Genomic DNA, 56,020 nt, shown 5'->3' with positions numbered 1-56,020 from the left:
AATCACGGCTGCGTGGAGACCTATGTCGGCGCGCCCGGCATCATGCAGAACCTGCGTGAACTCAGTCCGCAGTCCACGCTGTTGCACCCCGAGGACCAGACGGCCACCATCGACGCGCTGGCCCGGGCGGTCGACGCGCAGGACCCGGTGGCACTCAAGGTCGTCCGGGACACCGCCCGTTACCTGGGCGCGGGCATCTCCGACCTGATCAATCTGCTCAACCCCGAAGTGGTCGTGCTCAGCAGCTGGGTCGCCTCCCGGCTGAGCGAGCCGCTGCTCGGCGAGGTCCGCGAGGCCGTCGCCCGGCATGCGCTGCGCCGGCCGCTGGCAGCCACCGAGATCGTCCTCTCCCCGATCCCCACCGATCCGGTGTCCCTCGGCGCGGCCACGTTCGCGCTGGAGGGGGCGCTGCAGTCCGCCGGGCAGAGGTCGGGCAGATCGCCGGCGAGGCGCCGGGCAAGTGCCTCGACGTCAGCGGACAGGCGCCCGGCGACGGCAGCACAGTGATCCTCCACAGCCGCAACGGCCAGGGCGACGAGGTCCGGGCCGGGCAGTAAGCCCCGCTCACCCACCGGCCGAGGGCCGCCGGTCACACCCTGACCCGGCGGCCCTCATCTCCCTTTTCCTCTCCGGGTGTTCGGAATTCCGAACCGAGCACAATGCTTCGTGCCGACTTCGTCCAACCCCTTGCCGAAGCATTTGCCGAAGGTTAGCGTCCCGCACCACGCCCCACGTTCCGAGCCATCCGGCCGCCGGGCATCGAGCCGCAGCATCTCGACAGACAAGGACGTCAGCATGTCGGCAGTGAGCAACAGCAACTGGGACCGCCGTTCGCTACTCCGGGCCGCCGCCGGTCTGGCCGTCGCCGCCCCGCTCGCCGCGTGCGGCAGCAACAACGGCCGTGGCGGTGGCTCCGGTTCGGGCAAGCGGCTCACCCAGATGTTCCACGCCTACGGCGAGCCGGGGACGGAGCAGGCGATCAAGCGGTACGCCGCCGCCTACAAGAACGCGGACGTGACCACGCAGTGGATCACGAGTGCCGACTACGAGAGCAAGCTCTTCGCCACGCTGCTCACCAAGAGCGCCCCCGACCTGTTCGAGTTCCACCCGCAGATCCAGCTGGTCAAGAGCGGCCAGGTCGCGGACCTGAGCGACATCGTCAACCCGGTCAAGGACGACTTCAACGCGGCCGACATCACCTCGCACACGGTGGACGGGAAGATCTACGGCGTCCGGATGATCGACGACCCGCAGTTCTTCTTCTACCGGCCCTCGCTGTTCAAGAAGGCCGGCGTCAAGGTTCCCGAGACCCTCGACGAGCTGATCGAGGCCGCCGCCAAGCTCACCACCGGCAAGATGAAGGGCGTCTACCTCGGCAACGACCTGCACGCGATCGTCAACCCGCTGATCTGGTCCGCGGGCGCCGACACCCTGGACGACAAGAACCAGATCGCCTACCACACGCCCGGAGTCATCGAGGGCCTGAAAAAGTTGCGCAAGCTGTTCACCAGCGGTGATCTGCTTCTCGGCGCCCCTACGGACTTCTGGGACCCCTCCTCGCTCAGCCAGGGCCTGTGCGCCATCCAGTTCTGCGGCATGTGGGCGATGCCGCAGTTCCAGAAGGCGCTCGGCGACGACCTCGGGATCTTCCCCTTCCCGAAGACCGTCGACTCCGGCAAGCCGTCGGTCTACAACGGCGGCTGGTCGATGTTCGTCAACGCCAAGGGCGACAACGTCGACGCGGCCAAGGAGTACGTGAAGTGGCTGTGGATCGACCAGAAGCAGTACCAGGAGGACTGGGCCACCTCGTACGGCTTCCACATCCCGCCGCGCGGCTCGATCGCCGCGTCGGCCACCAAGCTCAAGTCCGGTCTCCCCGCGCAGGGCGTCAAGCTCTTCAGCGACTACGGGCACTTCGACAACATTGGCTGGACCCAGGCCATGATGCAGGCGACGTGGGACGTCATCGCCGACTGCGTCCGCAAGGGCGGTGACCCGGAGGCGGCCCTCGACACGTGCGACAAGACCGTGGGCCGCGAGCTGAAGAAGCTCTTCGGATAGGCCGGCGGACGGACCACGACATGTCGACGACCACCGAGCCCGCCCTCGTGAGCCCCGCCCCCAAGGAGGTCCGGCCGGCCGGCACCTGGCGGTACCTGCGGGGCAGCCGCACCTTCAACTTCTGGCTCTTCACCAGCCCCTTCCTCATCGGGCTGGTCATCTTCCTCTACGTGCCGATCGGCTGGAGCGTCTACCTCAGCTTCTTCGACGCCCGCTTCACGGTCACACCGTCGAAGTTCATCGGCTTCGACAACTACACGTACATGCTGACCGACCCCAAGTTCGTCCGCTCGCTCGGCACCTTCACCGTCTTCGCCGCGTTCATCGTGCCGACCACCTGGGCGGTGTCGCTGGGCCTCGCCCTGCTGGTGAACCGGCTGCGGTCCCTGCGCGGCTTCTTCCGGTCGGTGTTCTTCCTGCCGACCGCGTGCAGCTATGTCGCCGCGTCGCTGATCTGGAAGATGTCCCTCTTCAGCGGCGTGCGCTTCGGCCTGATGAACACGGTCCTCGGCTGGTTCGGGATCGACAACATCGCCTGGCTGGCCAGCCCCGATCCGCCCTGGTACTGGCTGGTCATCGTCACGGCACGGCTGTGGCTGCAGTCCGGTTTCTACATGATTCTCTTCCTGGCCGCGCTGCAGAACATTCCGGCCGAGCTGTACGAGGCCGCCGCCATCGACGGCGCCAGGCCGGGCTGGCAGACCTTCCGGCACATCACGCTGCCCCAGCTGCGCGCCACGTCCACGGCGGTGATCCTGCTGCTGCTCATCGCCGCGTACCAGGCCTTCGACGAGTTCTACAACCTGCTCGACAAGACGACCTGGGGCCGGCCGCCGCTGGTCGAGCTGTACTACACCGCCCTGGGCACGGAACAGGACTACGGCGCCGGCAGCGCGGGCGCCGTCATCCTGACCGCGCTGATCGTCGTGGTAACCCTTTTCCAGGGCAAGATCATGGGCTTCGGAAGGGGGGACGAGTCCACGTGACCACGAAACGCAGGGGCGGGGTGATGGGCAACACCGGCCTCTGCATCGCCACCGGTGTCGCCGCCTTCCTCTTCCTGATCCCGTTCTACGTACTGCTGCGCAACTCCCTCTCCACCGAGGCCCAGATCACCGGGGAGCACTGGGAGTTCTTCCCCACGCACCTCCAGTGGGGCAACGTCAGCGAGCTGTTCGACGACCAGTCGGTCCCGTTCGCCCGGTCGCTGCTGAACTCCATGGTCGTCGCGGTCTCCATGACCGTCGGCATCCTGCTGGTGTGCTCGCTGGCGGGCTACGCCCTCGCGCGCATCCCGTACCGGCACGCCAACAAGATCTTCTACGTGGTCCTGGGCACCCTGATGGTCCCGGCCTCGGTGACCTTCGTACCCAGCTTCGTGCTGGTGTCGTCCCTCGGCTGGGTGGACACCTACCGGGGCCTGATCATTCCGGGCCTGTTCAGTGGTTTCACCTGCTTCCTGTTCCGGCAGTACTTCCTCGGGTTCCCCAAGGAGCTGGAGGAGGCGGCGCGCGTGGACGGGCTCGGCTACTGGGGTGCGTACTGGCGGGTCGTCGTCCCCAACTCGCTGAACTTCTTCGCGGCGATCGCGACGATCACGTTCATCAACGGCTGGAACGCCTTTCTGTGGCCGCTGGTCATCGGGCAGGACCCGGACTCGTGGACCGTCCAGGTCGCGCTGTCGTCGTACATCACCAACCAGACCGTCATCTTCCACCAGATCTTCATGGCGGCCGCCATTTCCATCCTGCCGCTGTTGTTCGTGTTCCTCTTCCTCCAGCGCTGGCTGGTGCAGGGGATCGCGCAGACCGGTATCAAGGGCTGAGCTAGGAGACCGATGTCCGTCCGCAACCGCACCGTCACCGATTACGTCGAGGACGTCTCGCCCGGCTCCGGGGCACTGCCACCCCGCGCCTGGTACGCGTCCTCGGACGCCATGGCACTGTCCCTGAACGGCAGTTGGCGCTTCAGACTGGCGCAGACGGCCGACGCCGAGGACGACTCCTTCGCCGCGGCGGGGTACGACGCCGGTGACTGGGCGCAGCTCACGGTCCCCGGGCACTGGGTCCTGCAGGGGCACGGCGCCCCGATCTACACCAACCATCTCTACCCGTTCCCGGTCGACCCGCCGCGCGTGCCGACCGAGAACCCGACCGGCGACCATCTGCGGGTCTTCGACCTGCCGCAGGACTGGCCGGACCTCGCCGAGGGCGGTGCGGTGCTGCGGTTCGACGGGGTGGAGTCCTGCGCCCGGGTGTGGCTGAACGGCACGGACCTCGGCGAGTTCAAGGGGTCCCGGCTGCCGCACGAATTCGCCGTCGGCCATCTGCTCAAGACGGCCGGCAACGTGCTGGCGGTCCGGGTCCACCAGTGGTCGGCCGGCTCGTACCTGGAGGACCAGGACCAGTGGTGGCTTCCGGGTATCTTCCGTGACGTCACGCTGCTGCACCGGCCGGCCGGCGCCGCCCTCGACTTCTTCGTGCACGCCTCCTACGACCACCGGGCCGGCACCGGCACCCTGCGCGTCGACTCCGATGTGGACGGCCGGGTAACCGTTTCCGAACTCGGTATCGACATCGCGACCGGCGACAGCGTGACCGTACCGGTCGAGCCGTGGTCGGCGGAAACCCCGCGGCTGTACGAGGGCACGCTCGCCACCGGGGGTGAGCGGGTACCGCTGCGCATCGGTTTCCGTACCGTGGAGCTGTCGGACGGCCTGATCAAGGTCAACGGCAGGCGGGTGCTGTTCAAGGGCGTCAACCGGCACGAGTGGCATCCGGAGAAGGGCCGCGCGCTGGACCTGGAAACCATGCGCCAGGACGTGCTGCTGATGAAACGGCACAACATCAACGCCGTCCGCACCTCCCACTACCCGCCGCACCCGGCCTTCCTCGACCTGTGCGACGCGTACGGGCTGTGGGTGATCGACGAGTGCGACCTGGAGACGCACGGTTTCACCGAGCAGGGCTGGCGGGACAACCCCGTCGACGACGACCGCTGGACCCCGGCCCTGCTGGACCGGGCGGCCCGCATGGTCGAACGGGACAAGAACCATCCGTCCGTCGTCGTCTGGTCCCTCGGCAACGAGGCCGGTACCGGCCGGGGCCTGACCGCGATGGCCGAGTGGATCAAGGACCGGGACGGCTCCCGGCTCGTGCACTACGAGGGCGACCTCACCTGCCGTGACACGGACATGTACGCACGCATGTACGCCGACCACGCCGAGGTCGAGCGGATCGGCCGAGGCCTGGACGGCGGCACCCTCAAGCGCCGCCGGCTGCCCTTCATCCTGTGCGAGTACGCGCACGCCATGGGCAACGGTCCTGGTGGACTCGCCGACTACCAGCGGCTGTTCGAGTCGTACGACCGCCTCCAGGGCGGGTTCGTCTGGGAGTGGATCGACCACGGCATCGCGCATCCGAACCTGGGCTACGCCTACGGCGGCGACTTCGGCGAGGAGCTGCACGACGGAAACTTCGTCTGCGACGGCCTGCTCTTCCCGGACCGGGAGCCCTCCCCCGGCCTGGTCGAGTTCAAGAAGGTGATCGAACCGGTCTCCATCGCCGGCGACTTCGGCGACGGCACGGTCCGGGTCACGAACAAGCAGGACTTCGTGGACGTGTCGGCGCTGGCGTTCTCGTGGTCGTACGAGGTCGAAGGGGAACCGGTGGACTCCGGCACGCTGTCGGTGCCGGCACTGGCGCCCGGTGAGTCCGCCGAGGTCAAGCTGCCCGCGCCGCCGGCCGGGGCGCCGGCCAGTGAAGCCCTCTGGACGATCCGGGCGGTGCTCGCGGCGGACACCGCGTGGGCACCGAAGGACCACGTCGTGGCCTGGGGGCAGGTGCCGGTGTCACGGCGGCGGCTGCCGGCGGTCGCGGCGGCCGCCCGGCCGGTGTCCGGCGACGGGGTCCTCACCCTCGGCCCGGGCACCTTCGACGCCCGCACCGGCGCCCTGAGGGCCGTCGGCGGGGTGCCCGTCTCCGGGCTGCGCCTGGACGTGTGGCGGGCCACCACCGACAACGACGACGGCGCCCCCTGGCAGCCCGACCTGCGCTACGGCCTGCTGTGGCGCAAGCTGGGCCTGCACCGGATGCGGCATCGGCTGGACGACGTGGACAGCGGCGAACACGCTCTGACGGTGCGTACCCGGGTGGCGCCGGCCGCTCGGGAAGTGGGACTGTCGGCGGTATACCGCTGGACGTCGGACGGAGACCGTCTGCGGTTGACCGTATACACCACCCCGGAAGGTGATTGGACCGTCCCGCTGCCCCGGCTCGGTATCCGCTTCGGGCTGTCGGCCGCCGACGACGTGCGCTGGTTCGGCGGCGGCCCCGGCGAGGCGTATCCGGACACCAGGACGGCGTCGGCGGTCGGCCGTTGGCAGTCGACGGTCGATCGTATGCAGACGCCCTATGTCCGCCCCCAGGAGAACGGCGCCCGCATCGACGTCCGCTGGGCGGAGCTGGGCGGTCTGCGCATCGAGGGCGACCCGGCGTTCCACCTCACCGCCCGCCGCTGGACCACCGAGCAACTGGACGCGGCCACCCACCGCACCGACCTCACCCGCGGTGACGCCGTCTGGGTCAATCTCGACCACGGCCAGCACGGCATCGGCTCGCAGTCCTGCGGTCCGGCCCCGCTGCCCCAGTACCACCTGCGGGCCGAACCGGCGGAGTTCTCCTTCGTGTTCTCCACCACCGCCGACCCGCAGCCCCCTCGTCCGACACACCTCTGAGACCCACCGCGGCCGGCCGGCTTCTCTCCCAGGTCATGTATTAATGTTGAACAGTTTTCTCAACTACCCTTTAAATATAGGGTAGTTGAGCTGAACATGGGCCGTATGCGACCCATGAGACGACTCCTCGGCGCCTTCGCGGCCGGCGCGCTCGCCCTCACCGGGCTCACCCTGGCCCCCGCCCCGGCCCAGGCCGCCGACTCGGGCACGTTCAGCGTGCTGACGTACAACGTGGCCGGTCTTCCGGAAGGGCTCAGCTCCAGTCATCCCGCCACCGACACTCCGCTGATCTCACCGCGGTTGGCCGGGTACGACATCGTCAACGTCCAGGAGGACTTCAACTACCACGCGGCCCTGTACGCGGGCGACGACCACCCCTACCGGACGGCGACCAGCGGCGGCGCGGGCATCGGCGACGGCCTCAACACCCTGTCCAGGTACCCCTTCGAGGACTTCGAGCGGGTGAAGTGGAACGACTGCACCGGCACCAACTGCCTGACACCGAAGGGCTTCACCCTGGCCCGGGTGCGGCTCGCCGAGGGTGTCTACGTCGACCTCTACAACCTCCACCCGAACGCCGACGACACCGACGACGCCCTCGCCGCCCGCCGCGCCAACATCACACAGCTGTCGCAGTTCATCCGGGCCAACTCGGCCGGCAACGCCGTGCTCGTCATGGGTGACACCAACACCCGCTACACCCGCACAGGCGACAACATCCGCACCCTCGTCGATGACAACGGACTGACCGACGCGTGGGTACGGCTCGTCAAGGGCGGTACCACCCCGGCGCAGGGCGCGGACCCGCTGCTGTGCCCGACGTCGGCGCCGCCGAACGACTGCGAGGTGGTGGACAAGGTGCTCTACCGCGGCAGCAACCTCGTCACGCTCACCGCACACCGTTACAGCGACGAGTGGTCGAAGTTTCTCGACCCCAGCGGCGGAAACCTTTCCGACCACTTTCCGCACACCGTCGACTTCTCCTACGCGCTGAACCCGAAGCTGCGGGCGAGCGACTTCTTCGGCGGCCCGCACGGTACGGCGTTCAACGACGCCGACGGCCTTCCGGCCGCCCCCTCCCCGCGCACCCTCACCCTGCGCGGCGGCGCCCGCCTGGACGCCGTGTCCCTCACCCACGACGACGGCACGGTCCTCGCCCACGGCGGCACAGGTGGTACGGCCGGCTCCCTCACCCTCGCCGCCGGTGAACACCTCACCTCGGTCAAGCTGTCGGAGGGGCAGAAGAACGGCCGTACCCGGATCTTCTCGGCGGCGTTCACGACGGACAAGGGCCGGACGCTGTCCGCGGGTACGGCCACAGCCGACACGGCCGTCTTCACCGCCCCGCCCGGCCTGCAGATCGTCGGATTCACCGGCCGCGGGGGCGACGAGATCGACAAGCTGGGCGTGCTGTACGCGCCGATCAGCTGAGTCCCCGGCCGACTCGGTGCACACCTGAGCGACAGCCTCCAAACCTAGATGCTCTAGGATAACTACTAGGTATCCAAGGAGGAGGTGCCGGATGGCCCGAGCCGGGCTCACCGTCGACCGTGTCGTCACGGCCGCCGCCGAACTCGCCGACGAGGCGGGCTTCGCGAACGTCACCCTGTCCGCGCTGGCCCGCCGCTTCGGTGTGAAGGACGCGAGCCTCTACTCGCACGTCCGGGGCCTGGAAGACCTGCGCACCCGGCTCGCGCTGCACGCCGGTGGCGAGTTGATCGACCGGATCGCACCGGCCGTGGCGGGCCGCGCGGGCAAGGAGGCGCTGGCCGCCTTCGCCGGCGCCTACCGGGCCTACGCCCTGGAACACCCCGGCCGGTACGCGGCCACCCAGATGCGCATCGACCAGTCCCTGATCGCCGACTCCCCCGCGATGCGCCGTACCGCCGAGATCACCTACGGCATGCTGCGCGCCTACGGCCTGAAGGAGCCCGACCTGACCGACGCCGTACGCCTGCTGCGCAGCACCTTCCACGGCTACTGCGCCCTGGAGTCCACCGGGGGCTTCGGCGCCGACCGGGACGTACAGGCCTCCTGGGACAAGGCGATCGACGCCCTGCACCTGGCCCTCACCCACTGGCCCCGGGAGAGCGAGACCGATGACTGAGCACCTGGACCACGACGTCACGGGCAGCGGTCCCGTACTGCTCCTCCTGCCGGGCGGGGCCGGGCATCCGATGGGGTTCGGGCCGCTGACCGAGCGACTGGCCGCACGCTTCACCGTGGTCACGTACGACCCGCTCGGCCTCGCCCATGGGCGGCTGGGCCGCCCGGTGGCCGAGCAGCGGGTGACGGACTGGAGCGAGGGTGCGCACCGGGTGCTGGAGGCAGTGCTTCCGGCCGGCGGATCCGCGTACGTGTTCGGGACGAGCTCCGGCGGTATCGCCGCCCTGGACCTGCTCGCCCGGCACCCGGAACGGCTCGCGCACGTGGTCGCGCACGAACCGCCCGTCGTGCGGGTCCTCGCGGACGCGGCCCGGCAGCGGGCGAGGTTCGCAGAGGTGGCCGACACGTACCGGACCGCCGGGTTGCGAGCGGCCGGAGCCATGCTGGCCGCCGTGCTCGACGGCGAACCTGCACCCACCCCGACGGATGCCGACGCCAAACCACCCGCTCGCGGCGAGGAGTTGACCTCACCCATGGGCGTCTTCCTCACCCGCGTCCTGCGCCCGTTCACCGCGTACGTGCCGGACATGGACGCCCTGCGTTCGGTCTCCCCGCGTCTCACCCTGGTCGCGGGCAGCGACTCCCGTGGCCGGCTGCTGCACCGTACGGCCGCGACGGCGGCCGAGTCGGCCGGTGCCGCGTTCACCGAGTTCCCCGGCGGCCACCTCGGCGTGCTGGAGCACCCGGAGGAGTTCGCGCGGTGCCTGGTGGACGCCCTGTCCGCCTCCGGGGCCGGGGTCCCGGGGTCGTAGTCACCACGGACGGGCGGCTCCGCCGAGTGCCTGCACCTCGCCGTACGACGGAGTGACTCCCTCCGGCGCTCCGCCGGCCGCGACGGCGGCCATCGCCTCCATGGCCGCGCCCAGCGCCCGCCGGTAGAGCAGCGAGCCGAGGCTGACGCGGCGGACGCCGAGGTCGGCGAGCTGGGCGACGGTGGGTCCGGTGGGCGAGTAGAGGATGTTGAGGGGGACGTCGAGGTGGCGGACGAGTGCCGCGATCCGCCGGGGATCGGTCAGTCCCGGCACGAACACCCCGTCGGCACCGGCCTCTTGGCAGGCCTCGAGCCGCCGCAGGGTGTCCCGCTCGTCGCCGTCCCCGGACCAGTACGTGTCGGTCCGGGCGTTGACGAACAGGCCGGGTACGGCGGCCTTCACGGCGGCGATCTTCGCCGCGTGCCGGTCACTCGGCCCCAGCCCGTCCTCCAGGTTGATCCCGGCCGCCCCCACGGCCCACAACTCACTTGCCAGTTCGGCCACTTCGCCGGGTTCCTGGCTGTAGCCGTCCTCGGCGTCGACCGAGAGGTGGTAGGACTGCGAGCCGAGCAGGCGGGCGAGCCGCAGGGTGTGCTCCCGGGTGGCGCCCTCGCCGTCGGGCAGGCCGGCGGCCGCCGCCACGGCCAGACTCGTCGTGCCGATCGCCGGGAGACCGAGCGCGGCCAGCACGGCCGCCGAAGCGCGGTCCCAGGCGTTGGGCAGCAGCAGCGGCTCGCCGGGACGGTGGTGGAGAGCGGCGAACGGGGTGACGGTGGACTCTGCGGTCATACGTCCACGCTAGGCACCGGACGCTTCGGCGCCGACCGAACGGTGGGCCACCCCCTGACCCGGTGCAGGCGTCCGTCGCACCCCCTGCGCCGGCGTTGTCACCGTGGCGCCACCGTCCACGAGGAGCCTGCGCTCCGCCCGTCCGGTGCCGTGAAGCCGAAGACGCTCTCCGCGCCGGACGCCCACCGGACCCACACCTCGTGGTTCAGCTTGTGGTCCACCTTGTGGTTCGGCTTGTGGCTCGCCTCACGGTCCGTTTCGCGGTCCTCCTCGTGGCCCTCCCCCTGATCCGCGCGCACCCGCACGGTCACCAGCTCCGTGAGCGGCCTGGGGTCCGGCTCGCCGGTGAGCCGGGCGAGCGCCACGAACAGGGTGGCTCCGCACGTGCCGGCCTCCCCCGTGAGCTGGCCCGCCGGGTCTTCCGACAGGCCCGACACCGGCAGAAGTTCGGCCCGGAGTCCGTCCGGCGCCGACCACCCCGTGACCCGCACCGGCGTCCCGGGGCCGGCCCCGGCCACGAGATGCGCGCGCACCTCGACCGCTCCCTCGGCGACCACGAGACTGGTGACGGTGATCCCGTCCCGCACGGTGTGCCGGGAGGCGACCCAGCCCTCGCCCGTGCCGAGCGGCTCGATCCGGGTGCGGCTCGGGTCACCGCCGACGATCACGCTGTTGTCGTACGACGCCCGGTCGGGCGTGGTCGCGGTCGAATAGGCGAGCCGGGTGTAGTAGGGGTCGTAACGGACGTCCTCGCTGCCGTGGTTGTGCAGCCGGACCAGTCCGTCCGAACGGGTGGACTGCAGCAACCAGTTGGGGGCGGGGAGGGGGTACGCCTCGTCCGCGCGCTCGGCCGGGCCCGGTTCCTCGGGTGCCGTCCACACCTCGTGCCCCGGTGGCAGCAGCAGGCCGAGAAAGCCTTTGCTGGCCCAGTACGGGGAGGCGGGGCCCGAATAGCTCTGCGCCAGTGACGCGTCGGGGCCGAGCCAGCCCAGCGGGAGCAGACCGCGCTCGTCCACGGCGCCGCCGTCGAGGAAGTACCTCAGCGCGCCGGAGGCCAGGCGCCGTGTCTCACCGGGCGGCAGGGGGGTCTGCCCGGTCAGCGCGCCGAGCCAGAGCGGGGCGGTCGTCGCGAAGCGGTAGGTCAGGGAGCGGCCCTGGTGCAGGGGGGCGCCGTCGCCGCCGAAGAGGCGGGCGTAGCCGGCGAGGTGGCGCGACAACCGTCGACCGTATACAGAAAGCAGTTCCCTGTCGTCCGCCAACCATGCGTGGAGGACGGTATACAGGTGCATGGCCCAGCCGTTGTAGTAGTCGAACTTCCGGCCGTCGCCGTCGGTGTACCAGCCGTCGCCGAGATACCAGCCCTCGATCCGCTCCAGCCCCCGGTCGACCGCCTTGCGTGCCGCCTCCGGCCGGTGGCCGATCTCCTGGAGGAAACCGCCGACGGTGACCGGGAACAACTCCCAGTTGCACGGCCAGGGTTCGGCGGTGAGCGCGTCCGCCAGCCAGTCGGCGGTGCGCTGCCGCACGGAGTCCTCGAGCCGGTCCCACAGCAGTGGCCGGGTCAACCGCAGGGCGAGGGCGACGGACGCGGCCTCGACGAGCGGCTGGCTGCGGTCCTCGATGCGCGGCCAGACCCCGCCGGGACCGCTCGCGAGGCCGTCGGCGTACCGGCCGAGCGCGGTCTCGTCGCGGCGGAAGGCGGCCAGCAGCAGCGTACGGGCGTACCCCTCCAGGCCGTCGGAGAGGTGGCCGGCGTGGCTCACATGGTCGCCGGGGAGGTGGTAGAGGGCGCGGTCGGGGGTGGCGTAGGGCTCGACGGCGGTCAGCAGGGCGTCTGCGGCGGCCTCCCAGTGGGCGCGGGTGTAACCGGTGTAGGGGCTGGACGCACGGTCGTCGGCGGGCAGGTGGATCACGGCGGTGGCCTTCCTTCCTGGCGGGGCCTGGGACGCCCCGGTTCCGGTCGGGGCGCCCCAGGGCTTCATCCCACCCGCACGGCACCCTCGGGCACCAGGTGCAGGGCGAAAAGGGCGTCGCGGACCGGGCCCGCGTAGGCGGTGGCGTCGTGCACGGAGGTGTGCGTGTTGTCGCGCTTCTCGTCGTAGAGGTAGACGGCCTGGGAGCCCTCCGGGCGGCTCAGGCGGCTCAGCGCGCCGTCCGCCCGGACACGGTCCTCGTGCTCACAGGGCTTTGCGCAGGTCAGGTACGGTGCGGCGGGCTGCTCATCTGGTGGACGGCGGGGGTCGTCCGCGTCCCGCTTCGACTAGCGTCGTGGCATGACCAGCAACACCTCCCCCAGCCTCGCCGACGCTCTCGCCGCCGGGACGGTCGTGCTCGACGGCGGCATGTCCAACCAGCTGGAGTCGGCCGGCTACGACCTGAGCGACAAGCTGTGGTCGGCGCGGCTGCTCGCCGAGCGACCGGAAGCGGTTACGGAGGCCCATCTCGCGTATTTCCGCGCGGGCGCCGACGTGGCCATCACCGCGAGTTACCAGGCCACCTTCGAAGGCTTCGCACAGCGCGGCATCGGCCATGACGCCGCGGCGCGCCTGCTCGCGCTGAGCGTGGACCTCGCGCGGGAGGCCGCCCGGCGGGCCGAGGACGAGGGCGTCGCACGGCCGCTGTGGGTCGCGGCCTCGGTCGGGCCGTACGGCGCGATGCTCGCGGACGGGTCCGAGTACCGGGGCCGGTACGGGCTGAGCGTGGACGACCTGGAGCGGTTCCACCGGCCGCGCATGGAGGCCCTGGCCGCCGCCGCGCCGGACGTCCTCGCACTGGAGACGGTACCGGACGCCGACGAGGGTGCGGCGCTCGTGCGGTCGGTTCGCGGACTCGGAGTGCCGGCCTGGCTGTCGTACACAGTCGACGGTCGGCACACACGCGCCGGGCAGCCCCTCCAGGAGGCGTTCGGCCTGGCCGCCGACGTGGACGAGGTGATTGCCGTCGGGGTGAACTGCTGCGCGCCGGAGGACGTGGAGCAGGCGGTGGAGATCGCGGCGCGGGTCACCGGCAAACCGGTCGTGGTCTATCCGAACAGCGGGGAGGCCTGGGACGCCGCGGCACGCGCCTGGACGGGGCGTACGCGGTTCGGCGCCGAGCAGGTCACCACATGGCGGGACGCGGGCGCACGGCTCATCGGGGGCTGCTGCCGGGTGGGACCGGAGGGGATCGCTTCGATCGCGCGGACGCTGGGCACGGCCTGAACCGCCCGTCCGGCGACGGAGGCGCAATCGCTGACACAGGCGCAGGCGCTGACACAGACTCCGGCCACGGTGCACGTCCCCTACGAGGAGCTGGGCCGACTCGCCGTGCGCACCGCGCTCCGCGGTTCCACCGAGGGCACCACATGCGCCGGCGAGCGTCTGCTGCCGGGCACGCATGTGGGGATGCAGGATGCGGCGGGGGGCCGTTCGTCGACCGTGGGCAGTCAGCGTCGTCGGCCCACGACCGACCGGCCCACGACCGACCGTCTCAACCGCCGTACCGCCGCTGCCAGTTCGGCGCCCGGCGCCCGGATGTCGGAGGCGGGGCCGGGGGCCGGTACCGTGGCGGCGGTCTGCCAGAGGGCGACTTCCGCATCCCGTGGACCGTATGCGATATGCGGTTCACCGTCGCCGAAGATCTGTACGGGATGGGAGGCGTCCCAGGGCTGCCAGCCGGGGTTCCCGGTCGCCGCGAAGCGTACCCAGGCCCCGTGCATCGCGTCGGCCAGCTCCTGCGGGGCACCCTCGCCGGCCAGCTTCTTCGACTCGGGTGTCTCACCGCTGTCGAAGACGAAGCCCAGCTCCAGGGCGTGGCAGGCGCCGAGGCCCGGAAGGCGGGACGGCCAGGCGAACTCGTAGAGGTAGGAGGTGCCGGGGCGGGCGTCGGCGAGGCGGTGCAGCGGGACGCGCAGCAGGTGGTCGGTGACCATCTGGCCGACGATCTCTGCGGTGCCGGCGTCCGGGCGCAGGGTGCGGTAGCCGCGGGGCACCTCGTGGCCGGCGTGGCAACGGGCCATGGCTCCGGCGAGGGCGACCGGACCGAGCCGGTCGACGCGCTCGACCAGCCCGCCGGGCACGAGCCAGAGCCGGTACTCGTCGCGGGTCCAGCCCATGAGCAGGTCGACGCCCTCGGCGGTGTCACCGTCGATCAGCGCCTTGAGCGGGTCGCGAGGTACGAGGTCGCCGTCCACGACGACGCCGAACTGGGGTCCACCCAGGACGGGGCTGCTCAGCCGGCCGACCTCGGCCTGGGTGCGCAGCAGCAGGTCGCGGTCGACACCGGCGAAGGCCTCGGCGGTGGCCGGGATCTTCAGCCGGGTGGCGATGCGGCGCACCATCCGCCGCACCTTGTCGCGGTCGGAGGCCTCGGGCGGGCCGCTCTGCAGCACCGCGCGGCGGACCAGGCCCCGAGTGGCGGGCGCGGCGAGCAGGACCCCTGCGCTGATGGCGCCGGCCGACTGACCGCCCAGGGTGACCTGCGCCGGGTCGCCGCCGAAGGCCCCGATCGCGTCGTGCACCCAGCGCAGGGCGGCGAGCTGGTCGCGCAGGCCCGGGTTGGGCGGTGCGTCGGGGAACAGTCCGTAACCCTCGACGCCGAGCCGGTAGTTGACCGAGACGCAGACGACGCCGTCCCGGGCGAAGGTGGCGCCGTCGTACACGGGTACGGCCGAGGATCCCCGGGTCAGGGCCCCGCCGTGCAGCCAGACCAGAACCGGGAGCCGGGCTCCGGGGCTCGGGTCCGGGGTCCATACGTTGAGGTTGAGGCAGTCGTCCCCGGCGATCTCCGGGTCGGACAGGTACTGGGCGAACGCCTCGGAGTACGGCGGTTTCGGGGCGGTGGGCCCGAAGCTGCCGGCGTCGCGCACGCCGTCCCAGGGCTCGTGCGGCTCGGGCGGGCGGAACCGCCGGGGCCCGAAGGGCGGAGCGGCGTACGGGATGCCCCGGAACACCGCGACGCCACGCTCGTACCGGCCGCGTACGGCCCCGTACGGTGTCCGGACCACCGGGTTCGCCTGATCTGCCGTCATCGCCCACCAGCCCTTCGCCTCGCACTCGTCCACTCGCGCACGCGTGGACTGTGCAACAACAGAGCACCACAAGAGCGTCCGGTATTCCGGCGCACGAGGGCGTGGGAGGGGCCGTTCGGGTTACGGCGGGACGATGAGTGCGGGGTCCGGCCACCTGGCGTACGGGAGAGCGCCGGGGCCCGAGCTGGTCGTAGTCACCGCTGATGGAGCCGCAGTCCCGGCCGCCGCCTATGGGGCGAGCAGTCCTCTCCGGGCAGGTCCACCCCGCCCCCTCCCCTGCCGATTGACCGCTCCATCTCGGCGGAAATACGGTAGAAGGCGCTTTCCGAAGGCGTTTCTGCCGTTGTTCCCTCAGGAGGGTCATGCCCAGCCCCCAGGCGCCGCGGGCCGTGTTCGCGATGGACCCGGTGCACCTCCCGTTGCTCTTCCCGCCGCCGCTCATGGCTCGGCTCCGGCGGGCGGCCGACGTCGACCCGGCGCTCGTCGTACGGGACTTCACCGATCCGGGGACGGCCGACGCCCTGGACCGGGCCGAGGTGCTGATCACCGGCTGGGGCTGCCCGTACCTGGACGCCGGCGTCCTGGCAGCGGCCCCGAAACTGCGTGCCGTCCTGCACGCCGCGGGCTCGGTGCGCAACCTGGTCGGCGAGGCCCTGTGGAAACACGGCGTCACCGTGTCCAGCGCGGTCACCGGCAACGCCCTGCCGGTGGCGGAGTACACGCTGGCGATGATTCTGCTGGCCGGAAAGGACGCCTTCGGCCACCGCGAGCGCTACCGCCGCACCCACACCGGGCCGACCCCCGCCGAGACCGCGGCCGACGGCAACCTCGGGCGCCGGGTCGGGGTCGTCGGGGCCTCCCGCGTGGGCCGCCGGCTCATGGAGTTGCTGCGGCCGTTCGACCTCACGGTCCTGCTGCACGACCCCTATGTCAGCATCGCCGAGGCCGCCGCCCTGGGGGCGGAACCGCTGTCGCTGGAGGACCTGCTGCGCCACAGTGACATCGTCAGCCTGCACGCCCCCGACATCCCCGAGACCCACCACATGATCGACCGGGCCCGGCTCGCCCTCATCCCGGACGGGGGCGTGCTGATCAACACGGCGCGCGGGGCGCTGGTCGACCAGGACGCGCTGACGGAGGAACTGGTCTCGGGGCGCCTGCGCGCGGTCCTCGACGTCACCGAGCCCGAGCCGCTGCCCGCGGGCTCCCCGTTGTACGAGCTGCCCAACGTCTTCCTCACCCCGCACATCGCGGGCTCGCTCGGCAACGAGCTCGAGCGGCTGGGTGCGATCGTCGTGGCGGAGCTGGAGCGGCTGGCCGAGGGGGTGCCGCCACTGCACGAGGTGCGGCACGCCGATCTGGCCCGGGTCGCCTGATACGCACAGCGGGACCGTTGTCCACAGGCCCACCGGCCAGGAGTGACGATGGGTTACGTTTTCCGAACCGGCGCGGGCGGGATCCGTGGCGGGGTGACCGCGCCACGACGTCGAAGGAGCCGCAACGGTGAGTCAGCGCAAGGCGCCCGGTGACGCCGGCCGGGCGACCATACGCGACGTGGCGGAGCGCGCCGGTGTGTCCGTGGCGAGCGTCTCGCGGGTGCTCTCGGGCAACTACCCGGTGTCGGACGAGCTGCGCCGGCGGGTGATGCGGGTCGTCCGCGACCTGGACTACGTGACCAACGCCCACGCCCGCTCCCTGGCCGGTGCCGGTACGCCGACGGTGGCGATCCTCATCGACAACATCACCGGCGCCTTCGCCCACGTGGCCCAGGGCGTCGAGAGTGCGGCCACGCTGCGCGGCTGGCTGTCGCTGGTGGGCACGACCGGCGACGATCCCGAGCGGGAGCTGACGCTGGTCAACCTCATGCGCAGGCAGGGCGTTGCCGCGGTGGTGCTGCTCGGCGGTGCGTGCGACCACGACGACTACCAGCTGCGGATGGCCCGGTTCGCCCGCTCCCTGGACGCGGCCGGATCCCATCTGGTGCTCGTGGGCAGGCCGCCCCTGCAGGACGGCGTCCCGGCCACGACGGTCGGCTACGACAACGAGGGCGGCGCCTACGCCATGGCCAGCCACCTGCTGTCGGCCGGCCACCGACGCGTCCTGGTGCTGCCCGGCCCCGCCGAACTGACCACGGCCCAGGGCCGGTTGAGGGGAGCACAGCGGGCCTTCGAGGCGTACGGCGCACCCTTCGATGCGGGCCTGGTCCGCCACGGCCCGTACGCGTACGCGCACGGCTACGCCGCCGTCGAGGCTGCCCTGCACGAGACGCCGGACTTCACCGCCGTGCTCGCCGGGACCGATGCGGTGGCCGCCGGTGCCATGCAGGCCCTGCGCGCCGCGGGGCTGCGGGTGCCGGAGGACGTCTCGATCGCCGGTTACGACGACATCCCGCTCGCCTCCCAGCTGACGCCCCAACTGACCACGGTGCACGTGCCGTACGAGGAGATGGGCCGGGTGGCGTTGCGCGCGGTGGCCGACCGGCGTGAGGGCGGCATGGGCCGCCGTGGGAGCGCCGACGGCGAGCACCTGGTGCTGGGCACCCACGTCGTCGTACGCAACTCCGTGCGGCCGCCTGCGATATCCCGCTAGACCCGCCCCCAGCCCGGCTCCGGTTCCGGCTCCCCTGACGGCCCTCCGAGGCCCTGGCGGGCTTGGGCCGATCCGTCCCCGACCCGGCTGGTACCGCGTGCGAGCACCGCCGCTCCGCCCCGGGAGCAGCCGGCCGCATGACATGAGGGGCGGCGACGGCCGGGCTCCTCCCCTCACGGGGTGCCCGGCCGTCGTCGCATGCGGTTGCCGTGTCCGGCTGTCGTAGGTGGTTCTCGTGTGCGGTTGTGGTCGTGTGCGGTCAGTCGTCGCCGTGGTGGCCGGCGGCACCCATGAAGGCTTCGACCACGTCCACGGCGCTGCCGTCGTGATCGCTGCCGGCGGTGCCACTGCCGGTCTGGACGTTGGCCGCGCGATCGACTTCGAGCCAGGAGTCGGCCTGGGAGTTGTCGATCACGGTGATCAGGCTTCCGGACGCGGCGGCGGGTACGGCTCCTGTCCCGAGCAGTGCCGCTGCCGCCGCCGCGGCGGCGAGGGCGGCCCGGGGTACGGCACCGGTCACGCGCCCACCTCCTCGGGGGTGCGCCGCTCGCGGGCGATGTTGCGTTCCAGCAGACTGGTGGAGGCCTTCACGCCCACCCCGCCGGCCGGGTCCACCTCCGGCAGCCGGCCGTCGGCCGCCTTCAGTTCGGCGAGCGCGGAGTCCATCGCCTCGTGCGCCGCGAACAGGCACGGGGTGCTGTAGATCGCCACGTCGACGCCGAGGTCGGACAGTTCGCCGAGGGACAGGCGGGGCGACTTGCCGCCGGCGATCTGGTTGAACAGCAGCGGCTTGCTGCCGACGACCTCGCGGATGCGCTTGATCCACTCGACGCTGCGCACGCCGTCCACCAGCACCACGTCCGCGTCGGTCGCGGCCAGCCGCTCGGCACGGTGCAGGATGTCGTGCTCCTCGGTTGCGTCCGTACGGGCGACGACCACCAGGTCCTTCCGGGCATCGAGGACCTGGTGCAGCTTCTCCAGGTACTCCTCCAGCGGCAGCACCTGCTTGCCGTCGGCGTGGCCGCAGCGACGTGGCCGCTTCTGGTCCTCCAGGATCACACCGGAGGCGCCGATACGCTCCAGGCCCTCCACGACGTGACAGGCGACCTCCGGGTCGACGTAACCGTCGTCGATGTCGACCAGCAGGTGGTGGTGCGGGAACGCCCCCCGCAGCCGCTGGACGAAGGCCACCATGTCCGGCCAGGCGATGAATCCGATGTCCGGCAGGCCGTAGTACGAGGCCGCGAACCCGAAGCCCGAGACGAACATCCCGTCGTAGTGCTTGGCCGCGATCGAGGCCGAGTACATGTCGTACACGCCGATCAGCGGTGTGGTCCCGGGCCCGGCGATGCGCTCGCGCAACTTCGTTCCGTAACTCAAGGTCCGGCTCCTCCTGTGGGTGGGTGACGCGGGGCCGGGCGGGCCACACCCGCCTGGACGCCCTTTGCCAAGACAAGAGCATCTCTAGATATTCATGTGACCTTCCATGTACACGTGCTTTACTCACTCCAATGGCGGAACCGGTTCACCGCAGAAACGTCACGCGGCCAGGGAGCACGGGTCGCCGGGGGCCTCGGCAGCATGCTCGGGCACTCCGCGTCGGGGGCGTGACGCGGCTCCAACTTCCTTGAGGCGCGGGGACGGTGGCCGTAGCCTCGCCGGGCATGAACGCCGTTCCCGCGCTCCTGGACCATCTCGTTCTCGCCACGCCCGACCTGGCGGCGACGGTCGCCGAGTTCGCGCGGCGGACGGGGGTGACGCCCGCGCCCGGCGGTGTGCATCCCGGCCTCGGCACGCGCAACCACCTGGTGGGCCTGGGCGGCCGGAGCTATCTGGAGATCCTCGGCCCCGACCCGGAGCAGCCCGAGCCCGCCGGGCCGCGGCCGTTCGGTGTCGACGGGCTGACGAGGCCGCGCACGCTGACCTGGGCGATCAGCCCGCCCGACCTGGACACGGCGATCCTGGTGGCCCGGGCACGGGGCCACGACCCCGGTCCGGTGCGCCCGATGAGCCGCCGCACCCCGGAGGGAACCGTGCTGCGGTGGCGGCTGACCCCCGGCCATGTGCATCCCTCCGGTCTGGTGCCGTTCCTGATCGACTGGGGCGACTCCCGCCATCCGGCGACCGAGGGCCTGCCCGTCACCCCGCTGCTGACGGTGTCCGCCTCGGTGCCGGAACCGGAGGAGGTGCGCAATGCGCTGGCGGCCCTGGACACCGGGCTGGCGCTCGTCACGGGACCGACCGCGCTCTCCTTCACCGTGGACACGCCCAACGGTCCGGTCACCTTCGGCTGAGCCGGCCGCCCTCCGGCGGCCGGTGTCCGATTCCTTCAAGACGGGGCGGTCCGCCCGTGCCTACGGTGGCGGCATGACCGCACAATTCGCGCTGATCGGCGTGGTGACCTCCGACATGGCAGCCTCGCTCGCCTTCTACCGCCGCCTCGGACTCGTCTTCCCCGAGGGATCCGAGGAGCAGCCGCACGTCAATGCCCAGCTGCCCGGCGGACTGGTCTTCGCCCTGGACACCGAGGAGACCATCCGTTCCTTCCACCCCGGCTGGCAGCCGCCCGAGGGCGGTGGCCGCGTGGGGGTCGCCTTCCGGTGCGGGTCCCCCGCCGAGGTCGACGCCCTGTATGAGGACCTGGTGACCGCCGGGTACCACGGCGAGCTGAAGCCGTGGGACGCCTTCTGGGGACAGCGGTACGCCACCGTGCACGACCCCGACGGCAACGGGGTCGACCTGTTCGCTCCGCTACCGGCCGCCGAGTAGCTCCCCGAGCGGCATGCCCGTCAACTCCCGCACCTCGCGGGCGAGGTGGGGCTGGTCGGCGTAGCCCGCGCGGACGGCCGTCTCGGCGTACGACGTCCCCGAGCGAGCCAGCGCCAGCGCCCGCTGCAGGCGCAGGATGCGGGCCAGGGTCTTCGGGCCGTAGCCGAACGCGCTCAGGCAGCGGCGGTGCAAGGTGCGGGTGCCGATGCCGAGTTCGGCGGCCGTGGTGGCCACCGGGCGGCCCTCGTCCAGTCGCTCCACGAGCCGGTGCAGCAGCGGGTCGGGGGCCGTGGTCCGCTCGGCCTGCTCCAGGGCGATGTCCTCCAGGGCCGTCGCCGGGTCGGGCGCCATCTCGACCCGGTCGCGCAGCCACCGGACCCGGGTGGCGGGCCAGAGGTCGGCCAGCTCGACCCGCAGGTCCCGCAGTTCGTGCGCGGGTACGCCGAGCAGGGTGGGCGCGGTGCCGGGGAAGAAGCGGACGCCCGCCCAGAAACGGGGTGGGCCCTCGGGGACGTAGGGGCGCGTGTCGGGGCCCGCGACCAGCAGGCGGCCCTCGCTCCACAGCAGATCCATGCAGCCGTCGGGCAGCACGGGTCCGTCACCGGCCCCGTCCGGGGTGTTCGTCCAGACGACCGCGCCGGTCAGCCGGGACGCCCGCTCCGCGTACACGGCGCCAGCCTACGTCGCCGACGACGCCCGGCGCCGGGCATGCGACCGCTCGCTCACCTCGGAGGCCGGGGACGCCGGGACCGCAGGGGACGCCGGGACCGCAGGGGACGCCGAGGTGCGTATCGCGCCGTTCGCCGCTGACTGCCGCCCCTCTGCCGGCGTGCCCGGGGCTCCTGGGGTGCCCGGGGAGTCGGGTGCGCCCTCGGTGCCGGGCGCGCCGAACAGGGGCAGGCCGTGCCGGGTGCGGAAACGGCGGGCGTAGGCGGCGCTGGCCAGGGCGACCAGGGCGAGCAGCAGGAGCGAGACGACTCGGGCGAGCAGCGGCACCGTGTCGGTGGGCAGCGTGGCGGCCGCGAGTGTGCCGACACCGCCGTCGAGCAGTTGCTCGGCGCCCCAGACCACGGTCAGGACACGCAGGCCCCGGCGGAACTCGGCGGAGTCCTGCCACATCTCCGCCCGTATCCGGGCTGCCGGGCCCCGGTGCAGTCGCTGACCCAGCTGGAAGGCCAGCGGCCTGGCGCTGAAGCCGGTGCCGAGCACCCAGCCGCCGACCACCAGGGACAGCGCCGCGTCCTTGAACAGCAGGACCCTCGTGCTGCCGCCGATCAGGGTGGTCAGCGCTGCGGCGGCGAGCAGCACCGTGAAGAACAGGTCCACGCCGTCGATGCGGCGCTGCCGCACCGCGCCCGTCACCAGGCGCAGGGCGGGTGGCGCGCCGCTGAGCAGCAGGGCCGGACCCTGGCCCGCACCCAGGGCGCGGGCCGCGTAGTAGACGAGGAGCGGCAGGACGATGTCGACGGCGATCGAGAGCAGCGGGCCGTGGGTCCACCTGCCCTTCCTCACCGCGCTGTCCCGCCGCCGTTCACGGCCTGCTGTGTCCACATTGCCCACCACCATGTCGTTCGCCTCCCCTTCGTGGCGACGCCCTCGCGACGAGGGCGGCACCAGGCCCGCCGCGCCGCCTGCCGGACGATCCCGGCCCGCGCAGAAACGCTAGGTCAGGCGCGGTGTCGGGCGGATCGGAGCACGGGTGGAGAGGTGGGTGGAAAGCGGGTGGAATGCGGGTGGAGCGCGGGATCACTCATCGGGTGGAGAGAGGCGGCAGAGTCTTCAGGGGCGCCGCTCAGGGCCGGCCCCCGCCGCGGCCGGAGCGGTGTTCCTGCGGGCTCACGCCGTACACACGCTTGAACGCGGTGGAGAGGGCGAACGCGCCGCCGTAACCGACCTGGCGGGCGATGGTGTCGAGGGTGAGGTCGGTGTCGCGCAGCCGGTCGGCGGCGAGGGCCAGCCGCCAACCGGTCAGGTAGGACATCGGGGGTTCGCCCACGAGGTCGGTGAAGCGGCGGGCGAGCGCCGCACGGGAGACCCCGGCCTTGGTGGCGAGCGCGGCCACCGTCCACGGGTGCGCCGGGTCGTCCTGCAGCAGGCGCAGCGCGCGCCCGACGACCGGGTCGCCCAGCGCCCGGTACCAGGCGGGGGCTACCGCCTCCGGCCTGGAGAACCAGGCTCGCAGCGCGCTGATGAGCAGCAGGTCGAGGAGGCGGTCCAGGACCACCTCCTGCCCGGGTTCGTCACGGACGATCTCCTCGGCGAGCAGGGGCGTCAGCGGGCAGGCCCACAGGTCGGCGGGGAGGGTGAGCAGGGGCGGCAGGGCGTCGAGCAGGCGCCCGCTGATCTCGCCGCGCATCGGATAGGTGCCGATCAGCATCACCGTGCCGGCGTCGGGGCGGTCGCCCCAGGTACGCACCCCGAGGTCCATGGAGCCGTTCAGGGAGGTGCCGTCGGGGTAGCGGCACTCGCCGCCGGGCAGGATCAGCGCCTGCGGTGCGGTGTCCGGCTGGTCGCCGCAGGTGTACGGGTCCGGGCCGCGGGCGATGGCCAGGTCTCCCGGTGCGAGCCGCACCGGCACGCCGTCCGCGTCGGCGGTGATGCAGGCGGTGCCGCGCGCAGCGGCGCCTCGTCCTCCACCCGCACGGACCACGGCGGGTCGAAGCAGGCCCGGATCAGAAAGGCTCCGTGCGCGCGTGGACCGTCCAGCAGACCCGCGAGTGCGTCCATGGGGGCAGCGTAGACGCACGCATATGGAGACGAGCGGTTCGACGATGTCGCCCGGCCCGGCACGGCAGTTGACTGACGGCCATGACGCAGAGCACGCAGAACACGCAGAACGCCCAGAACACGCAGAACGCTCAGGAAGCGCAGGACGCGCAGAGGAGCGGGCAGCGCGCGCCGGACGCGGCGGTGTCCACGGTGGTCGTGACCGGTGCCTCCGGCCGGACCGGCAGCCGGGTCGCGGCGGCGGCACGCGCGGCGGGTCTGGCGGTTCGCCCGGCCTCCCGCGCGCGTGGCTTCGACTGGCAGGACCCGAGCACCTGGGAGCCGGTGCTGGGCGGCGCCGACGCGGCCTACCTCGTCCACCCGTACGACGTGGGCGCACCGGACGCGCCGGATACGGTCGGCCGGTTCGCCCGAGCGGCGGTGGGGGCGGGCGTGCGGCGGCTGGTGCTGCTGTCGGCCCGCGGCGAGGAGCAGGCCCTGGCGACGGAGGAGGTGCTGGCGGAGTCGCGGGCTCGGTGGACGGTGGTACGGGCCGCGTGGTTCGCGCAGAACTTCAGCGAGGGGCCGCTGCTCGCGGAGTTGCGGGAGGGCGGGGAGCTGGTGTTTCCGGGCGGTGGGGCGGCACGGGAACCGTTCGTCGATGTGCGGGACGTCGCCGACGTGGTGGTGGCGGCGCTGACCGGCGGCGACCGGTATGTGCGGCGGACGCTGGAGGTGTCGGGGCCGCGGCTGCTGACCTTCGGTGAGGCGGTCGCCGAGGTCGCGGCGGCGGCCGGGCGGGAGCTGGCGTACCGGGAGGTGTCGCCGCGGGACTACGGTGCGCGGCTGGCCGGGTTCGGGGTGCCGCCCGAGGAGGCGGAGTTCCTGGTCGACCTGTTCGCCTCCCTGCTCGACGGGCGCAACGCACACGTCTCGGACGGCGTACGGCAGGTGCTGGGCCGGGCGCCGCGGGACTTCGCCGACTTCGCCCGCGAGGCGGCGGCGGCCGGGACGTGGCAGGCCTGAGACCGTCACGGGGCCGCGCGGAGGTCCGCGGCGGTTCCGGAACCGGTCCCGGAACTGTCGGGGTCCAGGGTGGTCCCGGACCGGCCGCACCCACCGGCGGACACTCACCCCCCGTCCCCATGCGGACCCCCGTCCCCATGCGCGACCCGACCGTCACTACTGCCGGTGTGCCGTGTCCTCGCCCCCGCCCGCCTCGTGCGGGTGCCGGCCGTTGGTCTTGTGGGAGTGGTGGGGGTGCTTGGCGTGGGCGCGCAGGCGGGACGTGACGTCCTCCGGGGGCAGGAAGCGGGACCAGCGCTCGGGGAACTCGGAGGGCATGTCGGGGTCGTCGGGGTCGACCTCGCGGCCCGCCGCGGCCCAGGCGACGTACTCGGCTACCTGGGCCTCCCGGATCCGCTCGTTGGCCGCGCGGGCCGCGGCCGTGGCGGCGGCGGGCCAGACCCGGTCGATGGCGGCGTTCACGGCCGCGCCGACGAGGACGGCGAAGGCCGACACACCGATCCACAGGAGGACGGCGACGGAGGCGGCGAGGGAGCCGTAGATGGTGGCGCCCTCGATGGTGTGCACGAGGTAGATCCGCAGCAGGAAGCTGCCGAGGACCCACATGGCCAGGGCGACGAGGGCGCCGGGGACGTCCTCGATCCACGGGGAGCGGACCGGCACGGAGACGTGGTACAGGGTCGTCAGGAAGGCGACGGACAGGACGATGACGACCGGCCAGTACAGGACCTGCACCACCGTCTCCGACCAGGGCACCACCCGTACCACCGCGTCCGGGCCCGCCACCATCAGCGGCAGCGCCACGGAGCCGATCAGCAGCGCCACGATGAACAGCAGGAACGACATCATCCGCGTCTTCACGATGCCCCGGACGCCGTCGAGGCCGTACATGACGGTGATGGTGTCGATGAAGACGTTCACCGCTCGCGATCCCGACCACAGGGCGAAGACGAAGCCGAGGGAGATGACGTCGGGCCTGCCGCCCTTCATCACGTCGTGCAGGATGGGCTGGGTGATCTCCTTCACGCCCTTGTCGGACAGGACCGTCCGCGAGGCCTCGAGGATGTTGGTCTCGAGGCTGTTGATGGTGTGGGCGCCGGTCCAGGTGTCGACGTAGGCGAGCAGCCCGATGAGGCAGAGCAGCAGGGGCGGCACGGACAGCAGCGTGAAGAACGCCGCCTCGGCCGCCAGGCCCAGGATGCGGTACTCCATGCAGGAGTTGACGGTGTCCTTGAGCAACAGCCAGGCGGTCCGGCGTTTGGAGACGTTCCGGTAGAGGGCTCTGGCCCGGTGGAGGCGACCGGCGGGCCGCTCGGGGGGTTCACTTGCTGGCTGCACGACCCAAAGGTATCCGCAGCGGAGGACCGCCCTCACCTTCCGGGCCGGATGACCGCGTCCGGCGCGCCAGGCGGTGCCGCTGTGCCACTCTGGAGGCCATCACCACCGCCGTTCCGGGTAGGTTCGCAATCATGGCAGGCCTCTCCACCCACACCGTGACGAACCAGCCGCCCCCGCTGGTCGGCCACGACGTCTTCGCCACCGACCTGGCCCTCGTGGAGGCCGTCGAGCGGCACACCGGTCCGGACGTGCTCGACGAGGTGCGTGCCGAGCTGTCCGCGCTGGGCCGCGCCGCGGGCTCGGCGCAGGTGCAGGAGTGGGGCGTGCAGGCGAACGAGCACCCGCCCCGGCTGCGCACCCACGACCGGTACGGCCACCGGATCGACGAGGTCGACTTCCACCCGGCCTGGCACCGGCTGCTCGGCAAGGGCGTCTCGGCGGGCCTGACCGGCGCCTGGACCCGGCCGTCGGGGCACGTGCGCCGGGCCGCCGGGTTCCTGGTCTGGACGCAGGCCGAGGCGGGCAACTGCTGTCCGCTGTCGATGACCCACGCGGCCGTGCCGGCGCTGCGCACCGACGCCGGGCTCGCCGCCGAGTGGGAGCCGCGCCTGACGTCCACGGTCTACGACCGGGAGCTGCGGCCCGCCGCGCGGAAGGCCGGGGCGCTCTTCGGTATGGGCATGACCGAGAAGCAGGGCGGCAGCGACGTCCGCGCGAACACCACCGAGGCCCGGCCGCTCGCCGAGGCCGGCACGTACACGCTGACCGGGCACAAGTGGTTCTGCTCGGCCCCGATGTCGGACGCGTTCCTCGTCCTCGCCCAGGCCCCGGACGGTCTCACCTGCTTCCTGGTGCCGCGCGTCCTGCCGGACGGCACCCGCAACGTCTTCCTCGTCCAGCGGCTGAAGGACAAGCTGGGCAACCGTTCCAACGCCTCCGCCGAGGTGGAGTTCGCGGGCACCTGGGCCCGCCGGGTCGGCGAGGAGGGGCGCGGGGTGCGGACGATCATCGAGATGGTCGCGGCGACCCGGCTGGACTGCGCGCTCGGCTCGGCGGGCCTGATGCGGCAGGCGGTGGCGCAGGCCGTCCATCACTGCACCTACCGGGAGGCCTTCGGCGGCCGGCTGGTCGACAAGCCGCTGATGCGCAACGTCCTCGCCGACCTGGCGCTGGAGTCCGAGGCCGCGACCGCGCTCGCGCTCCGGCTCGCGGCCGCCTACGACGACGGCGGCGAGCGGGAACGTGCCTTCCTGCGGCTTGCGGTGCCAGCCGCCAAGTACTGGATCACCAAGCGCTGTGCGCCCCTCGCGGTCGAGGCGGCGGAGTGCCTGGGCGGGAACGGCTACGTCGAGGAGTCGGGCCTGCCCCGGCTGGTACGGGAGTCGCCGCTGAACTCCGTCTGGGAAGGCGCCGGGAACGTGCAGGCGCTGGACGTGCTCCGGGCCCTGCAGCGGGAGCCGGGCGCGCTGGACGCCTGCCTGACCGAGATCGGCCGGGCGCACGGCGCCGATCACCGCCTCGACCGCGCCGTGAAGGACCTGTTCACCGAACTCGCCGACCTGGACGCCGTCGAGGGCCGGGCCAGGCGGCTCGTGGAACGCCTTGCGCTCGTCCTCCAGGGCTCCCTGCTGATCCGGTTCGCCCCGCCGGAGGTAGCAGACGCTTTCTGCGCGTCCCGCCTGGGCGGCGACCACGGGGCGTCGTTCGGCACCCTGCCAACGGGCCTGGATCTGAAGCCGATTGTGGAACGGGCGCGTCCGGTCTCTTGAGCGCGGGGTGCGGTGATGCACCCGGGGGCGCGGGGACCGGCGCGAGCAACCGCCCGCGCCCTACGGCCGCCGGCGCACCGCCACCAGCGAAACCGGCCACGTCCCCGGAGGGGGTGGTGCTGCGCCGACACGGCACCACCCCCACCACACGGGCCCGTTGAGCCCGCGGACGCGACAAGTCTCGGCCACCCTCCGGCCGTCCACCAGGGTTGCAAGGGGTTGCAACTTGTCGCGGCACGTGTGTGGAGTGTCTGCCTCCGGCCTGCTCGGAGCGGCACTATGAGAGGCACAGCCGGTCCGGAAACCGCCGCCCGGACAGCTTGACAACTTTGTTCGACGCCCCTCCCGGAGGCCCCCGTGGTGAACCCGCCGATGAACGTCGCGCGCCTGGCCGCCGTGGACGCGCCCCTGGCGGCGCGGCTGCTGAGCGAGGTACGCGACGCCACACTTGCCGGTCAGCGGGCGAGGATCGCGCCCCGGCCGGTGATCGAGCAGTCCTGGGGCCGCATGCTGCGCAGTGGTGTCGATCCCGACCACGACTTCCGGTCCGGGCTGCTGTCCTTCGACGAAGTGCGGCGCCGGCGCGAAGAGTCGCCGCTCAGGCATGTCCTGCCGGTGCTGCGTGAGGGGCTGCTTTCGGTCGCCGATGTCGCCCAGCACATCATGGTCGTCGCGGACTCCGACGGACGGGTGCTGTGGCGGGAGGGCGCATCCCCGGTGCTGCGCAAGGCGGACGGGCTCGGCTTCGAACTGGGTGCGGACTGGCGGGAGGACGTCGTCGGCACCAACGGGATCGGTACCCCGGCGGTCGTGCGACGGCCCGTGCAGGTCTTCGCCGCCGAGCACTTCGTCCGCTCGCACGCCTCCTGGACGTGTACAGGCGCGCCGATCACCGATCCCAGGGACGGGCGGCTGATCGGTGTGGTGGACGTCAGCGGTCCGCTGGAGACCATGCACCCGGCGACCCTCGCCTGGGTGGACTCGGTGGCCAAGCTGGCCGAGGCGCGGCTGCGGGAGGTGCACCTGAACTCGCTGGAGCGGCTGCGGTCGGTGGCGGCTCCGGTGCTGGCCCGGCTGGACGGGCGGGCTCTGGTGGTGGACCGGGACGGCTGGACGGCGGCCGTGTCGGGGATGCCGTACGTGCGGCGCGTCGCACTGCCCAAGTCGCTGGCGCCGGGCCACCGGTGGCTGCCGTCGCTGGGTTCCTGCGCGGTGGAGCCGCTGGCCGGGGGCTGGTTGCTGCGGGTGGCCGAGGAGCCGCTCGGGACGGCCACGCGGATCGTGCTGGACCTGGCCAGGCCGGGCCGAAGCACGCTGACGGTCTCCGGCTCGGCGGGGTCGTGGTCGCGTGAACTCAGTCCCCGGCACGCCGAGTTGCTGTACCTGCTCGCCGCCCACCGGTCGGGCCGGGGCGCGGCGGCGCTGGCCGGGGATCTGTTCGGGGACCCCTCACGTACGGTGACGGTACGGGCAGAGATGTCCCGGATCCGGCGGTATTTCGGGGAGCTTCTCCAGCATCGGCCGTATCGTTTTCGCGAGGACGCGGAGATCGAGGTGCGGCTCCCCGACGACCCTCGTGACCTGCTGCCTTCCTCGATGGCACCGGCGATCACGCGGAGCCGGTCGGCCGCTCGGGGCGGCGGGTCCGCGGTTGGATGAGCGTGTCTTCCACATATGTACGGGGTCTTCGCCCTGCGCGGGCCGTGACTGCCGTAGCATCCCCTAGGGGCCTTTGCGGCTGTCTCTTGCGTCAACGTAGGGATCATCAGGCGCAGTTGGCCCACCGGCGGCCGGCGTGCCTCGGCGGTGAAGGAGCCCTGGAAGAGGGGACGACGAGATGAAGCAACGCGGCAGACATCGCCGGCGCAGGCGGGGCGCCGCACTGCGCGCGGTCCTGACCGGGACCGCGCTGGCGCTCACCGCGGCCGCCACCCTGATCAGCGTCTCCCAGGCGGACGTCACCGACAGCCCCGGTGCGCTCCGGGCGCTCTCCTCCCCGGCGCAGACCGGCCGGCTCCGGCTGGAGGAGCATCTGGTTCCCGCCCGCTCGTTGAACCGGCTGTCCGCCGCGATGGGCGGTCCGGTCGGGGTGGACGCCGTCCTGGCGAGCGCCGACCGCGGGATGCGCGAATCCGCCGACTGCTCCTCTTCCGACCGCGCGTCGCTGCCGGTCGCGCCGGCCGCCACACGTGCCTACTGCTGGGACCGGGCGGACACCGCCGGCACGGACTGGCGGCCGGCGTCTGTGAGCACGTCCGGGGACGCCGACGACGACGGGGTGTGGGGTGCCCACCGGGTGGTGCTCGCCGGCTGGACCCACAGCACCACCACCGGCCGCACCGCCGAGCGGGGCCTGGCCAGGGTGGCCTTCGTGAACGCCGACGACTCCACCCGCCTGGCCTACCGCTGGGTGCTGCTGGTGGTGCCGGTCGACGGCGGCCGTGACTACCGGGGCCTCGGCTCCGGGATCTCCGGGATGGTCTGGTACAAGGACAAGCTGCTGGTCACCGCCAGGACCGGCGGCGCCGACGCGCTGTACGTCTACGACCTCGACCGGATCCAGCGCACCAGCGTCGACGGGGCCGCGATCGGCCGGGTGCCCGGTGGCTGGTCCGCCGACGGCTACCGGTACGTGATGCCCGCGATCGGCTCGTACCGTTTCACCGCCGGCCGCTGCGCCCGCTCCGGGCCGCCCTGCCCCGGCGCGCTCGCCCTCGACCGGGGCACCGTGCCCGACAGCCTGGTCGCCGCGGAGTGGACCGCGCCGGACGGTGACCGCGGCGCCCGGCTGTGGCGGTACGCGTTCAGTACGGATCCCGCGCGCGGCGGACTGCTCGCCACGGACTCCGCGGGGCGGGTGGAGGCGGTGGAGTCGTACCGGACGCGGGCGGCCGGCATCCGGGGCGTGCTGTCGTACCGGCGGCCCGGGTCGGAACAGCCGTCCTGGTATGTGGGACATCTGCCCGGTTCGCAGGACGGGCACGGCGGCCTGTGGCGGCAGGACGCCACGGGGGCGAAGGGCGCGCACTGCGGCGCGGACGCCTCACACCGCTGCTGGGCGCGGTCGGCGGGGTCGTTGTCGTACTGGCAGGAGACGGGCGAGGTCTGGTCGCTGTCCGACCGGATGCTCTTCGCCGTGCCCCTGGCGGAACTCGACCGCTCGCTGGGGTGACCCGGTCGATCGACAGACCGTGCGCCGGGATGGTTCCCTGGCCCGCATGAGCAGCGTCCCTGTCACCACCTGGTCCCTGGAGCAGACCTCGCCGGCCGACCTCCTGCCCGCCGCCGTGCCCGACGGCGACGTCCGGATCGTCCGCGCCGAGGTTCCCTCGCCCGAGTTCAGCCGCTTCCTCTACGCCTCGGTCGGCGGCGACATCCGCTGGATCGACCGGCTGGGCTGGACGTACGCCCGGTGGCAGGAGCATCTGGAGCGGCCGGGTGTGGAGACCTGGGTGGCCTACGACCGCGGCACCCCGGCCGGCTATGTGGAGCTGGACCCGCAGGACGAGGGCGTGGTGGAGATCGTCTACTTCGGGCTGATCCCCGCCTTCCGCGGCCGGCGCATCGGCGGCCATCTGCTGTCGTACGGTACGGCCCGCGCCTGGGACCTGGCCGAGCGGTGGCCCGAGCGGACGCCGACGAAGCGGGTGTGGCTGCACACCTGCAGCAAGGACGGCGAGTTCGCCATGGACAACTACCAGCGGCGTGGCTTCAAGCTGTTCGACACCAAGGTCGAGCTGGAGCCCGAGGTGCCGACGCCGGGGCCGTGGCCCGGTGCATACCCGGCCTGACCTGCCGGGACAAGCCTTCCCGCACGGCATGTGAGCGACGACACTCTTGTCCCACATTGCGGGACAAGGGTGTCCGCATGATGGATAAAGCTGGACTGTGTCCAGATCGCCGTGACACGCTTCCGTCATGTCTGGAACTGGAATTGCCTTGGTGAGTCGGCGGCACGTCGACCTCGGCCGCATGTCCAGCGCCATCTGTCCGGCGAGCTGACCGCCCCAGCACCGCCGCGAACCCCCTGCCTGATTTTTCCTTGCGCAATGCCGCGCACGCCTGTCCGCGTGCGCGGCATATGTGCAGGTGAGAGCCGATTCCCACCGGTCCCGAAGGACGTAGAACCATGGCCGCCACTCCGCCGAACCCCGCCGCCTCCGCGCCCCGCCGCAAGGTGAGCCGTCACCGTGGTGAGGGTCAGTGGGCGGTGGGCCACTTCACCCCGCTCAACGGCAACGAGCAGTTCAAGAAGGATGACGACGGTCTCAATGTGCGGACACGCATTGAGACGATCTACTCCAAGCGCGGCTTCGACTCGATCGACCCCAACGACCTGCGCGGGCGGATGCGCTGGTGGGGGCTGTACACCCAGCGCCGGCCCGGGATCGACGGCGGCAAGACTGCGATCCTGGAGCCGGAGGAGCTGGACGACGAGTACTTCATGCTGCGGGTGCGGATCGACGGCGGGCGGCTGTCGACGGCGCAACTGCGGGTGATCGGTGAGATCTCGCAGGAGTTCGCGCGAGGCACCGCGGACATCACCGACCGGCAGAACGTGCAGTTCCACTGGATCCGGATCGAGGACGTCCCGGAGATCTGGGAGCGCCTCGAGGCCGTCGGGCTGTCCACAACCGAGGCCTGCGGTGACACGCCCCGCGTGATCCTCGGTTCGCCGGTCGCGGGCATCGCCGCGGACGAGATCATCGACGGCACCCCGGCCGTCGAGGAGATCCACCGCCGGATCGTCGGCAACAAGGCGTTCTCGAACCTGCCCCGCAAGTTCAAGTCCGCGGTCTCCGGCTCGCCGCTGCTGGACGTGGCGCACGAGATCAACGACGTCGCGTTCGTGGGCGTGAACCACCCCGAGCACGGGCCCGGCTTCGACCTGTGGGTCGGCGGTGGCCTGTCCACCAACCCGAAGATCGGTGTGCGGCTCGGCGCGTGGGTACCGCTGGACGAGGTCCCGGACGTCTACGAGGGCGTCATCTCGATCTTCCGTGACTACGGCTACCGGCGCCTGCGTACCCGTGCCCGCCTGAAGTTCCTGGTCGCCGACTGGGGTGCGGAGAAGTTCCGTCAGGTGCTGGAGGACGAGTACCTGAAGCGGAAGCTGGTCGACGGTCCGGCGCCCGCGCAGCCCGTGGAGCGCTGGCGCGACCATGTGGGTGTGCACCGGCAGCAGGACGGGCGGTTCTACGTCGGCTTCGCGCCGCGCGTCGGCCGGGTGGACGGCACCCTGCTGTCCAAGATCGCCGACCTCGCCGAGGCGCATGGCTCGGGCCGGGTCCGCACCACGGTCGAGCAGAAGATGATCGTGCTGGACGTCGAGGAGGCGCAGGTCGAGTCACTGGTGGCCGGCCTGGAGGCGCTGGACCTGTCGGTCAGCCCCTCCCCGTTCCGGCGCGGCACCATGGCCTGCACCGGCATCGAGTTCTGCAAGCTCGCCATCGTGGAGACCAAGGCGCGCGGCATCTCGCTGATCGACGAACTGGAGCGCCGCATCCCGGACTTCGACGAGCCGATCACCATCAACATCAACGGCTGCCCGAACGCCTGCGCCCGTATCCAGGTGGCGGACATCGGTCTCAAGGGCCAGCTCGTCCTGAACGACAAGGGCGAGCAGGTCGAGGGCTTCCAGGTGCACCTCGGCGGCGCGCTGGGCCTGGAGCCGGGCTTCGGCCGCAAGGTCCGCGGTCTGAAGGTCACTTCGGAGGAACTGCCCGACTACGTCGAGCGGGTCCTCAAGCGCTACCAGGCGGAGCGCGAGGACGGCGAGCGGTTCGCGACCTGGGCCGCGCGGGCTTCCGAGGAGGCGCTGTCGTGAGCGAGCGGGCCGCGCCCTTCTACTGCCCCTACTGCGGTGACGAGGACCTGCGTCCCCACGAGGCGGGTCACGGCGCCTGGGAATGCGCGGCGTGCAACCGCGCATTCCAGCTGAAGTTCCTGGGGCTGCTCGCCCGGGGGCTGCAGCGAGCCGACAACGGAGGGGACGACCGGACATGACGACGACTCAGGAACAGCGTAGGACCGAGGAGTTGAAGGCGCTCGCCGAGCGGGCGGGCCGCGATCTGGAGGACGCCTCCGCACTGGAGATCCTGCGGTGGGCGGTCGACACCTTCGGCACGAGGTTCTGCGTCACCTCGTCCATGGAGGACGCCGTGGTCGCCCATCTCGCCTCGCGCGTGCTGAAGGGCGTCGACGTCGTCTTCCTCGACACCGGCTACCACTTCCCGGAGACCATCGGCACCCGGGACGCCGTGGAGGCCGTGATGGACGTCAACGTCATCACCCTCACGCCGAAGCAGACGGTCGCCGAGCAGGACGCCGAGTACGGTCCGAAGCTGCACGACCGCGACCCGGACCTGTGCTGCGCGCTGCGGAAGGTCAAGCCGCTCGAAGAGGGGCTGAAGAGCTACCAGGCGTGGGCGACCGGCCTGCGCCGCGACGAGTCCCCGACCCGGGCGAACACCCCGGTCGTCGGCTGGGACGAGAAGCGGCAGAAGGTCAAGATCTCCCCGATCGCCCGCTGGACGCAGGACGACGTGGACGCGTACGTCGCCGAACACGGTGTCCTCACCAACCCGTTGCTGATGGACGGCTACGCCTCCGTCGGCTGCGCCCCGTGCACCCGGCGGGTCCTGGAGGGCGAGGACGCACGCGCCGGCCGCTGGGCGGGCCGCGCCAAGACCGAGTGCGGGCTGCACGGATGACGAACCATCACGATCCTCAGGAGAACCACGTGACCACCGGAGCCACCGTCTGGCTCACGGGTCTGCCGAGCGCCGGCAAGACCACCATCGCGTACGAGCTGGCCGGCCGGCTGCGCGCCGAGGGCCATCGCGTCGAGGTGCTCGACGGGGACGAGATCCGCGAGTTCATCTCGGCGGGCCTCGGCTTTTCCCGCGAGGACCGGCACACCAACGTGCAGCGCATCGGCTTCGTCGCCGAACTGCTGGCCCGTAACGGCGTCAAGGCGCTGGTGCCGGTGATCGCGCCCTACACGGACAGCCGGGACGCGGTGCGCAAGCGGCACGCGGAGAACGGGACGTCGTACCTGGAGGTCCATGTGGCGACGCCCGTCGAGGTGTGCTCGGTGCGGGACGTGAAGGGGCTGTACGCCAAGCAGGCGGCGGGCGAGCTGGCCGGGCTGACCGGCGTGGACGACCCGTACGAGGAGCCCGAGACGCCGGACCTGCGGATCGAGTCGCAGCACCAGACCGTGCAGGAGTCCGCGGCCGGCGTGTACGCCCTGCTGAGCGAGAGGGGACTGGCATGACCACGGTCGCCACGGTGAAGGACGGCACGGGCAGCCCGTACGCCCTGTCGCACCTGGACGCGCTGGAGTCCGAGGCGGTGCACATCTTCCGTGAGGTGGCGGGCGAGTTCGAGAACCCGGTGATCCTGTTCTCCGGCGGCAAGGACTCGATCGTCATGCTGCACCTGGCGCTGAAGGCCTTCGCCCCGGCGTCCGTGCCGTTCTCGCTGCTGCAAGTGGACACGGGGCACAACTTCCCTGAGGTGCTCGAGTACCGGGACCGCACCGTCGAGAAGCACGGTCTGCGCCTGCACGTGGCCTCCGTCCAGGACTACATCGACCGGGGTGTGCTCAAGGAACGGCCCGACGGCACCCGTAATCCGCTCCAGACCCTCCCCCTGACGGAGAAGATCCAGAGCGAGCGGTTCGACGCGGTCTTCGGCGGTGGCCGCCGGGACGAGGAGAAGGCCCGCGCCAAGGAGCGGGTGTTCTCGCTGCGCGACGAGTTCTCCCAGTGGGACCCGCGCCGCCAGCGCCCCGAGCTGTGGAACCTGTACAACGGCCGGCACGCGCCGGGCGAGCACGTCCGGGTCTTCCCGCTGTCCAACTGGACCGAGCTGGACGTCTGGCAGTACATCGCCCGCGAGGGCATCGAGCTGCCGCAGATCTACTTCGCGCACGAGCGCGAGGTGTTCCAGCGGGGCGGTATGTGGCTGACCGCCGGCGAGTGGGGCGGCCCCAGGGACGGCGAGAGCGTCGAGAAGCGGCTCGTGCGCTACCGCACGGTCGGTGACATGTCCTGCACGGGCGCCGTCGACTCCGACGCGACCACGCTGGAGGCCGTGATCACCGAGATCGCCGCCTCCCGGCTCACCGAGCGGGGCGCGACCCGCGCCGACGACAAACTGTCCGAGGCCGCGATGGAAGACCGCAAGCGCGAGGGGTACTTCTAAGCATGAGCACGACCACGACCGAGGCGCTCTCGGCCACCACGCTGCTGCGGTTCGCCACCGCCGGCTCCGTCGACGACGGCAAGTCCACGCTCGTCGGACGGCTGCTGCACGACTCCAAGTCGGTCCTCACCGACCAGCTGGAGGCCGTGGAGCGGGCCTCCGCGAGCCGCGGCCAGGACGGCCCGGACCTCGCGCTGCTCACCGACGGCCTGCGCGCCGAGCGGGAGCAGGGCATCACCATCGACGTGGCGTACCGCTACTTCGCCACGCCCCGGCGCCGGTTCATCCTGGCCGACACGCCCGGCCATGTGCAGTACACCCGGAACATGGTCACCGGTGCCTCCACCGCCGAGCTGACCGTGGTCCTCGTCGACGCCCGCAACGGCGTGGTCGAGCAGACCCGCCGGCACGCGGCGATCGCGGCGCTGCTGCGGGTCCCGCACGTCGTCCTCGCGGTCAACAAGATGGACCTCGTCGGGTACGAGGAGACGGTGTTCGCCGCGATCGCCGAGGAGTTCACGGCGTACGCGACCGAGCTGGGCGTGCCCGAGGTCACCGCGATCCCGATCTCGGCACTGGCCGGCGACAACGTGGTGGAGCCGTCCGCGAACATGGACTGGTACGGCGGCCCCACGGTCCTGGAACACCTGGAAACCGTTCCCGTGAGCCATGACCTGGCGCACTGCCACGCCCGGCTGCCCGTGCAGTACGTGATCCGGCCGCAGACCGCCGAGCACCCGGACTACCGGGGCTACGCGGGCCAGATCGCGGCCGGCACCTTCCGGGTCGGCGAGGAGGTCACGGTCCTGCCGTCCGGGCGGACCACGCGGATCTCCGGTATCGACCTGCTCGGCGAGCCGGTGGACGTGGCGTGGACGACGCAGTCGGTGACGCTTCTGCTCGAGGACGACATCGACGTCTCGCGCGGCGACCTGATCGTTCCCACAAAGGACGCGCCGGCCACCACGCAGGACGTGGAGGCGACCGTCTGCCATGTGGCCGACGAGCCGCTGACCGTCGGCCACCGGGTGCTGCTCAAGCACGGCACCCGCACGGTCAAGGCGATCGTGAAGGACATCCCGTCCCGCCTCACCCTCGACGACCTGTCCCTGCACCCGCACCCGGGCCGGCTCGTCGCCAACGACATCGGCCGGGTGAAGATCCGTACCGCCGAGCCGCTGCCGGTCGACTCCTACGCCGACTCGCGCCGCACCGGTTCCTTCATCCTGATCGACCCGAGCGACGGCACGACGCTGACCGCGGGCATGGTCGGCGAGTCGTTCGCCTCCCCCGAGCCGGTCAAGGACGCGGCCGGGGACGACGGCTGGGACTTCTGACATGACGACGACCGACGTCTACTCGACGTTCGCGAAGGAGGGCGGCCGCGTCGGCAGCGGCGCCCTCGGCAGCGGGCAGGGCGGAGTGGCGCGATGTGTGCGCTGACGTACGCGCACCGCTTGCGCGCCCCGTCCCCCCACCCGACGTCCCGGAAGCGACGAAGACCCTTTGCCGAACTCCCGGCCACGACCTGAGAGACCGTGACCGCCGGGCCAACGAGAGGAAACCCTCCCGTGCCTGCCAACCGCTCGAAGCTGTTCCGTCGCGGCATAGCCGCGCTCGCCGCACTCCCCCTGCTGACCCTCGCAGCCTGCGGCTACGGGTCCGAGTCCAAGAACGACGACACCACCAAGGTCGCCGCCGGCGCCAAGAAGATCGACGGACTCGACTCCGTCAAGATCGGCTACTTCGGCAACCTGACCCACGCGACCGCACTCGTCGGCCGTCAACAGGGCATCTTCCAGAAGGACCTGGGCGCCACCAAGGCGGACTACCAGATCTTCAACGCGGGCCCGTCCGAGATCGAGGCCCTGAACTCGGGCTCCATCGACATCGGCTGGATCGGCCCCTCCCCCTCGATCAACGGCTACACCAAGTCGGACGGCAAGAGCCTGCGCATCATCGGCGGTTCGGCCTCCGGCGGTGTGAAGCTGGTGGTGAACCCGAAGAAGATCACGTCCCTGAAGGACGTCAAGGGCAAGAAGATCGCCACCCCTCAGCTGGGCAACACGCAGGACGTGGCGCTCCTCAACTGGATCGCCGAGCAGGGCTGGAAGGTCGACGCCCAGAGCGGCAAGGGTGACGTGTCCGTCGTCCGCACGGACAACAAGGTGACCCCGGACGCCTTCAAGTCCGGCTCCGTCGACGGCGCCTGGGTGCCGGAGCCGACCGCGTCCAAGCTGGTCGCCGAGGGCGGCAAGGTGCTGCTGGACGAGTCGTCCCTGTGGCCGGACAAGAAGTTCGTGATCACGAACATCATCGTGCGGCAGGACTTCCTCAAGCAGCACCCGAAGGCGGTCGAGGCCGTGCTGAAGGCCTCGGTCGAGGCCAACAAGTGGATCAACGCCAACCCGGACCAGGCGAAGGCCGCGGCGAACAAGCGGCTGGCGGCGGACTCCGGCAAGGCCCTGCCGGGAGACGTCCTGGACCCGGCGTGGAAGTCCATCCAGTTCACCGACGACCCGCTGGCGTCCACCCTCGACACCGAGGCGCAGCACGCGGTGAAGGCCGGCCTGCTGGAGAACCCGAAGCTGGACGGGATCTACGACCTCACCCTCCTGAACAAGGTCCTCAAGGCCGAGGGTGACAGCGCCGTCAGCGACGCCGGGCTCGGCGTCAAGTAACCCCCGTAGCCGATGAGTTCCCAGGAGGTGACGACCATGGCCACGACCTTCGCCAAGGCCGCCGAGTCGGTCGAGCACGCGGCGCGCATCGAGCACGTCTCGAAGTCCTTCGCGGGCCCCGGTGGACAGCAGCTCGTCCTGGACGACATCAGCCTCGATGTCGCTCCGGGCGAGTTCGTCACCCTCCTGGGGGCCTCGGGCTGCGGCAAGTCCACGCTGCTGAACCTGGTGGCGGGGCTGGACCAGCCCTCCGGCGGCAGCATCACGACCGACGGGCGTCCGGCCCTGATGTTCCAGGAGCACGCCCTGTTCCCGTGGCTGACCGCGGGCAAGAACATCGAACTCGCCCTCAAGCTCGGCGGGGTCGCGAAGAACGAGCGGCGCGGCCGGGCCGAGCAGCTGCTCGAACTCGTACGGCTCCAGGGTGCCTACGGCAAGCGGGTGCACGAGCTGTCCGGTGGTATGCGCCAGCGTGTCGCCATGGCCCGCGCACTGGCCCAGGACAGCCGGCTGCTGCTGATGGACGAGCCGTTCGCCGCACTGGACGCGATCACCCGCGACCTGCTGCACGACGAGCTGACCCGGATCTGGGAGGAGACGGGCCTTTCCGTCCTGTTCGTGACGCACAACGTCCGTGAGGCGGTGCGGCTCGCGCAGCGGGTCGTGCTGCTGTCCTCCCGCCCGGGCCGGGTGGCACGGGAGTGGCAGGTGGAGATTCCCCAGCCGCGGCGCATCGAGGACGCGCCGGTCGCCGAACTGTCCCTCGAGATCACCGAAGTACTGCGTGGGGAGATCCGCCGCCATGGCCAGCACTGACACGACCAAGGCCGTCCTGCGGGACGCCGCGAGCGTCGAGGCGGGCCTGGACGCCCTGGAGGCCGGTGTCGTCGGCCGGCCCTCGTTCCGGCAGACCTTCGGCAGCAAGATCCTGCCCCCGCTGGTCGCCACGGTGGTGGTGCTGGCGGTGTGGCAGGCGCTGATCTCCTTCAAGATCGTCACCGATCCGACGAAGCTGCCGTCCCCCGCGGACGTGGGCAACGAGTTCAAGGACGCCTGGCTGCAGGGCAACCTGCTCGGCTACATCTGGACCAGCGTCTCCCGGGGCCTGCTGGGCTTCCTGTTCGCGCTGGCCATCGGCACCCCGCTGGGGCTGCTGGTGGCCCGGGTGAGGTTCGTGCGCGCCGCGATCGGCCCGGTGCTGTCCGGTCTGCAGTCGCTGCCGTCGGTGGCGTGGGTGCCGCCGGCCGTGATCTGGCTGGGCCTGGACAACTCGATGATGTACGCGGTGATCCTGCTCGGTGCCGTCCCCTCCATCGCCAACGGCCTGGTGTCCGGCATCGACCAGGTGCCGCCGCTGTTCCTGCGCGCCGGCCGCACCATGGGGGCGACGGGGCTGAGGGGCGCCTGGCACATCGTCCTGCCGGCCGCGCTGCCGGGCTATCTGGCGGGCCTGAAGCAGGGCTGGGCCTTCTCCTGGCGTTCGCTGATGGCCGCGGAGATCATCGCCTCCTCGCCCGACCTGGGCATCGGCCTGGGAGCGCTGCTGGAGAACGGGCGCAACGCCAGCTCCATGTCCATGGTGTTCGAGGCGATCTTCCTGATCCTGTTCGTCGGCATCGCCATCGACCTGCTGATCTTCAGCCCGCTGGAGCGGTGGGTGCTGCGCAGCCGCGGCCTGCTGGTGAAGGGCTGACATGCGCGCCCCGGTTCTCCTCGTCATCGCCCATGGCAGCCGCGACCCGCGGCACGCAGCGACCGTGCACGCCCTGGTGGAGCGGGTACGGTCGCTGCGGCCGGGGCTGCGTGTGGAGACCGGCTTCCTGGACTTCAACGTCCCGTCCGTGCAAGGGGTGCTGGACTCCCTGGCGGTGGAGGGCGTGCGTGACGTCGTCGCCCTCCCCCTCCTGCTGACCCGCGCCTTCCACGCCAAGGCGGACATCCCGGCCGTGCTGCGGGAGGCGCCGCCCCGGCTCCGCATCCGCCAGGCGGACGTGCTCGGCCCCTCACCGCTGCTGCTGGCGGCGCTGGAGCGGCGGCTGTACGAGGCGGGGCTGACGCCGGCCGACAAGTCCTCGACCGGGGTCGTACTGGCCTCGGCGGGGTCCTCCGACCCGGAGGCGATCGCAGTGATCGCCGACATCGCGCGGGAGTGGTGGCACACCGGTTGGTGCGCCGTGCGGCCTGCGTTCGCCTCCGCATCCCTTCCCCGCACCGAGGACGCCGTGGCCGAGCTGCGCGCCCTCGGCTGCGAGCGGGTCGCCGTCGCGCCGTACGTCCTGGCCCCCGGCTTCCTGCCGGACCGCATCGCGCGGGGTGCGGCCGGGGCCGACGTGCGGGCGGACGTGCTGGGTCCGGCGCCCGAGGTCGCGCGGGTGCTGCTGGAACGCTACGACGCGGCCTGCCGGCCGGCACTGGCGGCGCTGGGCGCCTGACGGCCCGGCAGACGTCCGCCGGGCTTCCCGTCCTGCGCCGGGCCCCGTGGCGGCGGGGCTCCGGGCGGTTACAGACCGAGCCCGTGCGTGAGGTGCTGGGTGAAGGTGAGGCTGGCGGTGCCGGCCCCCGCGGCGATGGCGACGGTCTCCAGCGCGGTGCGGATCCGGCCCCGGTTGGGCGGCAGGCCGTCCTCGGCGGACAGCGCCAGTTCGGCCTGGATGCTCTCCCCGCACCCGGCCAGTCCCGGATATTCGGCGCGCAGCGCCTCGGTGAGCCGCTCGGCGAGTGCCATGAGGGTGTCGAGGTCGGGTGTGCCGTTCTTGGTGTCGATACGGCCGAAGTCGCCGAAGCTGGCCGGGCCGTTGAGGTTTCCGAAGTTGTAGCTGCTCATGTCCTGTCCTCGTCTGTGGCCCCAACGGGCCTCGCGGAGTGGGGGGTTGGCCCTGTATGGCCGAAGATGCCGGGAGCGCTGACGTTACCCATGTTGTGGGTGTGCGTGCCGCTGAGGACGTGGCGCCGGTTGCTCACCCGCGGCCCTGGCGGCCCGCGGACGCCTTCCAGACGGTGTGCCCCGTGGGTGGCCGGGTCGAATGACGTCCGAAAATCGCCACCCGTCCGGGTGACCGGCGCCCGTTGACCGGGCCCCGCGGACCGGCGTGGAGCGGGGCACGTCGTGGGCGAGATCGCCGCCGAACCGCACGGGGCCGCGCGGCCGCCGGTCGCTCCACCCCCGGCGGCGCCGCCACAGCGCCGATGATGCCCTGCCCGTCACGCCCATACGTCCCCCTCAGGCCGTCAGCGCGCTTCACCCTAGGGACAACCCGGCGGGCTTGTCGCGAGGTTCGGCGAGCACCGGCCCCGGGGGACGTGGACGTGGTAGAGGGGCCGCCGGGTCCGGCGTTCCCCTGTGACGTCGGACCGCGGCGGCTCTCCGTTCTGCGTCGGCCACGGCCCGTGTGTCACTCGGCCGGCGAACTCGGCGGGCTCGAGGGGCGTTTATCGGCCACTGTGCCGGGGGTCAGTCGAAGCGAAGGGCGCCGGTGCGGGTGCGCTTGAGCTCGAAGAGGTCGGGGTGGCGGGCCAGCACCCGGAAGCTGTCGAAGAGTTCGGCCGCCTCGGCGCCGCGCGGTACGGCGCGCAGCACGGGCCCGAACCACACCGTGCCGTCGAGGTGCAGGGTCGGCGTGCCGACGTAGCCGCCCGTGTCCGGCTCGGTGCCGGCCGTGTGGCTGCGGCGCAGCGCGTCGTCGTACGACGGGTCGTGGGCGGCCGCCGACAGGTCGGCGGGCAGTCCGAGTTCGGCCAGCGACTCGGCGATCACCTGGTCGAAGTCCTTGGTGTCCCGCTCGTGGATCCGGGTGCCGAACGCCGTGTACAGGTCGCGCAGCACCTTCTCGCCGTGCCGTTCGGCGGCGGCCACGGCGACCCGCACCGGGCCGATCGAGCGGTCCACCAAGTCCCGGTACCAGTCGGGGAGTTCGTTTCCCGTGTTGTGCAGGTACAGGCTCATCACCCGGAACCGGAGGTCGAGCGGGCGCAGGCGTTCGACCTCCAGCAGCCAGCGGGAGGTGATCCAGGCGAAGGGGCAGGCCGGGTCGAAGAAGAAGTCGATCCGGGTCGGGACGGGCTCGGTGGCGGTGTCGCGGTGCGTCATGACGGTGACGCTAGTCGCCCATTGGTGCGGTGTCCCGCCCCAATCCGCTCTCCTATCACCGGTCCAATTCTTCGAGGCTGCCGAAGGCGAGGGCGAGGACCGGGCGAGCCCGTTCTGCCGGAGGATCGACCGGCGGGAATCGGCCCGGCGCAGGCGACAGTGGCGTGGGGTGCCTCCGTGACCCGCGCCGGCCGTCAGCCGGCCCTCGCCACCGCCTCGTCCGCCAGCCGTGCCAGGTCCGCGACCGGCAGGGACCCCGCGGGCCGGCGCTCGCGCGCGAACCGGTTGGCGAGCCGCTGGAGCAGTTCGTTCAGCGGGGTCGGTACACCGTGCAGCCGGCCCAGCAGGACGATCTCCCCGTTGAGGTAGTCGGCTTCGATGGTGCCGGTGCCCCGGGCGAGGGACTGCCAGGAGGAACCGCCGCCGCGTGGCGGCCAGTCCAGCGGTACGAGGGTGACCTTGTCGCCGCGGGCCGCGCGCTCCTCCTCGGCGCTGGTGTACCCGATCCCGGCAGCGCCGAGGACGGCCTCCCCCTCGGCCCGTACGCGCGCGTACAGTGCCCGGGCGGGCTCGGTGTCGCGGGTTCCGGTCAGCGCCTCGATGGCGTTGCTGAGGTTCGCGAGCAGCTTGGCGTACTGCCAGCGGGCCACGTCGGGCACGACCGGCGCCTCGAAGCGGGCGTCCGCCAGGTCGGCGGCGATCCGCCGGGCGGTGCCGTCGGTGCCGTGCGGAAGGCGGCCGAGGTGCAGGATGCCGGTGAGTGGGCTGCCGGCGGCGGAGACGACGCCGGGCTCCACCAGGGCCGAGGGCAGCCAGACGCAGGCGCCGTACACCTGCCGGAAGCGGCGCAGGGCCAGCCGCCCGCTCTCCACGCCGTTCTGCAGGCAGACGAGCGGCAGACGTTCGGCCGCCGTGCCGCCACCCGCGACGGGCACCTCGGCCCAGGTCTCCAGTGCCGCCACGGTGTCCTGTGTCTTCACGGCGAGGACGAGGACGTCGTCGGCGCGTAGCTCGCCGAGCGGGCCGGGCCCGTCGACGGCGGGCAGCCGGTACGTCAACTCCCCTTCCGGGACGCGTAGTCGCAGCCCCTGCCCGTCCAGTGCCGCCAGGTGCTCGCCGCGTGCCACGAGGACGGTCTCGCGCCCGGCCTGGGCCAGCCGCCCGCCGACGGTCCCACCGACCGCTCCCGCTCCGATGACGATGTAGCGCATGGTCCAGAGCCTCGCACACGTGGACCAGGGACGCGCTGGTCCTTGGCGTTGCCCGCGCTGCTGTGCTCCCTGCTGTGCTCCCGGCTGCGGGAGCGTCACGCTTCCTCGGCGGTCAGCTCGACCAGCTTGAGCACGGTGTTCCAGTTCCGGCTCGTGGCGATCAGCCCCTTGGTCAGGCGCGGGCGGGACAGGGCCTCGGCAAGCTTGGAACGGCCGAGGCCCTCGGGGGCGTACAGGTACAGGCAGCGGTCCCCGAGACGGAACTCCTCGGGGAGGTACGCGCCGGCGTCGATGTCCGCGTAGCGCTCCGGGGCGACCGGTGCGGAGAAGTAGGTGACGTGCAGTTGCTTGGGCTGCAGGTCGGCGGCCGGGAACGGGCAGGCCTCGGCGACCGCTTCGAGATAGGCGTGGTCGCGCACGAGCACGTCGACCGGGAAGCCGAACCGCTCCTCGATCGCGCGGCTCAACTCCGCCGCCAGCGACTCCTCGTCGCCGTGGCCGGCGGTGAACACGGCCTGGCCGCTCTGCAGATGGGTCCGTACGCCGGTGTGGCCGAGGCCGGCCAGCAGCGTGCGCAGCTCGGCCATGGGGAGCTTCTTGGTGCCGCCGACGTTGATTCCGCGCAACAGCGCCGCGTAGGTCGTCATCCGGCCAGCGTAGAGCGGCCGTCGTGCCCCGTGGGGGTGGGCACGACGGCCGGTCCCGCGCGTGGCGGGGTTGCGCGAAACTCTTGCCGATCAGCGGGCACCGGATCAACCTCTACACGCACCTGTGACTTGTTCAACAAAGTTTCGTAATCACAAACCGCCGCGCTGACGGCGGAACGGACAGCCCATGTCCTCCGTGCGCGGCCTGCGGTGCGAGAACCCCGAGACGCGTCCCCGAGAAGTGCACATAGGTGTAAGGGGCCGCTGTCGTCCCCAGCGGTGAGGGACCCGGCGCCGAGTTCACCGGGCAGCACGACGAGAGGTGGGGGGCTGGCTCATACCGTCGAACCGGAGCAAGCGCAGACGTGGCGGCAGGGGGCCGCCACCGCACACGAGGGGGAAGGTCCGGGATGGGGAACAGGGACGTGTGGGTGCGGGGGCTGGCAGCCCGCGCCGGGGGGTGGAGCGCCCGGCACCGCTGGTCGGCCGTCGGCATATGGGTGCTGTTCGTGGTGCTGGCGATGGGACTCGGCTCGGCGGCGGGCCGGGTCGACGTGGACGAGAACAACCAGCTCAAGGGCGAGACCCACACCGCGGCGCGGATCACCGACGATGCGGGGATCAAGCAGCCGGCCGGGGAGACCGTGCTGCTCCAGGCCAGGGACGGTGCCCTGACGGCGAGTTCGGCCGAGTTCCGGGCCGCCGTCGCCGATGTGGTCGAGGCCGTCGAGGGCACCGGGAAGGTCACGGCCGTGACCTCGCCGTACACCACGCACACCATCTCTCGGGACGGCCGCAGCGCGCTGGTCCAGTTCGACATGCGCGGTGACGCCAAGACGGCCGTCGACCGGGTCGAGCCGGTGCTGAACGCCGTCGCCGGGGTACAGAAGGCGCACGGCGGCCTGCGGATCGAGGAGATCGGCGGCGCCAGCATGCAGAAGCAGTACAAGGACGCCTTCGGGGACGACTTCCAGCAGGCCGAGTACTCGGCGGTGCCGGTGGCGCTCGGCATCCTGCTGATCGCCTTCGGGGCGCTCGTGGCGGCGCTGCTGCCGGTGGCCCTCGCGATCACCGCGATCATGGCGACGATGGGTCTGATGGGCATCGTCAGCCATCTGCAGCCGATGAGCGACACCGCCAACTCCGTGATGCTGCTGGTCGGTATGGCCGTGGGCGTCGACTACTGCCTGTTCTACCTGCGCCGCGAGCGCGAGGAGCGGCAGGCCGGGCGGGACGCCGGCACCGCCCTGCGGATCGCCGCCGCCACCAGCGGCCGGGCGGTCATCGTCTCCGGGGTCACGGTGTGCGTGGCGATGGCGGGCATGCTGTTCACCGGGCTCGCCGAGTTCGAGGCGATGGGGCTGGCCTCGCTGATGGTGGTCGCCGTCGCCATGGTCGGGTCGGTGACGGTGCTGCCGGCGCTGCTGTCGCTGCTCGGTGAGCGGGTCGAGAAGGGGCGGCTCCCCTTCCTGGGCCGCGGGCGCCGGAAGCGGGCCTCGGGCGAGGGCAGCCGCTTCTGGACCGCCGTGCTGCGGGGCGTGCTCGCGCGGCCGCTGGTCTGCGTCGTCGTCGCGGCCGGCGCGCTGCTGGCGGTCGCGGCGCCCGCGCTCGGCATGAAAACGCAGCAGCTCACGCTGGACCAGGAGTTCGGCAAGTCGCTGCCGATCGTGCAGACGTACAACCGCGTCAACGACGCCTTCCCGGGCGGCAGCGAGCCGGCCCAGGTCGTCGTCAGGGCCAGGGACATCACCGCCCCGGACGTACGGCAGGCGCTGGCCGACTTCAAGAAGCAGGCGATCGCCTCGGGCGCCTCGCGCGGCCCGGTCGACATCAAGCTGCACGCGGCGCAGAACGTCGCCCTGGTCTCCGTGCCGCTGGTCGGCGGCTCGGACATGGACCAGGCGGTCAAGAGCCTGGACAAGCTGCGCGACGAGGTGCGGCCCGCCACCCTCGGCAGGGTCGACGGCGTGCAGGCGCCCATCACCGGGCAGGTGGCCGGCAACCACGACTTCAACGACCAGCTGCTCGGATCCGTCGTGCCGGTCTTCGCGTTCGTGGTCGTCTTCGCCTTCCTGCTGATGCTGCTGTCCTTCCGCTCGCTGACCGTCGCGATCACGTCGATCGTGCTCAACCTGCTGTCGGTGGGCGCGGCGTACGGCATCCTCGTCGCCGTCTTCCAGCACGGCTGGGGTGCCTCGCTGGTGGGTGCGCAGGGGGTCGGCGCGATCGTGACCTGGCTGCCGCTGTTCCTGTTCGTGATCCTGTTCGGGCTGTCGATGGACTACCACGTGTTCGTCGTCTCCCGGATCCGCGAGGCCCGGATGCGCGGCCGGAGCACGACGGACGCGATCCGGCACGGCGTGGTCACCACGGCCGGCGTCGTCACCAGCGCCGCGGTCATCATGGTCGCCGTGTTCGCGATCTTCGGCACGCTGTCCATGCAGTCCATGAAGCAGATGGGGGTGGGCCTGGCCGCGGCGGTCCTCATCGACGCGACGGTGATCCGGGGGGTGCTGCTGCCGGCCGTGATGGCACTGCTCGGGGAGCGCAACTGGTACCTGCCGAAGTGGCTTCACCGGCTGCCCGACCTGACCCATGACGAGACCCCGGCTGTGGTCGCCTCCCCGCCGGTGCGCACGGACGAGCGGCTTCCGGTCTGATCCGAGCGCCGGACGGGCGCCAGCCCGCCCGCCCGGGCGGTTGAGGCCCTGGGCGGGGGCGGGGGGCTGTTCGCGCGGTTCCCCGCGCCCCCTACTCGCCCGCCCTCCCCGCCAGTTCCGCCTCGATGAGGTCCACCGCCCGCCGGGTCCCGCCCTCCTGGGCCATCTCCGCCTGGACGTCCTTCAGACGGCGCGCCACCTCCACGTCGTCCACCAGGGCGAGCGCGGCCTCACGGAGGCGGTCGGCAGTGGCCTCCTGCGTGTCCAGCCGGCGGGCGACACCGAGGGACCGGAGCACGTCGGCGTTGCCGAACTGGTCGACGGCCTGCGGTACGGCGATCATCGGCGTGGCGGTGGCCAGCCCCTCCTGGCTGCCGCCGGCGCCCGCGTGCGTGACGAACAGGTCGGCCCGCCTGAGAATCGCCAACTGCGGTACCCAGCGGTGTACTTCGACGTTGTCCGGTACGTCGCCCAGCTCAGCGGCAGTCACGTGCCGGCCGACCTGGAGGACCAGGTGCCAGCCGGGCAGGCCACCGAAGGCGCGGATGCACTCCCGGTAGAACGCGGGCTGCTTGGTGAAGGCCGAGCCGAGGGACACCAGTACGACCTTGTCGGCACCGGCGGGCCGCTGCCAGTCGCCCTGGTCGAAGCGGTCGCCCTGGCAGGCGCCGACGAAGCTGTGGACGCGCTCGTCGACCCGGTCGGCGTGCGGTTGCAGCGCCTTCGGGATCAGGACGATGGAGCGGGCCGGGCGACCGGCGAACGGGTCCGGGTGCCGGGTGATCCCGTTCTCCCGCAGCCACGCCTCGAACCGGGCGTAGTACGCCTGCCCGCGCGGTGTCCTCCTCGGCTCGGCCCACATCGGCTCGGCCACCTCCTCCTCGTACCCCTCCCAGGCGACGAGGTTCGGGGAGAGGGAGATCGCCGGGACGCCCCAGCGGTGGGCCAGGACGCGGGCCGGGTAGGAGGCGATGTCGTGCAGCACCAGGTCGGGCTCGTCGCCGGCGTAGGCCTCGACGAGCTGTGGGAGCGCCTGGATCGCGTCGTCGAGGAACGGCTCGACGTTGTCCAGGAGCGTGGTCCCCCAGGCCTCCGGGTCGGCGTCGGGCCCGGGCAGCGTGGAGGTGTAGGGCACGGGCCGGGCTCCGGTGGCGGCCACCTTCTCGGCGAACGCCGGGGGTATGGCGTACGTGACCCGGTGGCCACGGGCCACGAGTTCGCGGATCACCTCCAGGCTGGGGTTCACGTGGCCGTGCAGGGCGATGGAGAACATGGCGATGTGGGCGGGAGCGGTCATGACGCCGACCGTAGGCGAGACGAGACGTCTCGTTCAATTTCTTTTCCCGCCCGGTACGAGGCCTCCCCCGCTCAGCGCTGATAGCGGGCCAGGACCGGGTTGCCGTCCTTCTCCAGGCGTCTGCGCAGTTCGGCGAGGCCGATCGCGCCGCTGTAGTACTCCTGGTAGGCCGGGGTCGCCACCTTGTCCTTCCACTCGGGGTAACCGCGGACGGACCGGGCGGGCGCCGGGCGGAGACGGGACGCCAACGCCGTGCCGGTCGACCAGCCGTTCTCCGTGGTGTGCAGGGCGGGGTCCCTCAGTGCCTGGGTGCCGGTGGGCAGCATCCAGTCGCCGAGCGCGAGGCGGACCATGTTCTCCGGGCGGAGCAGGAAGTCGATGAACGCGGCGGCCTCCTTCTTGTGCGGACAGTCCGCGGAGACGGACAGGGTCTGCGGGCTGACCCCCTGGGTGAGCCCGGCGGCACCGGCGGGGGCGGGCAGCACCTCCCAGCGGAAGCCCTTCGGCGCCTGGTGCACGATCTGCTGGCGGTAGGAGAAGCCCAGCGGGACCATCGCGTACCGGCCGCCGAAGAGACCGGGCAGGGTGTCCGCACCGCCGCTGCCGAGCGTCGAGGCGGGGGCGCTGTGGTCGACGGCGACCTGGTCGTGGACCGTGCGGGGTACGACCGCGTCGCCGGAGGTGAAGCGCACGGTCACCTTGCCGTCCGCGCCCCGGTGGAACAGCGAGCCGCCCGCCGACAGGGAGAGGTTGAGCGTGGCGGACACGGGTTCCTTCAGCGGCCAGGCCACGCCGTACGTGCCGGGCCCGCTGAGGCTCTTCGTCACCCGCCGGAACTCCGGCCAGGTCCAGGGGTGTTCGGGCGTCGGGGTGCGTACTCTCGCCGAGCGCAGCCAGGTGGTGTTGGCGATCAGCACTCTGGGTTCCTGGAGGAACGGCACGCCGTAGATGCCGTGCCCGAAGGTGGCCGTGTCCCAACTGGCCTCGCGTATGTCCGACTTCAGGCGGGCCGGCAGCAGATCGGTCAGGTCGGCGAGATGGCCGCCGTACGCGAAGTCGGCCAGGTCGTCGGAGGCGTCGTGGATGATGTCCGGTGCCTCGCCGCCCTCGAAGGAGGTGAGCAACTGGTCGTGGACGCTGTCCCAGCTGCCCTGGACGTACTCGACCCTGACGTCCGGGTGCGTCGCGTTCCACTCCTTCACCAGGGCCTTGTTGGCGGCGACGGACTGCTGCTGCCAGGCGAGGGACTGGAAGCGCAGGGTGATCGGGCCGCTCGCGCCGTGGCCCGGTGACGAGCAGCCCGCCAGAAGCAGCAGGACGGCGAGGAGTGCGAGGGTCGCGCGGTTCTTCATCAGCTCTTCACCGCCCCGGCGAGCAGTCCGGCCGTGATCCGCCGCTGGAGGAGGGCGAAGACGGCCAGGGAGGGAAGTGTGGCGAGGAACGCGGAGGCGGCCAGCGGACCGAGGTCGGCCACGCCCTCCGCCCCGATGAAGTGGGTGAGGACGACCGGCAGGGTCTGCTTGCCGGGACTCTTGAGCAGCACCAGCGCGAAGAAGAACTCGTTCCACGCGGTGACGAACGCGAACAGCGCCGTCGCCGCGATGCCCGGCGCGAGCAGCGGCGCCGTCACCGACACGAGAGTCCTGAGCCGTCCGGCACCGTCCACGGCGGCCGCCTCCTCCAGTTCGGCGGGCACCGCCCGCACATGGCCGACGAGCATCCACAGCGCGAACGGCAGGGCCCACACGACGTAGACCACCACCAGCCCGGCCAGCGAGTCCACGAGTCGCAGGTTCTTCAGCACCAGGAACAGCGGGATGATCACCAGCACGAAGGGGAAGGCCTGGCTGACCACCACCCAGCCCGTGGCGGCCCGGGCCAGGCGGGTGCGGTGCCGGGCCAGGGCGTACGCCATCGGGGTCGCGAGCAGTACGGCGACGACGGCCGTCGCGAGCGCCACCAGCAGGGAGTTGAGGGCGGCGTGCGCGAGCGGCTGCTCCCGGAAGGCCTGCCGGACGTTGGCCAGGGTGGGATGCCGCGGGATCCACGCCGGATGCAGGCTGCCCAGCTCGCGTGGGGACTTCAGGGCCGTGGAGAGCAGCCACAGCAGCGGGAAGGCCAGGAAGAGCAGATAGCCGAGCAGGGCGGCGTACTGTCCGGCGCGTGCCGTGCGACGGGTCCTCATGCGTCCGCACCTCCGCGCAGCCGGCCGGCCAGGAACACCGCGAGCAGCACCGACACGACCGCGACGAGCGCACATCCCATGGCGGCCGCATAGCCGAACTGGCCGTAGCGGAACGCCTCTTCGTAGGCGAACAGTGACGGCAGCCGGGTCTTGCCGCCGGGGCCGCCGTTGGTGAGGACGTAGACCAGGGCGAAGGAGTTGAGGTTCCAGATGAGGTTGAGGGCGGTGATGGCGAGGACCACCGGTCTGAGCGTGGGCCAGGTGACCGCGCGGAAGCGGCGCCAGGCGCCGGCGCCGTCGACCGCGGCGGCCTCGTGCAGTTCGCGCGGGACGTTCTGCAGGCCGGCGAGCAGGGCGACCGTGGTCTGCGGCAGGCCTGCCCAGACGCCGACGACGATCACCGCGGGCAGGGCGTCGGCCAGGCTGCCGAGCCAGTCGCGGCCGGCGCCGAGGCCGAGGTCGCGCAGGGTCTCGTTGAGGATGCCCGCGTCCGGGTCGTAGACCAGGCGCCACATGATGCCGACGACGACCTCGGGCATCGCCCACGGCACGATCGCGAGGGCGCGGGCCAGCCCGCGCAGTCGCAGGTCCTGGGAGAGGAGCAGGGCGAGACCGAGCGCCAGCAGGAACTGGGGCACCGTCACACCGGCCGCCCAGACCAGGCCGATCCGGAACGATTCCCAGAACAGCGTGTCGTGCAGCAGGTCCCGGAAGTTGAGGGCGCCGATCCAGCGGGTGGCCCGGGTGCGGCCGGACTGTGCGTCGGTGAACGCGAGCAGGACGCCGTAGAGCAGCGGGCCCGCACTGAGCAGGAGGATCGGGATCAGGGCGGGCAGGACGAGGAACCAGGCGCCCTGCCCGGCGGCACGGCGGCCGGCCGGCCGCCGCACGTCGGCCACTGACGTCACGTGATCAGCCCCCTTTGCCCGCACCGCTTGGCGTGTTCATGTTCGTAAAGGCCCGATATCCCGTCAAGGGACCGCGCACACCGCCCGACCTGTACGAATGCGAGACTGGCCGGGTACGGCACACGCACCACGGCTGGACGGCACGGAGGCGGCACGATGGACGAGGCACGGGCTCGGGACGTACTGGCCGCGGCGGGAGTGCTGCCGGGCCCGGCACGGGACGCGGCTCTCCTCGCCCTCGGCGAGAACGCGGTGTTCGCCGCCGGCGACCTGGTGGTGAAAGTGGGCCGCGACGCCGAGCTGCTCGGGCGGGCCCGGCGCGAGCTGGACATCGCCCGCTGGCTGGCCGCGGCGGGCGTGCCGGCGGTCCGGGCGGCCGAGCCGGAGCCGCGGCTGGTGGAGGGCCATCCGGTGACCGTGTGGCACCGGCTGCCCGAGCCCGTACGTCCCGCCGAGCCCGGTGACCTGGCTCGGCTGCTGCGGATCGTGCACGCACTCCCCTCTCCTCCTTTCGCGTTGCCGCCCCGGGAGCTGCTGGGCGGCGTGGAACGGTGGCTGCGGCTCGCGGGCGACGCGGTCGACCCGGAGGACGCGGCCTATCTGCGTGCGCGCAGGGACGGTTTCGCGGCGGCCGCAGCGGCGCTGACGCCCCGTCTGCCGCGGGGGCCGATCCATGGCGACGCGCTGCCCCGCAATGTGCACGTCGGACCGGACGGGCCGGTCCTGGTGGACCTGGAGACCTTCTCCGCGGACCTGCGCGAGCACGACCTGGTGGTCATGGCGCTCTCCCGCGACCGGTACGGCCTGCCGGCCGAGGCGTACGGGTCGTTCGTCGAGGCGTACGGGTGGGATGTGCGGGAGTGGGAGGGCTGTGCGGTGCTGCGGGGCGCCCGGGAGACGGCCAGCTGTGCGTGGGTGGCCCAGCACGCGCCGAGCAGTCCGAAGGCACTGGCCGAGTTCCGGCGGAGGGTGCGGTCGCTGCGGGACGGGGACGAGACGGTGCGGTGGTACCCGTTCTGACCGTGCTCCGGCGTCCCCGGGCGCTCGTCGTGGGTACCGAGGTCGTCCGGTAGCGGCTACGCCGGCTGGCTTTCGGTCAGCTCCCGCAGCGGCCAGGCCCCGTCCACCACGGCCCCCGCCTCCCCCTTGCGGCGCAGGAACGCCTGGAAGTCCGCCGCCCACTCCGCGTACCACCCGATCTGACTGCTGTGCAGTTCGGCCGGGGACAGGGATGCGATCTTCGTGTGGCGGTCGGCTATCGCGGAGGCGAGCCGCGCCGCGGCGAGGGCGTCGGCCGGGGCGGTGTGGGCCGCGCCCAGGGATATGCCGTACTCGGCGCAGACGGCTTCCAGGTTGCGCTTGCCTCGGCGGTAGCGGTCCACCCAGCGGTCGATGGTGTAGGGGTCGATGACAGGGGCGGGCGGGACCCCGCCCAGGCGGTCGGCGAGGGACGGCAGGCCGTGGCGGCGCAGCTCGGCGGAGAGCAGGGTGAGGTCGAAGGCGGCGTTGTAGGCCACGACCGGGACGCCCGTCTTCCAGTACGCCGCGAGGACGTCGGCGATGGAGCCGGCCACCCGGTCGGCGGGGTGACCCTCGGCCGTCGCCCGTTCGTTGCTGATGCCGTGCACCGCCACCGCGTCGGCCGGGATCTCCACGCCCGGATCGGCCAGCCACTCCCTGTGGCCCACGGGCTCACCGGCCCTGACCTCGATCACCGCGCCGGTGACGATGCGCGCCTCGCGTGGATCGGTCCCGGTCGTCTCCAGGTCGAAGCCGATCAGCAGCTCCCGGTGCCAGCCCATGGCGGCCCCCCTTCTTGGTGGTGCTTTCCCCCAGTGGCCTCCACCATCGCACGGGGCACTGACAATCCGAGGAGCGCGTTCCGCTTGCCGCCAGGGACCGTTCAGGACACCGGGCGCGAATCCGCCCAAGCCAGTTCGAACTCCTCACGGTATGTCGGGAAGAGTCCCGCTTCGCCCACGTCGTCCGACTTGACCATCCTGCTGCCGTTGCGCAGCACCAGTACCGGCGACTCCATCCCGCGTGCCCCCCTCAGATAGGACTGCACCACGGCGATGCCGTCGGCGCCGTCGCCGTCCACGAGGTAGGCGGTGAAGCGCGGTGTCTCGTCGTAGACCTGGATCTCGAAGGCGCCCGGGTCGCGCAGCCGGGAGCGGACCCGGCGCATGTGCAGGATGTTCATCTCGACCGAGCGGCTCAGTTCGCCCCGTTTCATCCCGAGTTCGCGTTCACGGCGCTTGACCGAGCTGGAGGCCGGGTTGAGGAAGAGCAGCCGTACCCGGCAGCCGGACTCGGCGAGCCGGACCAGGCGGCGGCCGGAGAAGTTCTGCACCAGCAGGTTGAGGCCGATGCCGATCGCGTCGAGGCGGCGGGCGCCACCGAAGAGGTCCTCGGCCGGGAACTGGCGCATGAGCCGCACCCGGTCCGCGTGGACCGCCACGACGTCCGCGTACCGGTCGCCGACCAGGTCCTCGACCGCGTCCACCGGCAGCCGGCGTGCCGAGGGCACGTCACCGCCGGCGCCGAGCATCTCCAGCAGCCGGGCCGAGGCACGCTCGGCCTGGTTCAGGACCGCCTCGGACAGTGCCCGGTTGCGGGAGACGACGTTGCGGGTCACCTCCAGCTCGTCGAGGGCGAGTTCGAGGTCGCGGCGCTCGTCGAAGTACGGCTCGAAGCACGGCCAGTGCTGCACCATCAGCTCACGCAGCTGGGGCAGGGTGAGGAAGCTGAGCACGTTGTCGTCGGCCGGGTCGAGAAGATAGCCCTTGCGGCGGCTGACCTCCCGCACGGCGACCGCGCGCTGCACCCACTCCTGTCCGGCCGGCCCGGCCGCGGCGACCACCCAGTCGTCCGCGTGGACGGGTTCGTAGATGGGCCGCAGCACGGCGGCCACGACAGCGCGCAGGCGCTGTTCGACGAGGTTCAGCCAGATGTAGGCCCGGCCGGCCCGCTGGGCGCGGGTGCGCACCTCGTGCCAGGCGTCGGCGTCCCAGTCCAGCTCCGGCCCGATGGATCCCGCGTCCATCGGGCGGGCCAGGGACACCGCGCCGGGCGGGACGTCTGCGGAGTTCCCCTCGTGACCCTCGTCACCAGGGGGCAGCTCCAGCCCTCCCGAGCCCACCCGTGCACCGCCTTCCGCTCCCCCGGGCCTCTCCCCGTCTCAACGATCAAGGAAGGGTACTCCGGGAGCGGTCGGCGGTGCAGCCGGATGGACAGGTCGGTTTCTCAACTATCACGACCTACATGCCCGTTGATGTCGGTGAGGCCGGACGGAGTGAGCGGATTCATAGCCGTCACGTCGCGCGGGGCGATGGAGAAGCCCTGCCAGTGGACCGGCATCGGCTGCTGGTCCTCGTCGCGGACGATGTGGTGGAAGCCCACGTTCACCCAGACCACGGGGTGGGTGAGGCGCTGCCCGTTGACCCAGCCGTCCACGGACCTGGGGTGCCCGCCACCGCAGGCGGGCAGGTTGCCACTGGCGTACTGCTCGCACTTATTGTACTCGGTGAAGTACACGTCGTGCTTGGTGAAGGGGCGGCCCAGGTACTTGGTGGTGGGGCCGGGGACGAGCTCGTACGAGCGGGCGTGCCCGTCCTTGTTCCTGCCCGTCCCGCTGACGACCCGCCACCAGCGCATGTTCTGGGCGTCACCCGCGAGTTCCCTGGTGACCTTCGTGAGCGTGGTCCGGTTGGTGGGGCCCCGGCCGCCGGCCGGCGCGCTGACCTTCGAGTCGTACTGCTCGATCCGGGTCCTGGAGGAGCCGTCGAGGCCGAAGTCGAGCCGCCAGAAGACGTTGTGGCTGTGGCTGTCGGCGTAGTCGTGGGCGCCCTTGCCGATGGGCCAGCCGCGGCCGTCACCGGCGTCGTAGTCGTCGGGGGCGAGACTGCCGGTCGCGCCGGCGTTCATGCTGATCGTGCCGTCGTCCTGGAAGCGCCACTCGGTGATGTACTCGTACCAGCTCACCTTGTTGACGGTGTAGAGCAGCAGGTCCTTGCCCTGGGCCTGGTAGACCTTGCCGCTCGTCTCGGACTGCATGTGGTAGGCGTGGCCCCGGGAACCGGTCGTGACGCACAGGCCCTTGACGTTCGGGGAGTCGGAGTACAGCGGCTCACGGACCTTGACGGTCTTGATGGTGCCGCCGGGACACTCGGCGGGCCCCAGGTTCAGCAGGCCGTCGCCGAAGCGGTAGTCCGTCACGTCGTTGTACTCGTCCTTGCCGTCGTCGTACGGCACGTGGATCTGGGCGATCCTGGCGCTGTTGAGGACCTTGACCGGCTGGGGCTCGCCGGGCGGCTGGTAGGAGACGTCGCCCAGGACGATCCCGGACGTGCTGTTGAAGCGCCAGCACATCCGCCAGGTCGTGCCGGTGGAGAGCTTCTGTTCGATGCGGTAGGCCGCGCTGCA

Annotated in this window: 49 protein-coding genes and 3 pseudogenes (2 of these 52 cut by a window edge); 31 read left to right on the top strand and 21 right to left on the bottom strand. The window is 71.9% G+C overall.

Annotated elements, in window-relative coordinates:
- From ACZ7HQ_RS07730 to ACZ7HQ_RS07695, 8 genes are all read left to right on the top strand, one after another.
- On the top strand, window positions 1-507 hold the 3' end of the coding sequence (locus ACZ7HQ_RS07730; RefSeq protein ID WP_470986108.1) for an ROK family transcriptional regulator. The gene continues 765 nt to the left of window position 1, outside the view; the window shows 507 of its 1,272 coding nt (coding positions 766-1,272); its start codon lies beyond the left edge, outside the window; the stop codon is at window positions 505-507.
- A 288-nt stretch (window positions 508-795) separates the two neighbouring features.
- Complete coding sequence (locus ACZ7HQ_RS07725) at window positions 796-2,061, top strand: ABC transporter substrate-binding protein (RefSeq protein WP_470986107.1); 1,266 nt, start codon at window positions 796-798, stop codon at window positions 2,059-2,061.
- Window positions 2,062-2,081: 20 nt separating this feature from the next.
- On the top strand, window positions 2,082-3,047 hold the full coding sequence (locus ACZ7HQ_RS07720) for a carbohydrate ABC transporter permease (RefSeq protein ID WP_470986104.1): 966 nt from the start codon (window positions 2,082-2,084) through the stop codon (window positions 3,045-3,047).
- 23 nt (window positions 3,048-3,070) lie between these two features.
- A complete protein-coding gene (locus ACZ7HQ_RS07715; protein WP_470987123.1) occupies window positions 3,071-3,886 on the top strand; it encodes a carbohydrate ABC transporter permease in 816 nt (271 codons plus the stop codon).
- Window positions 3,887-3,898: 12 nt separating this feature from the next.
- Window positions 3,899-6,796 (top strand): glycoside hydrolase family 2 TIM barrel-domain containing protein, encoded by a 2,898-nt coding sequence (locus ACZ7HQ_RS07710; RefSeq protein WP_470986102.1) that lies wholly within the window; start codon window positions 3,899-3,901, stop codon window positions 6,794-6,796.
- A 114-nt stretch (window positions 6,797-6,910) separates the two neighbouring features.
- The gene (locus tag ACZ7HQ_RS07705) at window positions 6,911-8,227 is read left to right on the top strand and encodes a jacalin-like lectin (protein WP_470986100.1); all 1,317 of its coding nucleotides are present in this window, start codon (window positions 6,911-6,913) and stop codon (window positions 8,225-8,227) included.
- A 91-nt stretch (window positions 8,228-8,318) separates the two neighbouring features.
- The gene (locus ACZ7HQ_RS07700; protein WP_470986098.1) at window positions 8,319-8,903 is read left to right on the top strand and encodes a TetR/AcrR family transcriptional regulator; all 585 of its coding nucleotides are present in this window, start codon (window positions 8,319-8,321) and stop codon (window positions 8,901-8,903) included.
- Window positions 8,896-9,714: an alpha/beta fold hydrolase gene (locus ACZ7HQ_RS07695; protein WP_470986095.1), complete on the top strand. Its 819-nt coding sequence runs from the start codon at window positions 8,896-8,898 to the stop codon at window positions 9,712-9,714. The genes ACZ7HQ_RS07700 and ACZ7HQ_RS07695 overlap by 8 nt, the downstream gene beginning before the upstream one ends.
- Here ACZ7HQ_RS07695 and ACZ7HQ_RS07690 read toward each other — a convergent pair whose 3' ends face one another.
- The 3 genes and pseudogenes from ACZ7HQ_RS07690 to ACZ7HQ_RS07680 all read right to left on the bottom strand — a co-directional run.
- A complete protein-coding gene (locus ACZ7HQ_RS07690) occupies window positions 9,715-10,503 on the bottom strand; it encodes an isocitrate lyase/PEP mutase family protein (RefSeq protein WP_470986093.1) in 789 nt (262 codons plus the stop codon).
- A 98-nt stretch (window positions 10,504-10,601) separates the two neighbouring features.
- Window positions 10,602-12,413 (bottom strand): DUF2264 domain-containing protein, encoded by a 1,812-nt coding sequence (locus tag ACZ7HQ_RS07685; RefSeq protein ID WP_470987122.1) that lies wholly within the window; start codon window positions 12,411-12,413, stop codon window positions 10,602-10,604.
- A gap of 68 nt (window positions 12,414-12,481) precedes the next feature.
- A pseudogene (locus tag ACZ7HQ_RS07680) lies at window positions 12,482-12,628 on the bottom strand (carbohydrate esterase); the annotation flags it as partial.
- Between the two features lie 148 nt (window positions 12,629-12,776).
- Between ACZ7HQ_RS07680 and mmuM the strand changes: the two are divergent.
- Window positions 12,777-13,703, top strand: coding sequence for a homocysteine S-methyltransferase (mmuM, locus tag ACZ7HQ_RS07675; RefSeq protein ID WP_470986091.1), 927 nt, complete (start codon window positions 12,777-12,779; stop codon window positions 13,701-13,703).
- Window positions 13,704-13,927: 224 nt separating this feature from the next.
- On the opposite strand, the gene ACZ7HQ_RS07670 is transcribed toward mmuM, so the two are convergent.
- Window positions 13,928-15,511 (bottom strand): carboxylesterase/lipase family protein, encoded by a 1,584-nt coding sequence (locus ACZ7HQ_RS07670; RefSeq protein ID WP_470986088.1) that lies wholly within the window; start codon window positions 15,509-15,511, stop codon window positions 13,928-13,930.
- 362 nt (window positions 15,512-15,873) lie between these two features.
- Between ACZ7HQ_RS07670 and ACZ7HQ_RS07665 the strand changes: the two genes are divergently transcribed.
- Window positions 15,874-16,887 (top strand): hydroxyacid dehydrogenase, encoded by a 1,014-nt coding sequence (locus ACZ7HQ_RS07665; protein WP_470986087.1) that lies wholly within the window; start codon window positions 15,874-15,876, stop codon window positions 16,885-16,887.
- Between the two features lie 127 nt (window positions 16,888-17,014).
- The gene (locus ACZ7HQ_RS07660; protein WP_470986085.1) at window positions 17,015-18,100 is read left to right on the top strand and encodes a LacI family DNA-binding transcriptional regulator; all 1,086 of its coding nucleotides are present in this window, start codon (window positions 17,015-17,017) and stop codon (window positions 18,098-18,100) included.
- Between the two features lie 259 nt (window positions 18,101-18,359).
- Here the strand turns inward: ACZ7HQ_RS07660 and ACZ7HQ_RS07655 are convergent, their stop codons facing one another.
- Both ACZ7HQ_RS07655 and ACZ7HQ_RS07650 read right to left on the bottom strand, forming a co-directional pair.
- Window positions 18,360-18,620 (bottom strand): hypothetical protein, encoded by a 261-nt coding sequence (locus ACZ7HQ_RS07655; RefSeq protein WP_470986083.1) that lies wholly within the window; start codon window positions 18,618-18,620, stop codon window positions 18,360-18,362.
- Entirely contained in the window at window positions 18,617-19,480 is an 864-nt protein-coding gene (locus tag ACZ7HQ_RS07650) for an isocitrate lyase/PEP mutase family protein (RefSeq protein ID WP_470986082.1), read from the bottom strand. Before ACZ7HQ_RS07650 ends, ACZ7HQ_RS07655 begins: the two co-directional genes overlap by 4 nt.
- 284 nt (window positions 19,481-19,764) lie before the next feature.
- On the opposite strand from ACZ7HQ_RS07650, the gene ACZ7HQ_RS07645 reads away from it, so the two are divergent.
- Entirely contained in the window at window positions 19,765-20,394 is a 630-nt protein-coding gene (locus tag ACZ7HQ_RS07645) for a VOC family protein (protein WP_470986080.1), read from the top strand.
- Window positions 20,395-20,467: 73 nt separating this feature from the next.
- A complete protein-coding gene (locus ACZ7HQ_RS07640) occupies window positions 20,468-20,869 on the top strand; it encodes a VOC family protein (protein ID WP_470986077.1) in 402 nt (133 codons plus the stop codon).
- Here the strand turns inward: ACZ7HQ_RS07640 and ACZ7HQ_RS07635 are convergent.
- The 3 genes and pseudogenes from ACZ7HQ_RS07635 to ACZ7HQ_RS07625 all read right to left on the bottom strand — a co-directional run bounded on the left by ACZ7HQ_RS07635 (window position 20,852) and on the right by ACZ7HQ_RS07625 (window position 23,596).
- Entirely contained in the window at window positions 20,852-21,538 is a 687-nt protein-coding gene (locus ACZ7HQ_RS07635) for a helix-turn-helix transcriptional regulator (RefSeq protein ID WP_470986074.1), read from the bottom strand. The two genes, ACZ7HQ_RS07640 and ACZ7HQ_RS07635, sit on opposite strands and share 18 nt — an antisense overlap.
- A gap of 9 nt (window positions 21,539-21,547) precedes the next feature.
- Window positions 21,548-22,435, bottom strand: coding sequence for a VC0807 family protein (locus ACZ7HQ_RS07630; protein WP_470986071.1), 888 nt, complete (start codon window positions 22,433-22,435; stop codon window positions 21,548-21,550).
- 226 nt (window positions 22,436-22,661) lie between these two features.
- A pseudogene (locus ACZ7HQ_RS07625) lies at window positions 22,662-23,596 on the bottom strand (AraC family transcriptional regulator).
- 81 nt (window positions 23,597-23,677) lie between these two features.
- Here ACZ7HQ_RS07625 and ACZ7HQ_RS07620 point away from each other — a divergent pair.
- Window positions 23,678-24,601: an NAD(P)H-binding protein gene (locus ACZ7HQ_RS07620; RefSeq protein WP_470986068.1), complete on the top strand. Its 924-nt coding sequence runs from the start codon at window positions 23,678-23,680 to the stop codon at window positions 24,599-24,601.
- Window positions 24,602-24,757: 156 nt separating this feature from the next.
- On the opposite strand, the gene ACZ7HQ_RS07615 is transcribed toward ACZ7HQ_RS07620, so the two are convergent.
- Window positions 24,758-25,939, bottom strand: coding sequence for a YihY/virulence factor BrkB family protein (locus ACZ7HQ_RS07615; protein ID WP_470986066.1), 1,182 nt, complete (start codon window positions 25,937-25,939; stop codon window positions 24,758-24,760).
- A gap of 131 nt (window positions 25,940-26,070) precedes the next feature.
- On the opposite strand from ACZ7HQ_RS07615, the gene ACZ7HQ_RS07610 reads away from it, so the two are divergent.
- The 15 genes from ACZ7HQ_RS07610 to ACZ7HQ_RS07540 all read left to right on the top strand — a co-directional run bounded on the left by ACZ7HQ_RS07610 (window position 26,071) and on the right by ACZ7HQ_RS07540 (window position 41,032).
- Window positions 26,071-27,708, top strand: a complete 1,638-nt coding sequence (locus tag ACZ7HQ_RS07610; protein ID WP_470986064.1) for an acyl-CoA dehydrogenase family protein — start codon at window positions 26,071-26,073, stop codon at window positions 27,706-27,708.
- 372 nt (window positions 27,709-28,080) lie between these two features.
- On the top strand, window positions 28,081-29,367 hold the full coding sequence (locus ACZ7HQ_RS07605) for a GAF domain-containing protein (RefSeq protein WP_470986061.1): 1,287 nt from the start codon (window positions 28,081-28,083) through the stop codon (window positions 29,365-29,367).
- Between the two features lie 178 nt (window positions 29,368-29,545).
- Window positions 29,546-30,880: a hypothetical protein gene (locus tag ACZ7HQ_RS07600; RefSeq protein WP_470986059.1), complete on the top strand. Its 1,335-nt coding sequence runs from the start codon at window positions 29,546-29,548 to the stop codon at window positions 30,878-30,880.
- Window positions 30,881-30,926: 46 nt separating this feature from the next.
- Entirely contained in the window at window positions 30,927-31,499 is a 573-nt protein-coding gene (locus ACZ7HQ_RS07595; RefSeq protein WP_470986056.1) for a GNAT family N-acetyltransferase, read from the top strand.
- A gap of 127 nt (window positions 31,500-31,626) precedes the next feature.
- Window positions 31,627-31,710, top strand: coding sequence for a putative leader peptide (locus ACZ7HQ_RS07590; RefSeq protein WP_309486338.1), 84 nt, complete (start codon window positions 31,627-31,629; stop codon window positions 31,708-31,710).
- Window positions 31,711-31,837: 127 nt separating this feature from the next.
- Window positions 31,838-33,535, top strand: a complete 1,698-nt coding sequence (locus ACZ7HQ_RS07585) for a nitrite/sulfite reductase (protein WP_470986054.1) — start codon at window positions 31,838-31,840, stop codon at window positions 33,533-33,535.
- The gene (locus ACZ7HQ_RS07580; RefSeq protein ID WP_470986052.1) at window positions 33,532-33,714 is read left to right on the top strand and encodes a hypothetical protein; all 183 of its coding nucleotides are present in this window, start codon (window positions 33,532-33,534) and stop codon (window positions 33,712-33,714) included. The genes ACZ7HQ_RS07585 and ACZ7HQ_RS07580 overlap by 4 nt, the downstream gene beginning before the upstream one ends.
- Window positions 33,711-34,421 (top strand): phosphoadenylyl-sulfate reductase, encoded by a 711-nt coding sequence (locus ACZ7HQ_RS07575; protein ID WP_470986049.1) that lies wholly within the window; start codon window positions 33,711-33,713, stop codon window positions 34,419-34,421. The genes ACZ7HQ_RS07580 and ACZ7HQ_RS07575 overlap by 4 nt, the downstream gene beginning before the upstream one ends.
- Window positions 34,422-34,450: 29 nt before the next feature.
- Complete coding sequence (cysC, locus tag ACZ7HQ_RS07570; protein WP_470986047.1) at window positions 34,451-34,987, top strand: adenylyl-sulfate kinase; 537 nt, start codon at window positions 34,451-34,453, stop codon at window positions 34,985-34,987.
- Window positions 34,984-35,919, top strand: coding sequence for a sulfate adenylyltransferase subunit CysD (gene cysD, locus ACZ7HQ_RS07565; protein ID WP_470986044.1), 936 nt, complete (start codon window positions 34,984-34,986; stop codon window positions 35,917-35,919). Before cysC ends, cysD begins: the two co-directional genes overlap by 4 nt.
- 2 nt (window positions 35,920-35,921) lie before the next feature.
- Window positions 35,922-37,256 (top strand): sulfate adenylyltransferase subunit 1, encoded by a 1,335-nt coding sequence (locus tag ACZ7HQ_RS07560; RefSeq protein ID WP_470986042.1) that lies wholly within the window; start codon window positions 35,922-35,924, stop codon window positions 37,254-37,256.
- A 234-nt stretch (window positions 37,257-37,490) separates the two neighbouring features.
- Window positions 37,491-38,600 carry an aliphatic sulfonate ABC transporter substrate-binding protein gene (locus ACZ7HQ_RS07555; protein WP_470986040.1) on the top strand — a complete coding sequence of 370 codons (1,110 nt, stop codon included), beginning with the start codon at window positions 37,491-37,493 and terminating at the stop codon, window positions 38,598-38,600.
- 36 nt (window positions 38,601-38,636) lie between these two features.
- Window positions 38,637-39,416 (top strand): ABC transporter ATP-binding protein, encoded by a 780-nt coding sequence (locus tag ACZ7HQ_RS07550; RefSeq protein WP_470986037.1) that lies wholly within the window; start codon window positions 38,637-38,639, stop codon window positions 39,414-39,416.
- On the top strand, window positions 39,403-40,293 hold the full coding sequence (locus ACZ7HQ_RS07545) for an ABC transporter permease (RefSeq protein ID WP_470986035.1): 891 nt from the start codon (window positions 39,403-39,405) through the stop codon (window positions 40,291-40,293). Before ACZ7HQ_RS07550 ends, ACZ7HQ_RS07545 begins: the two co-directional genes overlap by 14 nt.
- Before the next feature lies 1 nt (window position 40,294).
- On the top strand, window positions 40,295-41,032 hold the full coding sequence (locus ACZ7HQ_RS07540; protein ID WP_470986033.1) for a sirohydrochlorin chelatase: 738 nt from the start codon (window positions 40,295-40,297) through the stop codon (window positions 41,030-41,032).
- Window positions 41,033-41,100: 68 nt separating this feature from the next.
- On the opposite strand, the gene ACZ7HQ_RS07535 is transcribed toward ACZ7HQ_RS07540, so the two are convergent.
- The 4 genes from ACZ7HQ_RS07535 to ACZ7HQ_RS07520 all read right to left on the bottom strand — a co-directional run bounded on the left by ACZ7HQ_RS07535 (window position 41,101) and on the right by ACZ7HQ_RS07520 (window position 44,545).
- On the bottom strand, window positions 41,101-41,424 hold the full coding sequence (locus ACZ7HQ_RS07535) for a hypothetical protein (RefSeq protein ID WP_470986030.1): 324 nt from the start codon (window positions 41,422-41,424) through the stop codon (window positions 41,101-41,103).
- Between the two features lie 627 nt (window positions 41,425-42,051).
- Window positions 42,052-42,687, bottom strand: coding sequence for a mycothiol-dependent nitroreductase Rv2466c family protein (locus ACZ7HQ_RS07530; RefSeq protein WP_470986027.1), 636 nt, complete (start codon window positions 42,685-42,687; stop codon window positions 42,052-42,054).
- Between the two features lie 194 nt (window positions 42,688-42,881).
- Window positions 42,882-43,898 carry a ketopantoate reductase family protein gene (locus ACZ7HQ_RS07525; protein WP_470986024.1) on the bottom strand — a complete coding sequence of 339 codons (1,017 nt, stop codon included), beginning with the start codon at window positions 43,896-43,898 and terminating at the stop codon, window positions 42,882-42,884.
- Window positions 43,899-43,993: 95 nt separating this feature from the next.
- The gene (locus ACZ7HQ_RS07520; RefSeq protein ID WP_470986021.1) at window positions 43,994-44,545 is read right to left on the bottom strand and encodes a DUF1697 domain-containing protein; all 552 of its coding nucleotides are present in this window, start codon (window positions 44,543-44,545) and stop codon (window positions 43,994-43,996) included.
- Between the two features lie 410 nt (window positions 44,546-44,955).
- Between ACZ7HQ_RS07520 and ACZ7HQ_RS07515 the strand changes: the two genes are divergently transcribed.
- Window positions 44,956-47,205, top strand: coding sequence for an MMPL family transporter (locus ACZ7HQ_RS07515; protein WP_470986018.1), 2,250 nt, complete (start codon window positions 44,956-44,958; stop codon window positions 47,203-47,205).
- A gap of 91 nt (window positions 47,206-47,296) precedes the next feature.
- Here ACZ7HQ_RS07515 and mgt read toward each other — a convergent pair.
- From mgt to ACZ7HQ_RS07495, 4 genes and pseudogenes are all read right to left on the bottom strand, one after another.
- Window positions 47,297-48,584 (bottom strand): annotated as a pseudogene (gene mgt, locus ACZ7HQ_RS07510) (macrolide-inactivating glycosyltransferase).
- The gene (locus tag ACZ7HQ_RS07505; RefSeq protein ID WP_470986016.1) at window positions 48,574-49,854 is read right to left on the bottom strand and encodes an ABC transporter substrate-binding protein; all 1,281 of its coding nucleotides are present in this window, start codon (window positions 49,852-49,854) and stop codon (window positions 48,574-48,576) included. Before ACZ7HQ_RS07505 ends, mgt begins: the two are co-directional and overlap by 11 nt.
- Window positions 49,854-50,687, bottom strand: coding sequence for a carbohydrate ABC transporter permease (locus ACZ7HQ_RS07500; protein WP_470986013.1), 834 nt, complete (start codon window positions 50,685-50,687; stop codon window positions 49,854-49,856). The genes ACZ7HQ_RS07505 and ACZ7HQ_RS07500 overlap by 1 nt, the downstream gene beginning before the upstream one ends.
- A complete protein-coding gene (locus tag ACZ7HQ_RS07495) occupies window positions 50,684-51,595 on the bottom strand; it encodes a carbohydrate ABC transporter permease (RefSeq protein ID WP_470986011.1) in 912 nt (303 codons plus the stop codon). The genes ACZ7HQ_RS07500 and ACZ7HQ_RS07495 overlap by 4 nt, the downstream gene beginning before the upstream one ends.
- A gap of 156 nt (window positions 51,596-51,751) precedes the next feature.
- Between ACZ7HQ_RS07495 and ACZ7HQ_RS07490 the strand changes: the two genes are divergently transcribed.
- Complete coding sequence (locus ACZ7HQ_RS07490; RefSeq protein WP_470986009.1) at window positions 51,752-52,615, top strand: phosphotransferase enzyme family protein; 864 nt, start codon at window positions 51,752-51,754, stop codon at window positions 52,613-52,615.
- A 56-nt stretch (window positions 52,616-52,671) separates the two neighbouring features.
- Here the strand turns inward: ACZ7HQ_RS07490 and ACZ7HQ_RS07485 are convergent, their stop codons facing one another.
- The 3 genes from ACZ7HQ_RS07485 to ACZ7HQ_RS07475 all read right to left on the bottom strand — a co-directional run.
- The gene (locus ACZ7HQ_RS07485; protein ID WP_470986006.1) at window positions 52,672-53,397 is read right to left on the bottom strand and encodes an exonuclease domain-containing protein; all 726 of its coding nucleotides are present in this window, start codon (window positions 53,395-53,397) and stop codon (window positions 52,672-52,674) included.
- A gap of 101 nt (window positions 53,398-53,498) precedes the next feature.
- Window positions 53,499-54,737: an SAV2148 family HEPN domain-containing protein gene (locus ACZ7HQ_RS07480; RefSeq protein ID WP_470986003.1), complete on the bottom strand. Its 1,239-nt coding sequence runs from the start codon at window positions 54,735-54,737 to the stop codon at window positions 53,499-53,501.
- A 104-nt stretch (window positions 54,738-54,841) separates the two neighbouring features.
- A protein-coding gene (locus ACZ7HQ_RS07475; RefSeq protein ID WP_470986000.1) for a copper amine oxidase crosses the window boundary here: on the bottom strand, window positions 54,842-56,020 show its 3' portion. The gene runs 138 nt beyond the window's last position; only the last 1,179 of its 1,317 coding nucleotides appear in the window; its start codon lies beyond the right edge, outside the window; its stop codon occupies window positions 54,842-54,844.

This window comes from Streptomyces sp. NPDC037290, assembly GCF_055603245.1.
This window is presented reverse-complemented; position numbering and strand designations above follow the sequence as displayed.

What these genes read in the sequence shown, in the direction of transcription:
- ACZ7HQ_RS07725 (WP_470986107.1), top strand. Translation starts at nt 796, where the DNA reads ATGTCGGCAGTGAGCAACAGCAACTGGGACCGCCGTTCGCTACTCCGG.
- ACZ7HQ_RS07720 (WP_470986104.1), top strand. Translation starts at nt 2,082, where the DNA reads ATGTCGACGACCACCGAGCCCGCCCTCGTGAGCCCCGCCCCCAAGGAG.
- ACZ7HQ_RS07715 (WP_470987123.1), top strand. Translation starts at nt 3,071, where the DNA reads ATGGGCAACACCGGCCTCTGCATCGCCACCGGTGTCGCCGCCTTCCTC.
- ACZ7HQ_RS07710 (WP_470986102.1), top strand. Translation starts at nt 3,899, where the DNA reads ATGTCCGTCCGCAACCGCACCGTCACCGATTACGTCGAGGACGTCTCG.
- ACZ7HQ_RS07705 (WP_470986100.1), top strand. Translation starts at nt 6,911, where the DNA reads ATGAGACGACTCCTCGGCGCCTTCGCGGCCGGCGCGCTCGCCCTCACC.
- ACZ7HQ_RS07700 (WP_470986098.1), top strand. Translation starts at nt 8,319, where the DNA reads ATGGCCCGAGCCGGGCTCACCGTCGACCGTGTCGTCACGGCCGCCGCC.
- ACZ7HQ_RS07695 (WP_470986095.1), top strand. Translation starts at nt 8,896, where the DNA reads ATGACTGAGCACCTGGACCACGACGTCACGGGCAGCGGTCCCGTACTG.
- ACZ7HQ_RS07690 (WP_470986093.1), bottom strand. Translation starts at nt 10,503, where the DNA reads ATGACCGCAGAGTCCACCGTCACCCCGTTCGCCGCTCTCCACCACCGT.
- mmuM (WP_470986091.1), top strand. Translation starts at nt 12,777, where the DNA reads ATGACCAGCAACACCTCCCCCAGCCTCGCCGACGCTCTCGCCGCCGGG.
- ACZ7HQ_RS07670 (WP_470986088.1), bottom strand. Translation starts at nt 15,511, where the DNA reads ATGACGGCAGATCAGGCGAACCCGGTGGTCCGGACACCGTACGGGGCC.
- ACZ7HQ_RS07665 (WP_470986087.1), top strand. Translation starts at nt 15,874, where the DNA reads ATGCCCAGCCCCCAGGCGCCGCGGGCCGTGTTCGCGATGGACCCGGTG.
- ACZ7HQ_RS07645 (WP_470986080.1), top strand. Translation starts at nt 19,765, where the DNA reads ATGAACGCCGTTCCCGCGCTCCTGGACCATCTCGTTCTCGCCACGCCC.
- ACZ7HQ_RS07640 (WP_470986077.1), top strand. Translation starts at nt 20,468, where the DNA reads ATGACCGCACAATTCGCGCTGATCGGCGTGGTGACCTCCGACATGGCA.
- ACZ7HQ_RS07630 (WP_470986071.1), bottom strand. Translation starts at nt 22,435, where the DNA reads ATGGTGGTGGGCAATGTGGACACAGCAGGCCGTGAACGGCGGCGGGAC.
- ACZ7HQ_RS07620 (WP_470986068.1), top strand. Translation starts at nt 23,678, where the DNA reads ATGACGCAGAGCACGCAGAACACGCAGAACGCCCAGAACACGCAGAAC.
- ACZ7HQ_RS07610 (WP_470986064.1), top strand. Translation starts at nt 26,071, where the DNA reads ATGGCAGGCCTCTCCACCCACACCGTGACGAACCAGCCGCCCCCGCTG.
- ACZ7HQ_RS07605 (WP_470986061.1), top strand. Translation starts at nt 28,081, where the DNA reads ATGAACGTCGCGCGCCTGGCCGCCGTGGACGCGCCCCTGGCGGCGCGG.
- ACZ7HQ_RS07600 (WP_470986059.1), top strand. Translation starts at nt 29,546, where the DNA reads ATGAAGCAACGCGGCAGACATCGCCGGCGCAGGCGGGGCGCCGCACTG.
- ACZ7HQ_RS07595 (WP_470986056.1), top strand. Translation starts at nt 30,927, where the DNA reads ATGAGCAGCGTCCCTGTCACCACCTGGTCCCTGGAGCAGACCTCGCCG.
- ACZ7HQ_RS07590 (WP_309486338.1), top strand. Translation starts at nt 31,627, where the DNA reads ATGTCTGGAACTGGAATTGCCTTGGTGAGTCGGCGGCACGTCGACCTC.
- ACZ7HQ_RS07585 (WP_470986054.1), top strand. Translation starts at nt 31,838, where the DNA reads ATGGCCGCCACTCCGCCGAACCCCGCCGCCTCCGCGCCCCGCCGCAAG.
- ACZ7HQ_RS07575 (WP_470986049.1), top strand. Translation starts at nt 33,711, where the DNA reads ATGACGACGACTCAGGAACAGCGTAGGACCGAGGAGTTGAAGGCGCTC.
- cysD (WP_470986044.1), top strand. Translation starts at nt 34,984, where the DNA reads ATGACCACGGTCGCCACGGTGAAGGACGGCACGGGCAGCCCGTACGCC.
- ACZ7HQ_RS07560 (WP_470986042.1), top strand. Translation starts at nt 35,922, where the DNA reads ATGAGCACGACCACGACCGAGGCGCTCTCGGCCACCACGCTGCTGCGG.
- ACZ7HQ_RS07550 (WP_470986037.1), top strand. Translation starts at nt 38,637, where the DNA reads ATGGCCACGACCTTCGCCAAGGCCGCCGAGTCGGTCGAGCACGCGGCG.
- ACZ7HQ_RS07545 (WP_470986035.1), top strand. Translation starts at nt 39,403, where the DNA reads ATGGCCAGCACTGACACGACCAAGGCCGTCCTGCGGGACGCCGCGAGC.
- ACZ7HQ_RS07540 (WP_470986033.1), top strand. Translation starts at nt 40,295, where the DNA reads ATGCGCGCCCCGGTTCTCCTCGTCATCGCCCATGGCAGCCGCGACCCG.
- ACZ7HQ_RS07535 (WP_470986030.1), bottom strand. Translation starts at nt 41,424, where the DNA reads ATGAGCAGCTACAACTTCGGAAACCTCAACGGCCCGGCCAGCTTCGGC.
- ACZ7HQ_RS07530 (WP_470986027.1), bottom strand. Translation starts at nt 42,687, where the DNA reads ATGACGCACCGCGACACCGCCACCGAGCCCGTCCCGACCCGGATCGAC.
- ACZ7HQ_RS07525 (WP_470986024.1), bottom strand. Translation starts at nt 43,898, where the DNA reads ATGCGCTACATCGTCATCGGAGCGGGAGCGGTCGGTGGGACCGTCGGC.
- ACZ7HQ_RS07520 (WP_470986021.1), bottom strand. Translation starts at nt 44,545, where the DNA reads ATGACGACCTACGCGGCGCTGTTGCGCGGAATCAACGTCGGCGGCACC.
- ACZ7HQ_RS07515 (WP_470986018.1), top strand. Translation starts at nt 44,956, where the DNA reads ATGGGGAACAGGGACGTGTGGGTGCGGGGGCTGGCAGCCCGCGCCGGG.
- ACZ7HQ_RS07505 (WP_470986016.1), bottom strand. Translation starts at nt 49,854, where the DNA reads ATGAAGAACCGCGCGACCCTCGCACTCCTCGCCGTCCTGCTGCTTCTG.
- ACZ7HQ_RS07500 (WP_470986013.1), bottom strand. Translation starts at nt 50,687, where the DNA reads ATGAGGACCCGTCGCACGGCACGCGCCGGACAGTACGCCGCCCTGCTC.
- ACZ7HQ_RS07490 (WP_470986009.1), top strand. Translation starts at nt 51,752, where the DNA reads ATGGACGAGGCACGGGCTCGGGACGTACTGGCCGCGGCGGGAGTGCTG.
- ACZ7HQ_RS07485 (WP_470986006.1), bottom strand. Translation starts at nt 53,397, where the DNA reads ATGGGCTGGCACCGGGAGCTGCTGATCGGCTTCGACCTGGAGACGACC.